This is a genomic window from Photobacterium sp. GSS17, assembly GCF_028621875.1.
Classification (GTDB): Bacteria; Pseudomonadota; Gammaproteobacteria; order Enterobacterales; family Vibrionaceae; genus Photobacterium; species Photobacterium ganghwense.
The window spans coordinates 980,141-1,037,811 of the sequence record NZ_CP117518.1; the positions used below are offsets into that span (position 1 = coordinate 980,141).

Sequence of the window (57,671 nt, forward strand, 5' to 3'; positions counted from 1 at the left end):
TGCTGTAGCCGATCTTGATCAGTCAGGAAATAATCATTCAAAAATGCGATCCCCTGATGATACTTGGCCGCCTCAGCCGCGAGGACCATATGACTAAAATGATTCATCTTAATCGATTCAGGCAATTCGAATCCGCCCAGTTGACACCACACTTTCCAGTCATATCCCTCCTCTCCCCGCTTAAAGATAGATGTCACAGACAGCAGAGGGTGTTGCCAAAGGGCATCAGGTAGCGGCTGGTCCTGCATCTGCTGCCACAGTCTGTGACTACAAAACGGATAGAGCAGCTCCTTATATAGAAACTCACTGACATAGTTTTTCTTCGGTGGATACGCCGTAATAAAGCAATCGGCGACATCGTCGGTAAAGTCTGGCTCTTCGGTCACCATATTCAATGTTAAATCGATTTCGGGATGCATCTGTCTCAGGTTTTCCAGGCGAGGAACCAGCCATTTTACAGCCAGAGAGCTATACAGTGACAACCGGATACGACCACTCTCACCTTCCCGTATTTTGCGACTGGCCTGTGATATTCCCTGTAAAGCATGCGTCACCTCCGTAAAGTAATTTTCACCTGTTACAGTCAGCGATAACCGCCTCCCCTGCCTGATAAACAAGTCTTCGCCCAGATACTCTTCCAATAATCGCACCTGATGGCTGACAGCGCTTTGCGTCACATTCAGAGCATCTGCTGCCTTCGAAAAACTGTTCATACGCGCTACAGCTTCAAAACATTGAACAGCCCTCAGCGGTGGTAACCTCATTATTATCTCAGCTCATACTGAATCAATTTTTATCATTTTATACGATAGTAAAGTCTGACATAAGCTTATGGCATGACAGATTGAGGCACAGCGCACGCCTGATCGACTCAATAAGACTCAAACAAATTAATGCCAGTAATGTCAGGAGAGCAGCTATGCCCAACATCTCTGTCGGACTGGCGATGGGATTACTGGTATTCGGTAACCTTATCGCCATTCTTTCCGATGCTCTGATCAAAACACTCGGTGGAGATATTGCCATCTTCCAATTTGTCTTTTTTCGCCAAATCACCGCAGTGATCATTCTGCTACCTTTCTGCTTAAATGCCGGAAAAGCCAGCTTTATGGATGGATTGAAATGGCACGCACTCAGAGCTCATATTTGGCTACTAGGTGCCGTATTTATGGTGATAGCCATCAACGCCATGCCATTGGCAACCGCTAACGCCATTTTCTACGCAGCGCCATTATTGATGCTGCCAATGGCATTAGTTCTGTTCAAAGAACAGCTTTCACGTTATTCGATCATTGCCGGCGTTTTTGGTTTCCTAGGTGTATTGGTCATTATTCGTCCAACCGAAATTAACTGGGGGGCGATCGCTGCCTTGGTGGTTGCGTTGACCATTGCCGGAAATAACCTGTTGATTCGAAAATTACCCAAACACCAGAGCGTTCCTCAGACACTGCTCCTGACTAACCTGGTTGGAATTCCGGCATCATTAGGCCTGGCAATATGGGAAGGCCGAGCCTGGGACTTTGAACCGCTACTAACAGCTGCGGGTTCAAGCAGTTTTATTCTTATTTATGCCGGTACTTGTGTTGTCGCTTACCGCGCAGCAGACAGTAACAAGATCGCCAGCGCTGAATACAGTGGCCTGATTGCGGCCGTTATTGCCGGGCTGATATGGTTTGATGAAATGCCTGATCTCATTATGGCTTTGGGAACAGCAATGATCATTTTCCCGCTTATTCTGCTGGCAAAATACGAGAAATCCCGTGAAACGTTGTAGATCTCTGCAGTTCAAAACCATCACAATGGCATGATAGAACCATGCAGGAAATTTTCACTGATGCTATGAGATGGATGTTTTGAGGTGGATGTTATTAGGTGGATCATTTGAAACTGATATTGCGAGGCTCATGCTGCCAAGCTGACTATTGCAAAGCTGGTTGTAGCTAGGCTGATACTGCAAGACGATTGGCCGAAGAAGTCGACCCGATAAAGATGTCTTAGCACAATAACCTAGCACAAAAAACGTATGGAAAAGTGGATTAGGAAACAGACTTAGAAAAAATCAAAGTGTAAGATTAGGTACAATGTAACGGTGCAATGAGAATCTTTCATTGCTTTTCAGCATAAGAAAAGTGCCCGCCAGCACTTTTCTTATCAGTACAATTAAGCACCTTAATTTAAGGCTGGTCAGTCGGTGACGCAGACAGTGCCATTGCTCCCGCTGCAGTACCGGCTGCTTTCTTGATCCACTTTCCTTGCTGCTCGGCAAGGGTCTTCAGGAAAACAGAGATTGGAACTATTGGCCCCATCATGTTCACGCGAAGTTGCTCAGCACCAGATGCGTAGTGCATCTCTGAAGAATCAGAAGAGGAGTAATTGTACTTGTAATTAAACTTATCGGTCGCGATGTGAAGCAAATCAAAGTCTTTACGATGGCAGGAAACATATGCCCGCCAATACATCGCATCCAGAATCTCGCCCGGATGTTCTGCTCGAATGATGAACCGCCAACTTCCCTCTTCACCGTAAAAATCGAGCGGAAAAAATTTATTTGTTCTTTTTTTATTAAACAAGGTCAATGAATCCAGTTAATCGCCCAGTTTTAGGAATTATGCAGTGATTATCGAAGAATGGAAGTCTTGAAGGAGGAAATCGGTAAATTTTGACATAACTGTACGTTTTTCGACGTACTATCTTCGGAAGGATAACACAAAAAAAATTACATTATCAGACTTGTTTATTAACTTTCTCTGCCTATAATGCTGAAAACCGGAGCGTCTGCCAACGCTCCGGTTTTTTTGTGCCTGCTAACTGGTGATCTAACTGCTATCTGCCAATAGCTGAAAGCCAGGAAGCAAAATTCGATAGATTAAGGAAAAACTAATGCGTATCGAACAAGACTTGAAATTGGGTTTCAAAGATGTACTGTTTCGTCCAAAACGTTCAACTCTAAAAAGCCGCTCTCAAGTTGATTTAACCCGCGATTTTACATTCAAGCACAGTGGCCGTCAATGGTCTGGTGTACCTGTTATTGCCGCTAATATGGATTCCGTGGGTAGCTTTGACATGGCGAAAGCCCTGGCGCGACACAAAGTCATGACCGCAGTCCACAAGCACTACACCGTTGAAGACTGGGCAGGCTTTATCCGCGACAACGATGCTAGCGTGCTGAACAATGTCATGGTGTCGACCGGTACGTCTGATGCCGACTTCCAGAAAACCAAAGACATCATGGCCTTGAGCGATGATCTTATCTTCATTTGCATCGATATTGCCAACGGCTACTCAGAGCACCTGGTCGAGTACGTTGAGCGAGTACGCGCAGCCTTCCCTGACAAAGTGATCAGTGCCGGAAACGTAGTGACCGGTGATATGTGTGAAGAGCTGATTCTCGCCGGTGCCGATATCGTTAAAGTGGGCATTGGTCCAGGCTCGGTCTGCACCACCCGCGTGAAAACCGGTGTTGGATACCCACAGCTGTCTGCAATCATCGAATGTGGTGATGCCGCACATGGCCTTGGCGGCCAGATCATCGGTGACGGCGGCTGTACTTGTGCCGGTGACGTTTCTAAAGCCTTCGGTGGCGGTGCCGACTTCGTGATGCTGGGCGGCATGCTGGCCGGTCACGAGGAAAGCAACGGTGAAGTGATCGAGCAAGACGGCGAGATGTTCATGAAGTTCTACGGCATGTCATCCCAGAGCGCGATGGACAAGCACTCCGGCGGCGTAGCCAACTACCGTGCTGCTGAAGGAAAAACCGTACTATTGCCATTCCGTGGCCCGGTAGAAAACACCATTCAGGACATCATGGGCGGTGTGCGCTCAACCTGCACCTACGTTGGCGCGGCGAAGCTGAAAGAGCTGACCAAACGCACCACGTTCATCCGCGTTCGTGAGCAGGAAAACAACGTTTACGGTAAAGAGTAAACTCGGTTTTTCCGAAGTTTTTAGGGCCGCTTTTAAGCGGCCTTTTTCGTTGCCAGAATCGCCTAGTGGCGACAAAGTGTCTACACCTGCGACTTTATTGTTGAAACAATCATAAAGTAATATTTACCACCATAACTTGATAATTGTCACAACCATAACTTGATATTGTAGTGGTTAACATAAAGTCTGGCATCGACTACAACTGTTGCAGCGTCGGACAGAGCTTTCTGGAACGCCCATGGACAGAAGCGAGTTACGCGAAATCTGATAAAGCCGCTTATCTCAGATTAGCAAAAGTATCTTGAAACCTTAAACGCTTGTTATGAATGCTTAAACCGATATAGCCTTTAGTCTTCGGTTCTTATGTGCCATCCAATATAAGCCTAGCGCTGCTATGACGGAAATGCTGATAACACTTAACCATGTAAAGTCGTAGCCACGAGAATCAATTAAATAACCAATCACAATAAAACTTGGCATAACCAATAAACTTCTTAAGGTCACTAACACTCCTTGAATTCGCCCTCGATGGCTAGATGGAGAGTTATTTGCCAAGTAAACACCTTCTTTGGTTAGCAACAACACCTCACCAGCAGACAAAAATAGCCAAGCAAGGAAGTGGACTGGAATATTTGGGAAAAGCATAACCAGACCATAACCAACGGCAAACATAACTCCAGTATAAACAAGGCTAATCGTCTCAGTCTTACTTGAAGTAAACCTCATCAAAAATGGTGTTATTAACACCACTACGACACAAGCATATGTCATTAACTGGCCGAAAATTATAGGACCACGCTCACCAAAAATATGGCCCAAGTATAAAGGGCTCGCCATTGTCATTTGATTTAATGAATACCAAAGCAAACCACAAAGCAAAGTAAAACAAATCAGCCTAGGTCGTGTTTTTAAAACAGCGCAGACAGTGCCTTCAACTGGCTTTTCTAACTCACTATCAACGTTTTGCTGCTCGCAACGCTCAAGCTTGACGAGCACCGCAACAATCGAAACCCCAATTAAAGCTGCTACACCATTACCAAGGAATATCCATTGAGTGTAATTCCAAAATAGATAACCAGCCATAACCGGCCCCAGAGCTGAGCCAAAATTATAAGCTAAATAACTAAGCGACATTACTGCATCTCTATTTTTAGGTGTGGACAAATCTGCAACCAAAGCGTTACTAGCGGGCAAGGCCAACCCTATAAAAAAATACGCACCAAACAATAAGACAGGGATAAGTAGCTTTGCTTCCGAAACGAAACCACACAATATGAGAAGAATCGCACCGCTAAGCTCGCCAAAAATCAACACAGATTTGTGCCCATAAAAATCTGCGAACTTCCCACCTAAAAAACTACCGACAAAATAAGTTGCAGTAACTCCCATTGCCAAAGAACCGGCAACCGTAACGCTGTAACCTAGCTTTTCGGTTAGCAGTAAAACTAAAAATGGAATAATAAAGTTGCCCATTCCAAGGACCATTCTAGCTATTGCTAGATAGTAAATATTTTTAGACAAACCTCTATAGATCGATACTGATGACATTAATTTTTGAATAATCACTCTCCTTAGCTGACTAATTTTGTGTGCATTCATACGCCCTGTTAAGGGGTGGGCAACGCAATACCGAAGCCGCCGCATACCACCTTAATCACTAAATTCAACGCATAGTGAAAATGCCACGCGTTGTGAATCCCTCTTAAACAGTTTGTATGGATAATAAGCTTGTCATTTGGGTAATGTGAGACCCAAGCTTTAGCTGCAACTAAAGCTTCTTATGCGGTAGTTCGTTTAAACGCTGGCTCCTCTGTCGAGAGACCGATAACAAACATGAACGCCGCATAGGACTCCAAGCATCAACCTCGAATAGTCGACTGGGTCTCGAACCCGCATTTCGCAAGCAAGAGTTAGCTTATTATGAATACAAGCACACATCAAAACATTCATGTAGGTGTTGATACAGGTAAGTCACAACTAGACATTTTTATTCGCCCACTTGATATCTTTTTTACTGTTAACAACGACGAGAAAGGTATCAAAGAGGCCATCAAAACAATCAAACAACATGTCCCACAGCGCGTTGTTGTCGAAGCAACTGGACGTCTAGAAATGCCGTTCATCATTGCTTGTTCAGAAGCAAAACTTCCCTTTGTTATTGCCAACCCCATACATATAAAACGGTTCGCCGGAGCCATTGGTCAACGAGCTAAAACAAACAAATTAGATGCTAGACTCATTGCTCACTATAGCGAGGCCATTCAACCTAATCTGACGCAACTGAAACCTGAAAACATGCCCATTTGTGCTGTGCCGCTGCACTAAATCTTAGTTAGAAATAAGGATTAATTGCGCCCAATAACTAGGGCGAGTTGATCTTTCAAGACTATTATTTGAACGTAAGCGCCCCGTGGGATTATGGGACGCTTACCTTACCTTACCTTACCTTACCTTACCTTACCTTACCTTACCTTACCTTCAGATTATCGGCTTAGTTGATATCAGTCTTATGTCAACTCTGACTTAAAATATGCCCTTCAATCTAAAGGTACGCAATTGTTGAACACATTCGTAAGCGCTCCAGACATTTATCTTTATCGTGAAAGCGTCGATTTTTGAAAATCCATCAACGGTCTTGCAGCGATTATCGAAAATGACACGGACTTACCTATTGGCAACAGAGCACAAAACTCTTGGCCCGCTTCGGTAGTTTGGTAAACAGGGTTCTTATTAGCCTTTCTCTTTTTCAAACGGACAAGTACCGATTTTTTCAATGTGTCCGCTTCGAGCACTCTTTGAATACATAGAAGTTGATTATAATCGAACGAGAAGACACAGTGCTCTTAGGTATCTAATCCAGTAAACTTTGAAAAACAATATGTCGTTTAACAAAGTGTCCGGTCTATCTGGTGTAGATCAGTAAATTAATGTTAAAAAATCTAGAATGGAGTATTCTTATGGGCTATGCCGCAATCTTCGATATGGATGGGTTACTGATTGACTCGGAACCCTTTTGGAAAGAAGCAGAAAAAGAGGTTTTTTCGTCTGTTGGCGTCCAGGTATCGGAGCAATTAACAAATAAAACGGCAACGATGACAACTCGTGAGGTAACCGAATTTTGGTTTTCACTATACCCTTGGACAGGAAAAAGCTTAGATGAAGTTGAACATGCGGTAGTTGATAAAGTTGAAACATTGATACTAGAGCGTGGTGCAGAGTTAGCAGGAGTCACTAGCCTGCTTAATTTTTTAAAAGAAAAAGGCTTTAAAATAGGTCTATCAACCAATTCACCTTATCGGCTAGTACCTGTAATTTTAAAAAAATTAGGTATTCATCACTATTTTGACGCTATATCTTCTGCTGATGATGTTCTCAAAGGAAAGCCAGCCCCTGATGTATATTTAGTAACTCTTCGGAAATTGGATATAGATGCAAAAAAATGTATTGCATTTGAAGACTCCTTTTCAGGGCTAATTGCTGCAAAAAATGCTAAGTTAAAAACTATCGTTGTACCCCATGCTGAAGTATACGATCAAGGTAAATTTGATACTTCCGACTTAAAGTTACGCAGTCTTACTGAGTTTGACGGGAAACATTTGAAAACACTGTTGGTCTAGATTTTGATAGTAAAGTCACATTGATGTTATACCCATACGCTAATTAAGCGGGGTTGTTGCAATTAATCAGAGAATGCAGTTCTACCCAGTTATGGCTACGGCTTTTGTTGATCCAGATGAGCTTGCGGAATGTGAGCCAGTAATACCTGAAGATGAGGTAGTGTTGTTCCCTTATGACATCGACTTTGATGAAGACGATGATGAGTAGTTCGCTACCAACAAAATAACTCATAGAGCAAACTTCCTCCCTACTACTGGGAGGAGGTTACGTCTTACCTCTTGTTTGGACATTAGTTGTATTAGCTCATCTAATGCAAACTTTACTCGTTTGAAAATGCGTTACAATGACTCGTAACTTGTTTCGGGGCAAATATAAGTTAAAGAAAACCGTTCCTAAAAAACGACACACTCAATTGGAATGTCATTGATTTACGCAATTGAGTAACTATCTCAGCTTATACTGCAATTTATGTTGAAAATTGGGGAAGATATGTCATAAGCAGACATAAATGCGAGCATCATATCAGAGGCTTATCGAACCAATCTCACCATAATATGACATAGAAATGAAGCATAAGGTGACATAATCTTCCCTTGATTAAGCAGCTGCAACGGAAAGTGTAAGATTTTTTCTTTCATACTGTCACGATGACGCAACCAGACTCATCTCTATGATATTTTCAATGCAGTTCTGGGCAAAAAATAAAGCAATCTATCGCTTTACTTCAAAATCCTGAGCAACTCGGTTGGCCATCAATACCACGCCACAAGCTGACCAAAGCAAAAGCTGTTTAGCTATTGAAGCCAGCTTACTGAATCGGTTCTATGCCATGATATTGCTGAAAGCCTGAGATCAGTGTACATATTTGGTGCAAAACTGGAATTTGACATGCCCCAACTGAGCCCCCTCTCATGGTTCTATGACTTCCGCTGACACAGAACAATAATCATCCTTATCAAAAGGGTCAGCACCACAGACAAATATTAATATTCATTCTTTTTAAAACGTCTAATTTTGACGCAGACGTTGAATGTCTTTTTGTGGTGGAAGCCCAAACAAACGACTGTATTCACGGCTAAATTGCGACGCACTTTCATAGCCAACCAGATTACTTGCCTGAGTCGCATCCAAGCCATTTATCAGCATTTGTTCTCTCGCCTCTTGGAGTCGTAAGTTTTTCAAATATTGTAACGGACTACTTCCAGTCAATGCTTTGAAATGCAACCTAAAGCTAGAGGCGCTCATGTGTGCTTGATCAGCCAATTCATTCATCCCCACTGTCTCGGTGAAGTTTTTCTTCATCCAGGTCACAATTTTAAGTATGTGATTGCTGGGAGAGCCCACGGAGGCGATATGACGTAATTGCATACCATGCGGCCCATGTAAAAGTCGAATAATGAGTTCCTTTTTAATCAACGGGATTAAGCTGTTAAGATACTCAGGTTCTTGCTCTAACTCCAAAAGACGGCTCATGGTTCGGTATATCCCATTGTCCATTTTCTGGATGGAAATGGGCTGGTAATCAAAGTTACGGTCTGGTTTATCGAGTTTCAGCTCAGCACACGTCTGCATGATCAGGTCGTAATCCAGTTTTAATACGATCGCTAGAAAAGGCTGATGCCGCGTCGCCTCAGTGACATGTGACACAATCGGCGTATCAAATGTTGTCAGCATCGATTGGCCAGCTTCCACGGGCACTTGCATATCATTAATCGCCAATTTCTTACTGCCTTGGAGGATCAACGAGAATCCGAGGCTATAAATACAATGCAGTGGTGCCGTGGGGGTATTTCGGATATGAACTTCTAATCCCGGTATTTCCGTCGTATAGCTACCTTCTTTACTGCTATACGCTTGCACTTGCTCCACCAGAATCTGACTTGCCTTACTGTTGTTCATCACTATCACCCACTATTTCGCTTACACTTTCATTATCGTATTTTTCATCGAACCGTTGTGTTAGTTCCTGCGATGAAATCTGTCCTCCCATTCGTCCACGTTTAACGTATTGATGAGTGAAATTTATCGCACCATTTGAGCGTACTAATGCCTCGAATTCATCGATAAAATGTTGCTCAAATTTGCTGTTAAACGTATTAAAAAGAACCACGTTCTTGTTGGTAAAATCATTATTTTCAACGAATTGCCATAGGGGTGGTGCCGGGCTATACAACCAAATAGGCGAACCCAAATACACGGTATCATATTGCGTAAGATCGATCTGAGCCGGTGAGATTTCTGCAACATTACCCCTCGCGTCATTTAATGCGCTGATCAAACCTGGAATTCCAAGCTGGTATTTTTCAGCCAAAATCTCATAGACATCGCCATCGGTTTTATTCGCAATATGATCAGCCAATACCCCGGTATTCCCAGAGCGTGAAAATACGACAATCGCCGTCGTTGTTTCTCGTAGTTCCGCCCCTGACCACTTATCCTTGTACGACTTGTTTTCAGCATATTGTGAATTCTCAATACGCGTAACCACAAAGGCCACAACAAACAACAAGATGGCCAGAGCAAACAGAAAAATCATTATCCAGCGAACCATAGCTGCCATCCCATGAGTATTAAAATGAACAATCGTTTGATTGCGACTAATGAAAATCATGCGCTCCTCGAACATTCGAAGAACGCATTTGGGTCATTTATTTGAGATATTCAGCCAGGAACGGCGCCACTTTATCCATCGCCTGTCCCACCGCTTCAGGGTGGTCATACAGTTCGTAATGTGACCAGTTCTCCAGATCGACCAGTTTGCGATCTTTCGACGCTACGGCTCTGCCATAGATCTCCTGCCCATCACGAAATGCTCCGAACGCCCCAACTTTCTGCCCAACCACTGCCATCATTGGTTGCGTCATCAAGGTTTCCGCAAAAGCGAATGCATCCCAACTTAACGTTTTTTGTGCATGAGAGAACAACATGCGTGTTGCGCCACCTTCAGCCTGGCCTCGCGGTGTTTTATAGTAATCAGTTGCTTCAAAAACATCGCGTTCAGTCAAACCATTTTCTTTGGCAAATTCAAGGCTTGGCGGTAAAAGTTCATTCACTTGCAACTCAGCACCACGGGCTTCTGCAGTGCGTTGCGCCGCCATGGCTTCAAGAGCACCGATTGGGTTATACAAACTAAACCCTTCACGGAACAAACGTCCAACGTTAACTGGCGTAATACCAACCACGGCTTTTAAACGTTTTTCTGTCAGTGCCGAGTTTAGAATATAACCACCACCGCCACAGATCCCCAGTCCACCGATTCGGGTTTCATCGACATAAGGTAATGTTATCGCATAGTCGATCACGCGGCTGATGTCCTCAACTCGCTGAGTTGGGTCTTCCACGTACCGAGGCAAACCACCCGACTCACCTTGGAAACTGGCGTCAAAGGCGATGACGACATAACCCAACTCCGCCAGAGCTTTGCCATAAACAGCACTGGATGTTTGCTCTTTACAACTGCCAAATGGATGGACACTGATCATAGTCGGATAACGTTTTGATTCATCAAAGCCGTCCGGAAGCAGGACTAACGCAGCCATATCCCAGGCCATATCAGCATTTCGGAAGGTCACTTTTTTGATGTTCATCATTCAACTCCTGACATGAAGGCTCATGACATTGAGCCTTCATAATTGATTGGCTTGTGGTTACAGCGTGCGCTGAAAGAATGGTGCCAGCACACCGATTGCTTCAGCAATCGGAGACTCTCCGTCGTAGAGATCCATGTGATTAGCTCCATCAACGACATACATTTGCTTATCGTTGCTCGCGGCACGAGCCATCAGGTCATCACTCATCCATTTACTGCCTGCATTGCTACCAACAACTGTAAGTAAAGGTTGAGTTAAGAAAGCTTCTGCTTTGAAGAACGCATCATAGGCAATGATTTGTGTCAGACTACGAGCGGTCGCGAAGCCAGGCGCAGTGCAATAGGCCGCGCGATCGGTATGGTAATACTCCCAGGCCTGACGCAATTCTTCGTTAGGTGCATCTTCTTCTTTCATTGGAGCCATTGGCATTGTCGCAGGCTCGGTACCACTCGCATCTGCGGTTCTCGCACCAGAACCAGCTTCAAGAAAAGGAATGGCATCGCTGTCTTTGACATTATTGTCCCAACCGTTTCGGAACATTTGCCCAATGTTAACCATGCTCACGGTACCCACCGCTTTGATACGACGATCATTAATCGCTGCGTTGGCGGTATAACCAGCACCGGCACAGATACCCATCGCACCAATTCGATCGCTGTCGACATAATCCAGAGTCGTTAGGTAATCAATAACCGCACTTACATCTTCAGTACGTACATGAGGGTTTTCCAGTTGACGAGGATTCCCCGTACTTTCACCTTGATAAGAAGCGTCATATGCGATCGCGATAAACCCCTGTTCAGCAAGCTTTTTAGCGTACGTGCCCGCTGTTTGTTCTTTGACACCCCCACCTGGGTGCGAAACAACAATCGCTGGGTAGCGTTTGTTCTCATCGAAGTTTGTAGGGAAGTTAATCAGTCCGGCTAGCGTAATATCCAGACCGTTTGTGTTTGGGAAGTAGACTTTATTCATTTGGATTGCTCCTAACTAGAGTTCGTCGTTATCAGGAGGAATTGATGTACCAACGATTGTCGTCTGCTCCTGACATAGAGCTATTATAGGTAGGTGGCAATTCGTATGTTTGCCTAAAATGACGAGCTACTTGCCTGATTTGTTTTTTATGCCTGAAATAACGAAGCCGGACGCTTTGCTTGAGTAAGCCTCAGCAAAATATAATCATAAAACAATGATAAATTTAAATTTTTCATGGAAACTCAAAAACACCCTCCCCTGTCGAATTCAACAAATTCTTAGTGCTGCCATCGGGTTTACTCCATCGATTTATACCGGTTATGCCAGTCCAAAATCGCAAAACAGGCAAGCACAAGCCCTATGATAAAAATGACAAAATACGGCGGAAGAATAAGGATCAATAAGCCCGACAACCCCGTCAGAATCCCTCCGAACCAATGCAATTTCGACTTGATGTTTAGCATACTCTTAAGAAATAGACCTTGCATGAGTAGAAAGACTCCAGGCCCAAGCGAAATCATTAACCCAGTGGATAAAGCTGCATGACCGACGGGATGATGGACAACGTTTTCGTTTCCGACCGCCAACACAATTAGGCAGGCTACCATTATCGTCATGATATTCATGGCATAGTGACTAATTCTAACTGGATTTATCGTAACGATAGCGTGCGCTTCAGCATGCTTTTGGATGGAACCAAATGCCAATGCCCAAAGTGAAATCGTAATCAATAAAGCGCACGAACCCGTAAATATTGTCATCAAGTCTGTAGGGGCTTTTGCTATGGATGCTCCCGTCATCAAGATTGTTTCACCAAGCGCAATAATAATGAAAAGGTTATATCGCTCAAGCATATGTTCCGCGTCGAAAGGAAGTTGTTCAAAGTTCAAACGATATCCTGGGATTGGGTGAGCGAGATAAGAGCCCAGTAAATCAATTAAGACCGCGGCGCCCCACCCAAAAAGCCTCGTATCCGAATCAGCCTGTGCACCTAAAATCCACAACGGCGAGGCAAATAGAAGCCAGATCAATAATGCCTTGAAGTGCCGTTTATAATCTTTGGTTGGGGCATTGATAATCGTCCAGATTGTGCGGCCAATCTGAATGTGATTATCACTTTATGGTTGCATCAACACTATTTGAGGCCGCTTTTTAGCGGCCTTTTTACTACCTCAAAACACCAAGTGTCTACACCTGCGAATTTATTGTTGAAACAACCATAAAGTGATATTTACCACCATAACTTGATAATTGTTACAACGATAACTTGAAAACGCCTCTTTCTGTACCACGCTTTTGTAGGTTTACAACGAACGGTATTAAGAGGCGTTTTTTATGGCAGTACCATAAAGTGGTTCTCACGTTCTAGAATCCGCCTTTGAATCCCAGCCCGAAAACCTACAAAATCTCGGAGCAAGAATATTCATCGATATATCAATGTCAAAATGCTTACACATAACTGACCAGCCCCAAAACAGTACGACATTTTAACAGCGTGAGTAACCGTGAGGAGGCGTTGCTAAACCGAGGTTTTCTCGAAACGTGTTACCCTCATACTGCAATCTTAACAACCCCCTCCTTTGTAATTCAGGAACCACTTGCTCTACGAACTCAGATACGCCTCCGGGTAAATGAGAGAACATGATATTGAACCCGTCCGCAGCTCCGTTTTCGAACCAATGCTGCATTTGCTCAACGACCATCGTTGCCGTTCCAACCATTTCCAGACCCTGATATCCACAAATGCGCCTTGCCAATGCAATAATGCTCAGTTCCTCTTTTTTTGCCAGTTCGATGACTCGATCACGGCCACTTTTGCTCGCATTACTTTCAGGAATATCAGGAAGAGGAGCCGTTTCATCATATTGCGAGACATCATGTCCCAGTGCAATTGACAAGGTTGCCAAACTACTCGCGTCATCGACCAGTTGATCTAATTGGCGTCTTTTTTCCTGCGCCTGCTCCAAGCTATCGCCCAGCACAACGAAAACTGCTGGAATTATTTTCAGTTTATGTGGCCGCCCGGCAGCCTGTGCTCGGGACTGCATGTCAGTATAAAAGCGCTGAGCCCCGTCGAGATCAGTCTGATAAGTGAAGATAACTTCTGCAGTTTCAGCCGCAATTTGTCGCCCAGCCTCCGACGCGCCGGCCTGGACAATGACAGGGCGAGACTGAATAGGTCGCTCAACATTCAAGGGGCCTCGCACAGAAAAGTGTGGGCCTTTGTGATCGAGGATATGCATTTTTTCAGGATCAAAATAGCAACCAGTTTGTACATCCCTGCAGAATGCATCTTCTTCCCAACTCTCCCACAGTCCGTCCATAACGGAACTGAATTCTCTGGCTCTTAAGTATCTTGCACTGTGCTCCATATGCTGTTCAGCACCAAAATTTGCCGCTTCGTTTGGATTACTTGAAGTCACGAGATTCCAGCCTGCCCTGCCGTTGCTGATGACATCAAGCGAAGCCAGACGACGAGCAAGCGTATAGGGTTCATTGTAGGTGGTGCTCGCCGTAGCGATAAGGCCGATATGCTGCGTCACGGCTGCTAGTGCGGGAAGCAAAGTCAACGGGTCTAGGGTAGATACGCTATGCCCTTTCATCAGAGCTTCGAGCGGTGCTGCTCTTATCGCCAAGGTATCTGGCAAAAACAGTCCATCAAAACACCCTTGCTCCAGATTCTGGGCAAACCATTTCATCTGCTCAAAATTGGCATGAAAATCAGGCCGAGATCCGGGGTAACGCCAAGCACCCGCGTGGATACTGGGCATTGCCAAGAGGGTTAACTGACCACGAGATATGCTCATACCGTCTCCTTCGTTATTGTAGGTAATATCGAACTGTTTCTGACTGAATAATCCACTAAAAGATATAGATATCCCTGTAAACACCGTTCCACTCGAGCCTGACCACCATATATTTTTTCCAATATACTCGGCGTCAATACATCAACCGGCGAATCAGAAACTTCCACTTCACCGTCACGAAGAACGACCACATTATCTGTAAATCGCAAGGCATGATTTATGTTGTGCACTGCCATGACGACGCACATTGGTCGAACTCGCGATAACTGACACAGCAACCCAAGCACTACGAGCTGATGCTGTAAATTGAGGGAACTTGTAGGCTGATCGAGTAACTGGGCCTGAGGGGTCAAAATTAACGCTTGGGCCTTCGAAACCAGTTGCCTCTGGCCACCATTGAGAGAAGACAGTACATAAGCTAAAGCCCCATCGCCCAACAGAAGACACTTGATAGGTCGGTCGAGATGTACCCTGCGCGCGGCAATATTGGTGATAACCATCGAAGCAGAAATCCCTGCGTACAAACGAGACATCGCGACAACCGTGCATCCCATCAGCAACTGGCCCAGTACATCGCGGCGAGAATATAGACAATTGGTCACAGAATTCACCAACGGTAGCTCAATGTTGCGATCATCGACCGTTCTTGCCCAACAAAGCAATAAAGTCGCGATGTACAGCTAGCGACATACTGTTTGTCCGTCAGGTTACTCACATTGAATGCGAGTGTCGCCCCACTCAGTTCCGAAGAAAGAGAATCAAGCTGGTACGTGGCAGCCAAATCGATCACAGTGGCGGAAGGCACTTCGAAATCATTGCTCGGGTCTCCAAACGACTTACCGAGGTAGCGCACGCCTCCACCAAGCTTCAAGCCGGAAAAGGCATCATAGTTAATCAAATAGTCCATCCAAATCGAAGCGCTGTGCTTTGGTGTTTGTGTCAGGCTTTTCCCTTGGTAGGAGGTATCTTTGACGAGCTCATTGTCTAAATATGTATAGTTTGCAATCAAGTTGAGATTACTTACTATTTCTGTTGTCGCCTGTAAATCAAGCCCTCGCGTTCGTACCTTCCCGGCCTGTGTATTAAATCCCAGGTGGTCCGCGTCACTTGTCTTCACGTTTGTCTGTTCAAGCTGAAATACTGCTGCTGTTAAAAGCGTACTAGAGTTCGCAGGGTGGAATTTGATGCCGACTTCAGTTTGCTCAGACTCAACCGGCACAAAGGGTTCTCCCTGATAGTCCGTTCCCAACAAAGGATCAAAGGACGTTGCATAGCTAATATATGGCGCTAAGCCTATATCGAATTGATAACTCAATCCCGCTCTGCCACTCCACTTTGTATCGTCCTGCTTGCTCACTCGGGACGTCGGTGAATAACTGTGAGTCTCATCATCTATTTGCGACCAGTCATGCCTTGCGCTGAGTACCAATCGCCAGCGATCGTAAGCCATTTGATCCTGAAGATACGCACCAACACGAGTGAATTCTTGCTTTACTTTCCAGGGAGCCAGACGACTTGCGGTGAAATCCGGAACAATGTTCGGGCGGTACTGAGAACCATAAGGATCCAACAAAATAGGGCCGACACTATACAGCTCATTTTTCAGGGTTCCTTTTGCGTAATCAACGCCCATCAGGATGGTATGGGTCATATCGCCCCATTCGACATTGCCGATCAAGTGGTTATCCATGGAGAATGTATTCACCTTGGCGGGTGTCAGTTCATAATAACCCTTTAATTGTGGGGAGCCGTTTACTTCCTGGTATCCATAAACAACACCACGCTGTATGTCGGATTTGACATACATATATCGTGCATTGCTAACCAACTGCCAACTGTTTTCAAAATCATACTCAAATAATGAACTCAGAAAACTCTGCTGGCGTGAAGAGTTTTCAAAATTCATATCCGTAAAGTTTCTTCGCCGGTTTATCTGCGGATACAGGCTGCCATCCAACCCCAATACCGCGGCCGGGAGACTGTTATAGTTAGGAAGCTCGGGCTCCTGAGAGTACATCGCGATAACCGTCCACGATGTTTGTAAATTTGGCTGCCAAGTGAGTGAAGGCACCACATAAAGCCGTTTATGACGGGTATTTTCAACTTGGCCTTCAGTATCTAAGCCACTTGCCGTAAAACGATAGAGAAAAGTACCATCATCATTAATCGGCCCTGTGCTATCAAAACCTATTTGCTTGCGATTGAAGCTGCCGTACTGAAAATTCAATTCGTGCAGGGCAACATCTTGCGGCTTGCGGCTGATCTGATTTACGATACCGCCCCCCGTCCCTTGGCCATAAATGGCTGAAGCAGGGCCGCGCAGTACTTCAATCCGCTCGAGCGAATAGGGATCAACTTGTGGCAGCCAACTCCCTGGGTTGCTGATAATTCTTAATCCATCCAGATAATAATCTGCGTCAACACCACGGATCCTAGTAATATCGAGGTAGCCACCATATCCTCCATATTTCTCACTTGTCGCACCCGCTGTATAACGCAGTGCAGAGCTACTGCTAACTGGCTGCTGAGTATCCATTTGCTCACGAGTAATTACAGAAACCGATTGCGGGGTTTCCAGAATTGAGGTGTTAGTTTTTGTCCCAACCCTTGATTGCTCAGCAACATAGCCTCGAACCGGGCCATTTCCCTCATCCGACATTTTGCCAGCAGTTACGGTCACAGTATAAGTGTCATTCAATCTGGCTTTTCCTGTCTCCTGAACTCCCCCTTTTGACGTCTCCTCAGCATAAACGGAAGCACAGCTAACAAGCAGCAGCGAAGCGGTAATTGAAGCTAACGGGTCAGAAAAGCGAGAAAATACTGAATTCGTAGATGTCTGGAAACGTAACGCATGAAAGTAAAACATCTTGGCCTCAAAGGTTGAAGATTGAACGAGTTGCAGAGATTTTAATTAAAGACTGACCGTCAGTCAATTTAAATGATAATTAATTGCATTTAACAATCTTGATGCAGAACAGTTAGTTAATTGGCCGGTTATTTACAACTTTTTGTTTCTTGTATAAATAACGTTCTGACAAACCCACACGGTCGATGATAAAGACTTTCTCTACCCCTTTACGGGCGAATTTCTCAGGCGAATTGTTCAATTGTTCATTAGTTATACCGACACACAAAATACGACTGACGTTAACTCCTCGCTTGATTCGCTCCTTTTAGTAAATAGGCGGCAAAAGTTTTTATCTCTAGAAAAATATGATGATAGGTAGCTACCAGGGAGGGTATTTCCATACTCCAGCTTCTGGTTAATACTCTTGAGCGATAGTACCAACCATCAAGCTTTCCAATCCGTTACTCCAACAATACGTAAGCAGTCTGCAATCATCACACGGATAATCCATCTCCGGAGAAACCATGTCATGAGGCGGTAAATCTCTGTATAGGCTTCAATATTTTCCTAAATCCAGGCACACAACTTGCCAAGCCAGTCATCCGGTTGGCAGCGGTCGATTTTATCCTCAAGCCGTTTTAGGAAATGCACGCAGCGCTTCGGCTTAACGTAAACAGTCTGTTCACCTCACTACGAAGATTCAAGCGTTTTGCATTTACCACATGGCGGCGCTGGCGATGATCATAATAAGTAGACATTGCAACACCGAACACACCGCAGCCCCCATTCGACAAGCCCTTGTTCAAGATGCGTAACCAACGCCTAATAACCCTTTATCCAACATTTAATGAACGGCTCTCTGCTGGCATTGAGTAACCTTTGTCAAAAACCAAACAAGCGGCTTCAAGATTGAATTCGGCGGAAAATGAATGACGTTGTCTTGTCATGGAGCACCTCTTTCTTTGGTAGCGACTTACCACCTAATATGGTGCCCGGATTCATTAAACCACTAAACCACAGGCCGCATAGAGGAAAGTACTTCTTGCCCTAGACACGATACAAACCAATGATTTCAGGCAGACTTGTTGTAGGTATGTTTATGTGCCTTCCTATGGTTGCTGGCTGTACTGCCAGCATGTAAATGAACATGCGAGGTATGGCTGTCATCCGTGAAAACGACCAGCAGCACCGCAGTCAGCACACTGAGCAAGCCCGCACAGAACATGACCATTCCAAACCCGGCCGCCATCGAGGCACGATAAGCCGAGAGCAACATTTCTTGACCAGAAGGAAGTTCATTGCTGACTATTGCGCGCTGGGCAATCTCCACAGCATTTTGCATATTGTTGGAACTGACTACCTCAGCCATCTGCTGGATCGCATAGATACTCATGATACTGCCCAGTACCGCAATACCCAGTGTCATGCCTATCTGCCGCAGCGCGTTCATGGTTGCCGATGCGATCCCAGCACGCTCAGCGGGCGCATAGCCCATGACCATCATCCCGGTCGCTGGAACGGAGAGCCCCATCCCAAGCCCAAGAATCGCCAGGATACTACCGACAATAAGGTAAGGCGTATTGGCGGTAAACAGTGACATTGAGCATAGGGATACCCCAATCAAGGCGTATCCACCAACCATTAGTTTTTTTAACGAAATATTTTGTGCCATACGGCCGAACAGCAACGATGCCCCCCCCATTACCATAAATTGAGGCATCAGGTGCCACCCAGCAGTAAGTGGTGTGTCGCCTTGCGCTTGTTGCAGATACAGTGACAGAAAGAAAAGGCTTGCATAGGCCGAAAATCCCAACGCAAAAGAAGCCAGATTTGCCACGGCCAGAGAAATATTGCGAAAAAGAAGAATAGGGAATAGTGGCCTCTTGACTGTCAATTCAATCCAGACAAAGGCCACAAAAGCCACTGCGGCACATGAAAGCGGAAGCAGGACTTTCTCCGTGGAAGCCCCATGCTCGCCAACTTCAATCAGCGCATAACTGAGCATTCCAAGCCAAATCATGCTCAATATCTGGCCAACCGGATCAAACGCTGCATGTTCAGGGTGTTTGCGCTCGACAATTCCCCAGGCCCCAAGCAAGGCAGCAATGATACCAATTGGGACATTGACCAGAAAGATACTTGACCAGCCAATATGCTCAATCAACAAGCCGCCGATCAAAGGGCCTGAAACCAATGACAAGGCACTACAAGCCGACCACCCACCGATTGCACGTGCACGCTGACGGGGATCGGGAAATGCGTGGGTCAGGATAGGCATGGCTCCGGGGATCAACAGCGCACCGGCAACCCCTTGAACCCCTCGCCCCCACAGCAGAGTGTTCAGATCGGAGGCGAAGGCACAAATCACGGAGCCAATTACAAACAGGGCAACGCTGCCCAGCCACACCCGCTTGTGACCATATTTATCGCCCAGTGGGCCTGCGGACAACATCACTGCAGAGAGCGCGATGGCGTAAATGTTAATAATCCACTGAAGCCCTGCCATATCTGCATGAAGGGCCTCCTGAAGCGTCGGCAACGCGACGTTGACAATACTGATGTCCAGTGTCGACAGAAAGGTCCCGAGATAGGCCGCGATGACAAGAGCATGAGTTCGGTATCGTTGCATGAATACCCACCAAATGAATAATAACCATTCTCAATAATATACAACGACCGACCGTCGGTCAATATGTGGTAAACTTCGTGACGTTGATGGAAGGAATTATAATTTCAGGATTTGGCTGGTAGTTTTTGATATGCTTACGAAAATTTTTCGATACGTGGATCTAAGGTGACTTGGTCGTATCACTTTGAATCCGTTGTTTGGTATTCGCGGTTACGTCTAAGTACACTCCACGAATGCACAAGCGATCTTGCTCCTGCTCATTGCGGGAACAAGCGACACAGATTGAAATGGAAAACACTGATTACGATGAGATATAAAAAGAACCGTCCGGAGTTTACTCCTCCGAAAGCCAGGTGTGTAAAACCCGCAGAAGTTCGCCTGAACGAGTTGATGTCAGCCGCCGAACAACTGTTCCTTGCCAAAGGGGTCGACTCGACGACCATCAACGAGATTGTCGAACTGGCACAGGTAGCCAAAGGTACTTTTTACCATTATTTCGCTTCTAAGAATGAGTTGCTTGCAGCCATGGGGGAGCGCTATACCGCCCAGTTTTTGAAGCGGCTTGAGGATAAAATCGACACCTGCAAAGCAGATGACTGGCAGGGCCGGCTTTGCGCTTGGATTCAAGAAAGCATTGAGGCTTACGCAGACACGTACCGCCTGCATGATATTGTTTATACCAATCATCACCACCATAACCGCACAAACCGGGAAAAGAATGCGATTCTCGAACAACTGCAGGTTATTCTCGAAAACGGTACCCGTGTAGGTGTGTGGCAGATTGCTGAGCCACGCATTACCTCGCTCCTGATTTATGCCGGTGTACACGGTGCGACCGACGATATCATTGCTTACCCAGAAACAGATCGTGAGCATTTTATCCGCGTGGTCCTTGCGGATTGCCTGCGGATGGTCGGGGTCTCGGAGCATCAAGCCTGACAAGCCGTCGGGAACCTTGTCTCTCATTCCGCGCTTGTTGCACAAACGCGGGTTCCGAGTACGACCACATAGGGGTATCCCTGCGCACTTTGTTCGATACTGGCCTCAATACCATAAATCTGACGAAGCAATGCTGGCGTAATCACAGTGCGTGGTTCGCCGGATGCCACTATCTGCCCGCAGTGCAACACATCCACATGATCCGCGAATCTAAGTACATGATTGATGTCATGACAAGTCATCAAAACACATAACCCATGCTGATGAGCCAGTTGGCGAAGCAGCGTCAGCAGTTCAAACTGACGCTGCAAATCAAGCGCACTGGTCGGTTCATCCAATAGCAACACTTTGGGGTTCCGGACCAGTGCCTGAGCAACTGAAACAAGCTGACGCTGCCCACCGCTGAGTGTGTGCAGCTCGCTGCCCGCGATGGCCGTCAGTTGTAATTGATCGACCAGACGAGTCACTGCGTTAAGCTCATGCTCCCGAACTCGCCAGCCACTGCCCTGCTTGGCCGACAACAAGATCGCCTCCATAACACTCAGGCCTGTGCCGGTAAAAATATCCTGCGGCACTAATGCTGGTCGGCTCGGATGCTGTTCAGGCCAATCACAAACTGGCTGGCCATCCACCCTTACCTGTCCCTGACCTTGAAGCTGACCGGCGATCCGCCGCAGCAGTGTAGACTTCCCTGCCGCATTGGCGCCCAAAAGCACACTCAGCTTTCCCGAATGCAGCGGACCCATAGTGACATCATGCAGCACAGTCTTACGGCCAAACCTGACACTGACCCCTTCAATGGTTAACGTTATCATCACACCCTCCTCCGGCGCAGAATCAGAACAAGAAACATCGGTACGCCGACCAGAGAAGTCACAATACCAATTGGCAGAACCTGACCAGGCACCGCGATTTTCCCGGCAATGGAAGCCGCAGATAACAGTGCAGCACCACATAACGCCGATGCCGGAATCAAAAATCGCTGATCCTCACCAACGATAATCCGGGCCATGTGCGGGGCGACCAGTCCCACAAACCCGATCGTCCCAACAAAAGAGACACAGAGCGATGCCAGCACGCTGCTCAACAGAATGGTCTGCAATCGTAAGCGTGCGACCGGAATCCCCATCGCACTGGCTCGCTCTTCCCCCAGACGCATAGCTGTCAGTTGCCAGGCGCTGCGCATGAAGCACACCATCACCAAGAATAAAATGGCCGCGATCAGAACAAGCTGAGTGCTGCTGACCCTTGACAGATTTCCCATAGTCCAGAAAACAACGGCTTCCAGCGCTCTATCTGGGACGGCATACTGAAGCCCCTGCAACAGCGCCGTGAAGGTGAAAACCAGAGTCGTACCCAGTAAGATGATCAGTTCATTATTCATACCCCGCCACCGGGTCAGTCGCTCAATCAGCAGAACAGCCATCGTCGACATGAAAAAAGCACTCGCAGGCACGACCCAATTGCCCAGAAATACGGGAAGCGTTGTTGCACCAAACACCAATCCTAATGCGGCCCCGAAACTGGCTGCGGCTGAAACCCCCAAAGTAAATGGGCTGGCCAAAGGGTTGTGAAGCACCGTTTGCATTTGAGTACCGGCAACGGACAACCCTGCACCAATGACAAGTGCAGCCAAAACTGCAGGCAGCCGGATGTCGTAGACAATCACCTCCAGAGCAATCGGTGACTCTGAATCCCAAAGCAGACGAGCAATATCCGTGAGGCTGTAGCTGGACGGTCCCGTGCTTAAATCAATCATTGCCAGAAGCAGAACCACAGTCGCCATGGCTGTAAGCAGCCACAAGCGACGCCTGACAAGCGACAAATAAGCAGGTTTAGCTCCAGCCGACACAGTGCTCCCCTCTGTCAACACTTCAAGCTGCGAGGGACTGACAGCGTGATTCCTGAATTCTGGAGATGGAATATCCGGCGAGATCTGTTTCATTTCAACACCTGTAAGTCTGGGCTACTGTCGCATAGCGCCCTCATCCAATAAAAAAGTACATATCTGACCTGCAGTTAGCTGTGTATTGCTTGCCGGCAAGGTTGCTCACATTCATCGGAACAGTTACTTCGGTACCTGTCAGGCCATATAGGTCATAGCTCACCGCCAGATCATCGAGAGCAACTGATGGCTCTTTAAATATGTTATGCGGGTTGCCCCCAGATGAGCCCGAATAACGCATACCGGCACCTCTGGAGCACGTCTCCCCGGTTTGTGTCCAGAAGCCCAGATGCTGGGTGTCGGCGGATTTCACGTATTCCTGATTGAGTTGAAAAACTGCGGCGGTCAGCATTGTTGCGCTGCCCTCAGGATGATATTTCATGCCCGCGTCTGTCTGGGCATGGACTCCAAAGCACGAAATGCCCGCCGACAAGACAACGAAACACGGTAGTCCTTTGCCTAACGAACGAGGAAATGGCTTAGGGGGATCTCCCGGTTTAACTGCCACTGGCAGTTCGCGATGACGTGGTTTCATATCTCTCCGATGTACTGTTCAAAATGGACTCGACCAAAAGCACTCAGCTAAGGGTGCGCACTCACCTGATCCGGAGCAATTCATCTCCGTTTTCTGATACCCAGTCATATGCACCCACATTGACCGACCGATGGTCGATATGCAATGATATTCAATATCATTTTCATTACAACTTATTTTTTATTTAAAACAAATAATTATAAATTGACTGACCGACGGTTCATTTGATAATAATAATCATTCCCATTAAACAAGACGCATAATGAGGTACAGATGACAGGAACACGAGTCATAAATTTGCTGGTCAAGATTGGGCTTCCGCCAGATCTATTGCATTCGGCTGAGAGTGATTGGCAACTTAGGACCGATTTGGGATTGAGTTCGGCAGAAACTCTGCATCTTCAGGTACAACTCGAACAGCTGGGATGCACAGGATTCAATTTGTGGGATACACACGACTATTCCCTTCGGGAACTGGAAACCATGATCACTGCCCCTGAAGAAAACGCCCATTCCGCCCTCGGCCGGTCAGAGGTGAATCATGGCTGACACTTCTTTTTGCCTGAACCGACAAATCGCAGCATCACTGCGTCATCACGCTGATACCCCTGCTTTGGTGTCTCAGGGTGAAGTCATCACCTATCGTCAGTTAAACAATCGCGTTTTCAGTACAGTCACCCGGCTTCAGGCCGCGCAGATTCAGAAAGGAGATCGGGTTGCGTATCAGTTGCCCAATGCTGCCGAAGCCATTGTGCTAATGCTTGCATCCACGATGCTCGGCGCCATCCCGGTGCCGGTGCTGCACGCCTACCGAGAGCGTGAGCTTGAGCATATTCTGAACAAAACACGTCCCGCCGTGGTCGCTGTAACGCGGGGAAACCGTCGTTTCAGTTCTGCTCAGTTCATTGAGCGCTATCTCAATGAGAACCACACCGGGATCAAGTTAAAGCTAATTGACGGGATCCCTGCACCAACCTGGCAGGAATGGCAGCAACTCTCAGATTTCTGTGCACCATCCGCAGACGCCCCTGCTGCGCCGTATCTGGCTGAGATGGGCAATGACGATACCGCGATGATGCTGCTGTCGAGCGGAACCACTGGCTTACCCAAGCCCATTGCCCGGCTGAACGGTGGCTACAGCAATATGATCGCAGCCGCCAGTGAAGTCTTTGGATTGAGCGCGGAATCAGTATATCTCGCGGTTCTACCAGTCTCTCATGGCTTTGTGATCAACTGTCCGGGCATACTCGGAACACTTTCCTGTGGGGGTGCCGTTGTCCTTGCACCGGACACCTCTGCACGAACAGCGCTGGCACTGATTTCAGCGCATCAGGTCACCCATACCACGCTGGTTCCGGCGCTGTTGGATCAGTGGATGGATAAAATCGGTGATCACTATGCCTCTTTGGACTCGCTGCGATACATCCAGGTTGGCGGATCACGGATTTCTCCTGAACTTGCCGCGCAGGCTGAATCGAGGCTCAATATCCTAATCCAGCAGTGCTATGGCATGAGTGAGGGACTGCTGTGCTTTACGCATTACACGGACGATGCGGAGATACGGCACCATTCCCAGGGAAGGCCATTATTGCCAGACGACGAGATACGGATTGTCGACCTGGAAGGAGAACCGGTTCCCGTTGGGGAGTCTGGGGAGATCATTACCCGTGGCCCCTACACCATCACAACCTATTTCAATGATCCCGTGGCGACCTCCCGGTCATTCACACCCGAAGGGTTCTACCGAACCGGGGATCTTGCGCATCTGGACGCGGCTGGCAACGTCTACATCGACGGTCGGGTGAGAGACGCTATCAACCGCGGGGGCGAAAAATTCAGTCCGGAAGAAATTGAGGAGCTGATTAAATCCCATCCCAGTGTGCATGATGCCGCCTGTGTCGGAATGCCGGATCGCCAGTTTGGCGAGGTCTCGTGCTTATTTGTCGTTCTCAACGACCACCAGCAACTGCAATTGCCGGAATGCCGCCAGTATCTTGAAAAGAAAGGTGCCGCACAGTTCAAACTCCCAGAAAAGCTCGTCATTACTCATGCGATTCCCCGCAAAGGGATCGGAAAAGTGGATCGGGTGTCGCTGAGTGCCAGCGTACGTCAGCTCTCCGGCGCCCCCGTCACTGAAATGATTACGGGGTAACCATGAAGCTCATTGAAACCTATACCCCGGCCGCTGTCCGGCTCAGCCTGGCTTCGTCCGCCCCCGTCAGCCACCAGCTGGTGATCTTTCCCCATGCCGGCGGCGATCTCAGATTTTACCGGGCATGGCGCAGTGCGCTGCCACCCGAGGTGGATTTGATCATCATGCAGTATCCGCACTCGCTGCAGGACGCAGACCAAGAGAAATGGCGCGATCCGGAAACAGCAATCCGACATTGTGAGCGAAGCCTGAACCGCCTGCTGGGTATCTCGCCTGTTACCCTGTTTGGCCACAGCATGGGGGCGATCCTTGCTCTGCATCTTGCCAAAGCACTGGCCGGATCCAGATTTCAAATCGGGCAGCTCATTGTCTCCTCGCAATGTCCCCCGCCAACACTGTCTCAGATGCTGAAATCGGAGCAAGAGATCGAATCTCTCAAGGAGCAAGCCTTGTCTCTAGGTGAGGTTGATGGGATCAGCACGCTGGATGAGACCGCTCACCAGTATCTGGGCGAGCAGATCCTCAGCGATCTCAGACTGCTGCAGCAACTGTCTGCCCTGCCAGTCGGCAATCTGCCCCCGACAAGGGTCTTTGGCGGCCAAAATGATCCCCTCGTGGACAGACAGAAACTCAACTCGTGGTCCGGTTTCCTGCCGCAAAGCGCTGAACCAATGCTTTTCCCGGGCGGGCATTTTTACCTGTCCGATGGATTGGATTCGGTGATCGACGCCATATTGCAGCCGTATCCAGCCTTATCGCTCAAACCACATTCCTGCAACTTTTGACATTCATTCGCCATAGGAGTTTTTACATGGACTTTTCACTGTTTAACTCGCAAACACATGCGCCATCTCCAGACAAAGCGATTCAGATGTTTCCCCAATTGATCAGCTACAGCGAAGCCTTGGGCAACACCCCACTGATTGAAGTCCCTAGTCCGAAACATGGAGCCCGTATATTTGCCAAGCTGGAGTCAGGCAACCCGTCCGGCTCAATCAAAGATCGGGTGGCCTTCGGCCTGTTTTGTGACGCAGTAAACCGTCACGACTTCGAAAAAGGCCCCCTGAAATTAATCGATTCGTCAGGGGGCAACATGGCCAGAGCACTTGCCCATCTGGGACATCTTTGTGATGTGCCGGTTCATGTCGTCATTCCGGATACTGCCCCCGAAGCCCTGCTTCGATCTTTGGCCGAGAGCCATGCCACGGTTACCAAAGTTGACCGGAGATACTTTCTGCTAGGGATCATTGCGAAAAGCCAGCAGATTGCCCGGGAGAACCCAGACTGGATGCTGTTGTCCCAGCACCTGAACTTAGTCAATACCGCCGTTCACCAGCATCATACCGGTGCCGAGATCTGCCGGCAGCTGAAAGGCAAGACGGCGGATGTCTGGGTTGCAGCCGTAGGAACGGGAGGCACAATCGCAGGCGTCTACAAAGCGCTTTCCGAGCAGAATCCCAATCTCAAGGTCATAGGCTGTACGCCGAGCGAGATGCCTTTCGGCACGATGGATCCCCCCAATGGCGACCCACGATTCGCCGGTGCTGGCGGCCTGGGTTACGGCTTCGAGCAACCGTTCGTGTCTTTGATTCCTGCACCAGTCACTTTCCAGCACGTCTCCCATGAAACGTCGCTGAAAGCCGTGTACCAGTTTTTCGAAAAAACAGGCATTGAGATTGGCGGTTCTGCTGCAGCCAACTGGGTCGCAGCACAACGGGCTGCCGAGCACCTTGATCAAAATGCCAATGTCGTCACTGTATTCGCCGATGCAGGGAGCGATGCGGACCGGGAGCGCGGCAAAAACATTCTGGAAAAAGAACAACACACGCACGGAGATGCTTCATATGAAAATTGCTAACAATGAAATGATGTCCTCGCTGGTCAAGCTGGCTAACCTCGCCAGAGAAGAGCTGTCTGCCACCGGAAGTGAGCAGCAGGCTCGCGATGTCGTAACAAAGATTATTGGTCATGACCACTTCGTGATGCTGAATCTGCTTGAGCTGAGCGAAATCAAATACCAGGCAGAGAAAGACGACCAGCCGAGTGTCGGTGATGTCAATTCGCACACAGATCGTTGGCTCGACGATTCGGGACAGGAAATCGGCACAATCAGCGGTGAAGGTTGGAAAATCGCCCAGTTTGGAGAAGACATCATCTCGTACTACAGAGAGACCGCCGAAACCGCTCTGGGACGGATCGAAGTCGCAGGACTGTGGAACTCCAGCGCAATTTGGCAAAAACAGTGGCAGTCGCTCCCGGCGACCGGTGTCTCTGGTGATGTGACCGGCATGTTTGGGGTCAGGCAACTTTTTCAGGAAACGCCACGCAAACGTTACCGCGCTTTTATCCTGCTGCTCCCACTCGAGCGTACTGACGAATCACTGCAGGCTGCAATCCGCAATGGCTACATAACCGATTAAGGCAAAGGTCATATGAACCATCCGTTCACTCATCATGATATTGCGATCATCGGAATGTCCTGCCGTTTTCCGGGCGCTGATGATCCAGATGAATACTGGCATAATCTGCTAAATGGGGTTGAGTCGATTGTCGAGTTCGATCCGGGATCGGACGATCAGCAATCCGTCTCCTTCGCGGCTCCCCTGAGCGACAATGTTCTCGCCTTCGACGCGGCTTTCTTTGGCATCTCCCCGCGAGATGCCGCTCTGATGGATCCGCAACATCGCATCTTTCTGGAATGTGCCTGGCACGCGCTGGAATCAGCAGGTATTCAGCCCGGCCAGCTTGCAGATACCGGACTGTTCGGCGGCTGCAGCAGCTCTGCATACCTGCCGTACCTGATGACATCCGAGCTGATAGACAAGTATCGTCCTTCAGCGTTCGATTTACAGATAGCCAACGACAAGGATTATCTGGTTTCCCGCACAGCCTGGCATCTCGGCCTTGAAGGACCGGTTATGGGAATCCAGGCCGCGTGCGCCACCTCTCTGGTTGCCGTTGCGGAGGCTGTCGAAGCGCTCCGCGCCGGTCGCTGCCGGCAGGCACTGGCTGGCGGCTGCACCATTCGCTATCCCCAATATGCGCCCTACCAAGCGCAAGAAGGTATGATTTACTCGCACAACGGTCATTGTATGCCGTTTACCGCAGGGGCCAGCGGGACAATTTTTGGCAGCGGCGCAGCCCTGGTCGTTCTCAAGCCTGCAATAGATGCGGCCAGAGATGGCGATCATATCCTTGCCATCATTAAAGGATGCGCGGTGAACAACGATGGTGCCCGCAAAGTCGGATTCACCACAACCAGCGCTGATGGTCAGCGTCGGCTGGTGAACCGGGCGCTGGCGGATGCCGCACTTACCGCAGCAGACCTTCGGGCATTCGAAGCCCATGGCACGGGTACGGCCGCCGGGGATCCAATTGAATTCGGGGTGCTGGACGCAATAACGTCCAGCGCGGGCCTTTCCCCAGACTGCTGCGCGCTTGGTGCGGTGAAGGCCAATCTCGGACATCTGGAAACCTCGGCGGGTATGGCTGGACTCATCAAAGCCGTGCTGCAGATTCAGCATGGGTGGATTGCGCCGCAGCTTCATATGACAGCGGTGAATCCCTCCATTGATACAGAGTCCAGTCCGCTCTACTTCCCGCTGACTGCCGAAGTCTGGCCGGCAACGGATCCCCGATCCGCCATCGGTGTGAGCGCTTTTGGGATCGGTGGTACCAATGCCCATATTATTTTGGCTCGCCCTGATATGATTGAGGCTCGTGAACTGGCACCGTCCGGAACTTATCCTGCTGCTATTCCGATTTCGGCACAGAGCATGAGCGCCTGTCATCGGCTGATTCGATTTTACCAGCAAAACCTAACTAAAATATCACCGCGAGCGCTGGCATGGAGCGCCCAGTCCACGCGAAAACCCTTGCGCTACCGAGCCATAATGGCACTGGACGACAGCAGGCGCCCGCAGATTACGGGGCAGATCACAGACGCTGGAAAACGCCGCCCCCAGGTCGTCTTCCTGTTTCCCGGTCAAGGCAGTCAGTTCGTTGGAATGGGCGCAGCGCTGGCTCGCTCTACCCCTGCTTTCGCAACGATTCTTCAGGTCTTGATTCACGAGCTCAAAGATGCGACTGAGATTGACCTGAGTTTCCTGCTGGATGGCAAAGGGACTGCTGCAGGGATCACAGACACCTCAATGGCCCAGCCAGCCCTGACTGCCGTTGAGATTGCGATGGCACGCTTCCTGATGCAACACGGGATCATGCCGGATGCAGTCATCGGCCACAGTCTCGGAGAAATCGCCGCAGCCTGTATTTCGGGTTCTCTCACCAGCAAACAGGCACTGGTATTCGCTGCACAGCGAGGCGACCTGATGTCAGCTCTGGATAGCGGCGCGATGCTGGCGGTGAATATGAGTGAGGACAACTGCGCACCCTGGCTGTCCGACGAGATTTCGCTGGCAGCCGTCAACGGGCCAGACGCTTGCGTGCTTTCTGGTACTTCAGTGGCGATTCAGCGAGTTCAGACAGAAATGTCCGGACAGCAAACACGCTGCCGCGAGTTATCCGTTTCTCATGCATTCCACTCAGCCATGATGACGCCGATCCTTGCCCCTCTCACAGCAGTGGCTCCGGCGGCCAAGGCACATAGTTCTGGCATCCGTTTCCACTCAACGCTCTACGGCACAAAACTGGATGCCCTGACCGAGCTGACACCCCGTTACTGGTCCAGACACGCGAGGGAACCGGTCCGCTTCCTAGAAGCAGTCAACTCCCTGCCAGCCAGACACAACACCCTCTTTATCGAGGTGGGGCCAGGGACAACGCTCTCGGCTCTGGTCAAAGCAATCCGGCCAGAAGGCACCACCATCCGGACTCTGGGCGGTATCAAAGACCGCTCAAGTGACACTGAAATCTGGCACAGCGCGCTGCAGTCATTATGGCTGGCAGGGATAAACCTGAACTGGCATCCCTCATGGGCTCAAGCTGGCGTTCGGGTGCAGTTACCGCACTACCCCTTTGAACGGCAGCACCACGGCCCCGGCACGCCGGCGTTTGGCGGACACAGTGAACAGGCAGATGACCGTGAACCACCTGTATTCACAAGCCATTACGCAACGCTTGACGAGGCTGTAACCGGGATCTGGGAACGGACAACCGGAATGACGCCGTCCGGCATCCACAATTCGCTTCTGGATGAAGGCTGCGACTCACTCGCCGTCATTCAGCTCGCCGTTCTGGCAGAGCAGGCACTTGGCGTGAAAATCAGCGTAGCCGACTTGATGAATGACCCCACCCCCTTTGGCCTGAGCACCTGCCTGACCGCGGCCGGTGCAGACAAAGCTATCCAACAACAAACAGCGAAGGAAATTTGATCATGGCAATAATCGATCACCCGGCATATGGCACCTACGAAGTAGAAACCATTGTCGTGGATGACACCACATCCTTTACCCTTGCCTGCTCCCCAAGAAGAAATACCTTACCGGGCAACGGCGGTATTCGATGGCTCTCGTACGACTCCCGTGCAGCACAGGAGGAAGAAGCCATCATGCTGGCACACGCAATGGATCGAAAACACGGCCTGTACCAGACGGGGTTCAGCGGCGGAAAAATTGTGGTGAACAGCAAAGCGAAGCCTGAAAATGCAATGCATGTTTTTGATGCTATCGCTCAACTGCTGAATCGTTACAACGGCTCGATGTACACCGGCTGCGATATTAATACCAGCAGCACACATATGCAGTACCTGCGGCTGTCCTCTCCCTGGATTCTGGATGCGCTGGAAAGCCCGCAAATTAACACATCGATCGCCACAGGGTATGGCGTATGGAGTGCTCTGCAAACCGTCATTGAACATACGCCCGGTACAGGTGCCCGCCCCCAGATTGCCATTCACGGCATGGGCAAAGTTGGCTGTGAAATCGCCCGCCAGTGCCTGAAACACGGATACGATGTTGTCGGCTTTGATGTCCGTCCCACACCGGCAATTCCTGCCGAAGTGCGTATGCTGGACAAAGAGGCGTTCTGGGCCTTCCCGTCAGATATTCTCTGTATCGCTTCTCTGTCCGGCATTCTCGACGCTCCCACCGTGGAGAAAGTGGCTGCCCGCTGGGTCATCAGCAGTTCCAACTCGCCCTTCTCCAGCCCAGAAACACAGAACCGCCTGCTTGAAAGAGGCATCAATTATCTCCCTGATTACGTGAGTAATGCGGGCGCCGTACTGTGTGACAGCATTGAAAAAATGTACCCGGATCGTTACCGGAACATGTCTCAGGATCAGGCCAACGAGTATGTCGCCGCCCTGATCAGCAACCGAACCAGAGAGCTGATCGGGCGCTCACAGGTATTGGGATTCGATGTCCATATGCTGCTGACCGCGTAATGCTTCACCGTCATCCGTGTCCGGTAATGCCTGAAATAACAGGCATTACCGGCGCATGCAACATGAGAAAAGCCATGAACAGAATTTCTTCCCGCCAGTTCCGCCTGCTGCGGTGCCTGATTATTTTCGTTTGGTGCATACCGCTGTATTTAGGAAAGGCAATTGCCAGCGAACCCGTGACAATCACCGATCTGGCAGGGCGGCAAGTCACGGTGACCCGCCCGGTTTCACGATTGATTCTGGCCGACGGGACATTAGCATACACGCTGCCTTTGCTGCTGCCCGAGGATCCCTTTGGCAAAGTCGTCGGCTGGGGAGAAAACTTCCAAGCGGCGGATCTCGACGGATATCAAAGCTATCTTGCACGCTTTCCCGAACTGGCGGCGATTCCGACCTTTCCGGCCAACACGACAGACTCGCTCAATGCAGAAAAAGTGATCGGACTGGAACCGGATCTGGTCTTAATGAACTTGAGCTCACTTGCGGCAGTACAGTCTTCAGGATTACTGGCGCATCTGAACAAAATCGGTATCGCGGTGGTTTTTGTCGACTTCCGCACGCACATTTTCAGCAGTGTGGAAAAGAGCATACAGACGATAGGCACCCTGCTGGACGCTAATGAAAGGGCTAGCCAATTCCTGCAATTTCGTGAAGAACAGATTAGCCGGGTGCTTACCCGTCTTTCCGACGTGCACTATTCCCCGAGCGTCATGATTGAACGTTCGGCTGGCCTTTATCAGGACTGCTGCATGAGTTATGGGCCGGGAAATTTTGGCGCGTTAATCCAGGCTGCTGGTGGCCGGAACCTTGGTTCAGATTTCATTGGGGGTAACTTCGGAACACTGCACCCGGAGCAAGTGATTCACTCACAACCCGACGTCGTGCTGGTCACCGGGGCAAACTGGTCACTTTATTCGCCTTCAGGCGATTGGATCCGGCTGGGACCGGGGGCCGACCTGAACGTTGCCCACCAGCATCTCACCCGTTTGATGGAACGGCCTGCGTACCAGACACTGCCAGCTTTACGCAAGAAGCAAGTATATGCCATCTGGCACGCATTCTATGACAACCCTTACAACTTTATCGCGTTGCAGCAAATAGCCAAATGGCTGCACCCGGAAAAGTTTGAAGATTTAGATCCGGAAGCAACCTTTAGGGAACTTCACCAGCGGTTTCTGCCAACTCCCTACCGGTCTGGCTATTGGCTGAGCCTGTAGGCATTGGCAGTCCAAAGTCCTTGTTCTGCCCATCAAACTCAATTTCATCAAAGGAAAACACATGCAATCAATCAAACCAGGAAGCGAATACGATGTCGTGATCATCGGCGGCGGGATTGTCGGGCTTGCTAGTGCCTATTATGCAACGGCAAGAGGCCTTCGCACTCTAGTCGTCGATCAGTATGGCATCCGAAACAACGTCAACAGCTCCAAAGGAAACGAAAGAATGTTCAGGCTGATGCAGGACAACACATCCGAAGCCCGCCTTGCTGAAACATCTCTGGCACTCTGGATGGAACTTCAGATGGCCACTGGTACACCACTGCTGGCCATGGATGATTTGATTTTCTTCGGACACAAAGACGCACCGTTGACCACAGAAGGCAACGTCAGTCAGGTGAAGAAAACCATGGATCGCATGGCCATGCCTTATGAGTATCTGGACTCACCAGACGCGATCCACAAACGGTTTCCGGTGTTCAATCGCGAAGCCCTGCCGAGCGATTACGTTGGTCTGGTTCAGGCTTCAAGCGCCTCAATCAATGTCCAGGCAGCTGCAAGCGCTTTTTTCAGTGCCGCAATGAAAACAGGCCGACTATCTGTGCTGGAGAAATATGCAGTGTCCGGCCTTGAACCCAGCGGCGTCCCCCATCAGAACCAGACCTATGCCATCTATGCACAATCCGAGCAGGATGCACTTTGCATAAGGGGACGTCACCTGATCCTGTCTCCTGGTGTATGGGCGGATAGTGTCTTGAACCCGCTGGGACTTCATCAAACACGGGACTGGAAAATCTGGCAGATGAACTATGCCTACTGGCCAGTAAAAAGTCATGACGTCAAAATCCCGATCTGGTTTGAGTTCGGCAATCTGGACGCAAACGACCATGGTACATTCTATGGTTTTCCGCCGCTCAATTTTGACCCTTCAATGGCAAACCGCGTCAAGATGAGTGCGGACTACACCTATGATGTTTTCGATCATCCCGCACAGATTCATCATAAGGTGAGTCAGAGACTGATGAAGGAACTCTCCGGACATTTATCATCGCTGCTAAACCCGCAAGCCATTCATCTAGAGCAAATGGAAGATGCGGGCACCTGCCTTTATTCGATGAGCCCGGACGGCAAGCTGGTGATTGGCCGTATTCCCACGCAACCATGCTCAGAGACGTTTTATCATGGCGCTTCCATGTGCATCATGGAGTCTGGGCGCGCTTTCAAATACGCCCCGCTCTTTGGCCGAGTGTTGGTGGAACTGGCTATTGATGGGAAATCCCCCTATCAGTCCGATCTGGATATTTTCTCACCTTTGCGGGAGGGGCTCTTTAACTGATCGTCGATTTGATAGTTCAAAGCAAGCACTCTTGCAATGGTGAAATGCTTTGCATCTTTGATGAAAATTCTTCAATTCATAACACGCTGCAGACCTTTTCCATCATTCAATTGAATAGCCACTACTGTGCTTTCGCACTACAGTGATTAATCATATTTGGACAAACCTATCTGTATCTGATGCAAAAGAGCCTTTGCTGCTTTTCGTGTTCACATAATTTAAGGCCACTCTTACAGTGGCCTTTTAACGATTCAAACATTCCAAGTTTGTCGGTATTTATTGGGGCTGCCTAAACGACAGAAAGTGATTTCAGCTTTCCTACCGAATCAACTGCCTCAATTTAGCCGAAAAAATATCTGTCAGAAAAACCAGCGATAGAATCACTATCACGCAAGATGCGGTATCGCCGTATTCGAACATTTTCATTGAGGTAATGAGCTCAAAACCGATTCCACCAGCACCAATCATGCCCAATACTGCAGAAATACGGATATTGGCTTCCAGACGGTACAGTATAATGCTGATCCAATTAGGGAAAACCTGTGGAAGCACAGCAAATATTATCGTCTGCAACGTTGTACAGCCGGACGCTTTCATGGCTTCCATTGGCCCTTGATCCATTTCTTCGATTGCTTCAGAAAAGAACTTTCCAACCATACCCGCGCCGTGTAAAGCGAGAGCCAATACACCAGCGAAAGGCCCCAGTCCGACCGCAGCCACAAAGATCAACGCCAATATCAGTTCATTAATTCCCCTGAGTACATTCAATATCTGCCGGCAGATATGGTAAATACCCGTATGAGGGGTGATATTTTTCGCAGCCAGAAAGCTGATAGGAATAGCAATAACAACAGACAAAACGGTGCCCCACAAGGCTATTTGCAATGTCTGGATAGCAGGTTCAATTAAACTTTCACCGATATAAGGCAAATTGGGTGGCATCATCCGTGAGACGAAATCTGCGATCCACGGCAAACCAGCGACTAAATCAGACACGCTCATGCGTGCTCCCTCTGCAGACCAATGTAATAGTCCGTAACTCGCCAGAATGATCGGAAACACAATCCACCAGCCCTGTTTTGGCGGATTCATCACAAGCTTTAACGGGTATAACGTCATCTCAGGCCACCCTCATTTCACTTAAACGGGTTGCCCGTCGTTCACTTGCCATACGCGTTACTAATTGGCTGATGCTGTCATCTTCCAGGCCCGAGTATATTTGGCTGACAACCTCAGGGGTCAGAGACTCAGGCAGCCCATCGAAAATGACCTTGCCATTAGAAAGACCAACAATACGTTCAGCGAACTCCATGGCGTAATCAATTTGGTGGAGGTTGCACAGCACGGCAATTTTGCGTTGTTTACAGCTGTTACGGATGTAGCTGAGAACTTTACGGGATGATTTAGGGTCCAGACTGGCTACCGGTTCATCAGCCAGCATCAGTTGTGGCTGCTGGGCCAGTGCCCGGGCGATGCCCACACGTTGCTGCTGACCTCCACTCAAGCTGTCTGCACGTTGATTCACTTTATCTGCCAACCCAACCTGCTCCAGACATTCATGGGCAATGGTGATATCAGACTGAGGAAACAGCTGCAGCGCACAACTCCAGAAAGGTAGCTCTGACATTCTGCCAACCAGCACATTCTTCAGTACAGAAAGTCGTTTGGTCAAATTGTGATGCTGGAAAATCATACCCACATTACGTCGTAGGTAAATCAGCTCCTTCCCCTGCACATGGGCAATGTTTTTACCGTTCAGAAAAATGTCCCCGTTGGTCGCTTCTGTCAGGCGGTTAATACAGCGTAGTAATGTCGATTTACCCGCACCGGAAGGACCGAGAATCACAACAAATTCACCTTCGTTAATGGTTAAGTCAACCCCTTTCAGGACTTGATTATCGCCATAAGACTTTTGTAGATCTTTAATAACTAACATAATGATTTCCACAGATGCCCTGTATTATCTGTTCATTGGATTACTTATATTTCGCCGCTTCGCGTACCGGGTTATAGGCTGCATCGTTGGTTTCCACATAGCGATTCACAATACCCTGGTCACCAAACTGTACGGACTCAATAGAAAGAAATGCCTGCTTAATCTTCTGTTTGTCTTGCTCTGGCAGCGCTTTACGCCAAACCATCGGCGATTCAGGAATCGCTTCAGAACGCCAGATCACCTTATAGTCGTTTTTGCCGATTATTCCTTTTTCCACCGCGGCATTCAGAATTCGGTCAGCAACCGTCGCAGCATCAACCCGACCATTTTTGACAGCCAGGATATTGGCATCATGCGCACCGGTATAAACAACATTGGCGAAATACTCACGAGGCTCAATGTTGGCTTTTTTGAGCGCAACACTGGGGAACAGGTAACCAGACGTTGAGGTCGGCGAAACAAAAGCAAAATTTTTGCCTTTCAGATCAGCTAACGTCTGAATCTCCGTCGCAGATGCCGGCGCAATAATCTGGCTGTGATAGGCAACATCGCCCGCTTTTGCGGTTTCGGCAACCACAAAGGCTTCAACATCAGCTACTTCACTGGCTTTCACATACGAAAACGGCCCCAGATAAGCAATGTCTACATGCCCGGCACGCAGTGCCTCAATCACGCCGTTATAATCTGTCGCCACGTAACCTTCGACGTTCACTCCCAACTTTTTGCTCAGTGTCTCGATCAACACTTTGCTCTGTTTGAGCATGGCTCGTGAATCTTCAGAAGGAATCAGCGCCATTTTCAGATCATCCATTGACTGGGCTGGTAAAGCCCCTGCCAGTAAAACGGCCAGTAAACCAGATACCGCTGCATGTTTCTTCCATGTATTGTTCATTAGGATTTCCTCATCTGTTTCAAAATGATTGAAGTAAAGTGGTTGAATTGCCCGCGAAATTTTTTCCCCGTTCGCCGCTTAGCGCATCATTGACGAGTATTTGCCAGCGCTCTTTGCTATAGCCGTAGCATTGTGGTTCTGTTGCTACCCCCAACGCTGCCAACCAGCCTTCCAGCTCACAGGCTGCATCAGTCAGATCAGTTCCAAACAATGAGCGCAGCGAATCAGCAATATCACTGTCATCGTTCGCAAAGCTCCGTACAATCGCCGGCAAAGTGAATGAGCAGGCAATGCCATGAGCCAGTCCGGTCTCTATCGTGATGGCATAGGAAATATTGTGGGCAATGGAGGTTTTGGTGTTAGAGAACGCCAACCCGGCCAGTAGTGACGCCGTCATCATCTGCTCTCGTAACAACGAGTCTGTTGGTTCACACTTAAGCTTCGGCAGCACCTTCAGAATGAGACGGATAGCCCGCTTGGCATACTGAGTCGACAGAGGGTTTCGGTGTTTATTCCAAAGACTTTCCAGCGCATGAGACAACGCGTCCAACCCGGTCTGGATAGTCAGCGAAACCGGAAGCTGGTACGTCAGTTGCGGGTCGCAAATTGCGGCTTCCGGGTATAAATGGGGGTGAACAAGTGAATACTTGCGACCTGCGGAGGTATCCCAGATTGTGGCCCAAGATGTCACTTCACTGCCTGTGCCAGTAGTGGTTGGCACCGCGATGACAGGCAGGGGCATGCCGATGATCTTTTCGCCCTGAGTCAACACAGCCCTAATGTGATTGGGTTCAGTTTTCGCCACCGCCAGTGCTTTAGTTGCATCAATCACCGACCCGCCCCCCAATGCCACCAGCACCTCGACTTCCGCCGCATAAGGGGAAAACGCCGCACAAATCGTCGCCATATCTGAGATATCCGGATTTTCGCTCACCTGATTGAGTACAACTCGACAACCTGAATGCGACTCCCTGATATCATCCGCCAGTGATGCAAAATAAGGATGGTTGTAGGTCACCAACGCAAACGAACGTCCGTTTATCTGCTCAGTCAGAGCAGTAATCGCCCCCTGGCCGAAGATGACGTTGACCGGATTATGAAACTGCCACATATCGCATTACCTTTCTGATTCTGTTCTGAATGAACACAAGGTAAGCGTGCGAAATGACAGTAATATGGAGTGAAAATACTAATTAAATAGGATTGTCATAGAAAAAATCTATGCTGCCAGGATTCTATTTGGTTGGATGATGCCAGTGCGACATACTCAGTTACGTTCTTTTCATATGGTTGCTAAATTTGGCAGCTTTTCAAAAGCCGCAGATGAACTCAACATTACGCAACCGACAATTACGGCTCAAATTCGGGAGCTGGAATCACAGTACAACGTAAGATTGTTTTACCGACAAAGAAACAATAATCGACTGACGGAAACCGGTCAGCAGCTGTACCAGCAAACACTGATCATGTTTTCACTCGAGCAACGTGCCAAACAGCTACTCCAGTCAAACGGCGCACTACGTTCAGGCAAGCTCCATCTGGGCGCGGTCAGTCCCGGCGCAGTGATGCCTTTGGTTGATGCGTTTAACACCCACTACCCCGGCATCGATATCACGATACATACCGGGGGCTCAGAACATATCAAAAACGGTGTGCTCAACGGCGAACTGGATATGGGCATGCTCGCCTACCGCGAACCGAATCCGGACCTGGTGTCCCTTGAGATAACCCAGCAACCGGTTGTGTTAGCGGTTCCCAATTCCCACCCACTGTCACGCCGTCGTGCGATTCCCATAGCGGCACTGGAAGATGTGCCTCTGGTACACCGTGAAGTTGGCTCGACCACCCGAAAAATCATTGAAGATGCGCTGCAGGCAGAACGTATCAGTCCGAAATGCATTTTGGAGATCAATAGCCGGGAAGGCGTTCGAGAAGCCAGTATTTATGGCATCGGCATCAGCTATGTGGGACAACATGAGTTTCAGCCACATCCCAATATTTCACTGGTTCATCTGAATGACTTGGATACCTTGTCAAAGTCCTATTTGATTTACTCTAAAGAGCTGGAAAACCTGCCCATGATACAGGCCATCATCGCGATACTGGCTTCCATTAAAACCAGCCATACCGCAGCTATTACCGTGTAATCACGATGGAAAGGATTAGATATTAAAAAAGCGACACCCATTAATGGGTGTCGCTTTTTTATCAATAAGATCAATGTGGTATCAGATGTTTTTCCTGAATCACAAAACGCGAAAACAACGGGTTACGCCCGGGCTCTGAAACGCCTGAAGATCAAATGGCCACCCCGGAACATGAGCAGAGACAGGAGAATCATCATACAGCCCATCACCTTATGCGGTGGCATTTGCTCTCCATACCAAATCACACTGAGAATCACCGTCCAGACCGGTTCCAGAATCATGATGATGGCAGCATTGGTTGGGTTGGCATATTTCTGACCTGTCGTTTGCATCACATATCGCAGGCTGGTTGCGACTAAGGTACTCAGTGCAAACCATCCCCAGATTGAACCTGGTACACTTTCGGGCCAGGTTTCAGTGAAAATGGCAACACTCAGTGCCATGCATCCCGTCACAAATAGCTGCAAGCAGGTCAGCAGCAGAGTTGGAATACGGCTGGCATATTTGCTATTGAAGTTAAAGTGCACTGCGAGCGTCAAAGCTGCAATCAGAAACCAAAGCTGACTGACAGACAATTGCCACGCCTGCCCGCCGCCAAGCGCCAGGAGCAATAACCCCCCCACCGCAACGGGCAATGAAAACCAGAAATTCCGCGACGGCTTTAACTTGAAGACTCCCCACGCGACAATTGGCACAAACAGCATGGACAAGCTCATGATAAACGCTCCCTCACCTAACGTCTGAGAGTGAGAGATCGCATAAACCCAGCACATCAGGGAGATGCCCAATAACACCCCGACCCCCATTGCCTTGAAAATATCGGAGCGATGTACCTGCCGAAAAGCACGCAGACAAAATGGCAGCAAACAGATTGAAGCCAACACGAAGCGAAATCCGATAAACCCAAATGGTGGCAAGCCCTGAATAGTCTCTTTGGAAAAAATCCAGCCCGATGCCGCGAGCATGGTGGTGGCGACCAAGATTAAATCAGCACGACGTGATGACGACATAGCAACCTGTTATGTTATTTGTATGATAATTTTGTACCGATATTGTAACGTCATTTACTACAAGGAATGAAGTACTAACTGATTAATTACCTGAGGGTATAGACGGAAATTAGCGGAGTGTCCCCAAGAGCCGCCAGAAGCGGCAGCTCAGGGGGATAGTTTTTCTGCCTGTACATGTGATCGTATTCTGGGCGTGTTATTCAGACGACACCACCGAGTTCCCATAATCTGGCAGCTAGCTTGTACCAGTCACTTTCACCTGTCAGCAGTCTGAGGCAGTAGCCGCCTTACACACTTCCATCTGAACCTGAGCCGGTGCAGGCTCATAATGGCTCATCGACATACTGAAACTGCCCTCTCCACCTGTCATGGCTTTCAGTCGCTGGGCATATTCAATCAACTCTTTTTGCGGCATGCGGGCCTGAATATGAGTGAAATGGCTGTCTTCTGCATTGGTGCCTAATATCATTCCACGATTGGCCGCCAAATCCCCGGTGATATCCCCAACGGCTTCGGTTGGAACAGTCAGAGCCATCTCGACTATCGGTTCCAGCACAATCGGGTTGGCGTTACGCACCGCGTCTAAAAACGCTTTCTTACCGGCAATCACAAAAGCAATTTCTTTCGAATCCACCGAGTGATACTTACCGTCATACACTGTCACTTCGATATCGCGAATCGGATTACCAGAGATAGCGCCTTCAGCCAACGCCTGCCGAATCCCTTTTTCAACCGCAGGGATCAGTGACGTCGGAATGGCTCCGCCAACCACCTTGTTGACAAAAACAAATCCCTCACCGCGTTCAAGCGGCCTGACCCGCAGCTGGACTTCACCAAACTGTCCCGCACCGCCACTCTGCTTTTTATGCCGGTAATGGCCTTCTGCAGGCTGCGTGATCGTTTCAAAATACTCAATGCTGGGCACGGTTGCTTCCACATCGAGCTTATAGAGTGATGACATTTTTTCGAGCGCAATCTTGAGGTGGAACTCTCCCTGTCCGCTGAGTACGGTTTCATTTGTCCGCGCCCGATGTTCAAGCCGCAAAGACGGATCTTCCGCCACGATCTTATTCAGGATCTCAGACAGCTTTTGTTCATCGCCCCGCTTGATCGGACTGATCGACAAACCATACATAGGTTCAGGAAAATCCAGCGTACGCATGGTGATGCCATCTTCATCATGTGAATCATGGATCACCGAGTCAAACTGAAGCTCATCAACCTTTGCCAGCACGCAGATATCACCACACCGTGCAGCGCTGATTTCATTGCGCTTTTTGCCCTGAAGCTGGTAGAGATGACCGACTTTAAACGCTTTATTGTTTTCTCCGATGTACAGCTGAGAACCAGCGTTTATTGCCCCCTGAAACAACCGGATGTAAGCCAGTTTACCGAGATATGGATCCACGCTGATCTTAAACACATGCCCGACAGCATGATCCAGTTGCTCACTGTTGACGGGAGCCTGCTTACCCTTCTTCTCAAGCATTGGCGGGTTGCCTTCTTCCGGCATAGGCATGATTTCAGCCAGTGTCTGCAACAGCAGGTCACAGCCAGCACCGGTTTCAGCAGAAACAAAACAAACAGGAATAACATGCCCGGTACGAAGTGCCTCCTCAAAAGGCGCATGCAGTTGAACCGGGCTGAGTTCCGAGCCCTGTTCCAGATACAACGCCATCAGATCTTCATCCACTTCGATGATTTGATCGATTAGCTGTTCATGGGCTTCACTGACAGAGCTGAACAAGGTCGAAGCAGATTCCTCCGGTGTAAAGAAACAATCAATCACCTGGCTGGCATCTTCTGATGGCAGATTCAATGGCAAACACTCCGCACCAAACTGCGCCTGAATCTGTGTCAGGCATGCGCTTAACTTAGAAGGATTGAGGTCAATCTTGTTGATGACAACCATCTGGCATTTCTGCTGATCGCGGGCAAACTGATAGAGTCTGTCAGAGACCTGATTCAAAGGCGTGTTAGCATCAATGACCAACACTGAGGATTCTACCGCCGGAAATACACTGAGTGCTCTGCCAATCAACTCAGGCAGTCCCGGCGTATCGAGAATGTTCATCCGGTGAGATTGCCAGCTCAAGGCAACCGGAGTGGCTTCGATACTGTGTTGATAGTGGATGGATTGATCATCAAAATCGGTGACGGTATCCCCCCCTTTTACTGTCCCGAGGTGAGTTGTTGCCTGAGCGTCAAACAGCAACCTCTCAATAAGCGACGTTTTCCCTACGCCACTCTGGCCGACAAAGACGATATTGCGGATTTCATTAACAGACATACCTTGCTCCCATTACACGCAGAAAACGAAAAGACAGGCTGAGGTAGGCGGGATTTCCGCCTCATCGTCTTCCAGGTCATTTTCCGGATGGGAACATTCATACGCGTACCCTATTGGTTGCCCGTCGTCAGGAACAAGATGTCAGTAGCTCTGAGTCAGGAGCTATGCATTAAGGATAGGAAAGTTGACAGACTTCATCAGCTTGCCTTTCAGACAGACACAATACTGTGAAGCAATTCATGACCAGAAGAATGGGCAACGTGGCAGAGAAAGAAAAGGCTGCAAATGTGACAAAGGTCTAACACGATAATCGTATACCTTGCCGTTTGCAGCCTTTAATAAAAAGGGATGGTTCAGGAATCCATCTTACGCATTTGATTCAAATAACGAATCCAGCTCTGTGACGTCGAAGTCGACTGAATATTGTCGGCACGCTTGGCGTGGATAATCGCTTTATCAAAGTCGGTCAACTTGTAGTACGCCCTTACTTTGGCCAGTTCAACATCTGCCGCACGGCGTTTATCCGTCACTTTTTGCAACTGAGTCAATGCCTGCCGGTAATGCCCTTCCTGAAGCAATAGCTGAGCTAATTGCCAACGGTATTTATTGTCGCGGTTGGCTGCCAGTTCCCAGACTTTCACCGCCTGATCCCACTCTCTTGCCATCTGCCAGTACTGGGCCTGAATCGCCAGCAATTCACTGTCGGACTCGGCTCCTTCCAGTTCGGCAATTTGCTGTGCTGCTCGCTCAGGAATGCCTCTCTGGGCATATAATTGCGCAAGACTTCGCAGATCCCGCTGCGTTAGTGCGACCCCCTGCCTTTTCGCCAGCGCCATGGTATTGAGGGCATCATGCGAACGACCAAGTCGGAGTTGAATACCGGTCAGTTGCTGCCACCAGGCCACATGGTTCGGTTCCAGCGCAATCAATGCTTCCAGAGTGGGTACCGCCCCTTTCCACTGTTGAAGCTGCAGTTGTGCTCCTAGCTTCATGTTTAGTGAATGCTTATCCGTTTTCTTTAAAAAACGATCGCGTTTGGCAACAGCCTTCAACACGTCATTCCATTGTTCCAGTTGATAATGGCTTTGCGCAATACGCAGCCACAGTTCGGCTGCGTTCTGATTTTCCGGAACCGATTTTGAAAGCGTGTAATAGTGCGGCAAAGCCTGCCGGAATTTCTCGCTGGACAGCAGAATGTCAGCCAACATTCGGCGAGTTACCCAGGCTTGCTCGTCTTGCAGCAAACCCGACTCAACCGCTTTCTGCAAGTTGGTAATGGCCTGATTTTTGTTACCACTCTGCCAATAGAACACCCCCAGCATACGTTGTACGTAAGCTTTGTCGTACTCCCTTGAAGGGTTCAGCCCCTTCAGCAGATTAATGGCTTCGCCCAGCTTTTCATTCTGCTGCAACGTATTCGCCCGCTGCACCTTGTTCGCGATACCCTGCGACAAATCTGCGGCATGAACAGAAGCAACACTGAGTGGTATTGCCAGCAAAGCAACCAGAGTGAACTTCTTCATCATTTCTCCATCTTGAACACAATTTTTGCGGTCTGGACGTAAGGCACAGCTCGGCCATCCACCACTTTAGGCTGATACTTCCATTTTTTCAGCGCACGCATCGCTTCCCGATCAAAGATACGTTTAGGATTCGCATCGGTTATCTGAATATCCGTCGGGCGTCCTTGTGCATCCACGGTAAACGAAAACACCACATAACCTTCAATGCCCCTCTGCTGCGCTTTAGGGGGATAAACCGGATCCTGTTTATAAAGCGGCATCGCCTGCTGATTAACGCTTGTCCCGAAATCAGAAAACGTCGGGACATTAATCGCCAGCCCGGAAATTGCGGTATCCAGACTCAGGCTCGGCATGGTCGGAGTAACCGTATTGGTTGTCACTGACTGCGATGTTTTCGGCATTGCCTGCGGCGGCGGCTCCGGTGTCTCCGGCGGTTCAGGTACCGCGCGCTGACGGCGGGATACGTCCCGTTCCTGCTCAACCATAACCATGTCAAACGCCAGAACCTGTTTTTCCTCCTGGGCTCGAGGATGGCCGTTATCCACCATCCATGCCATGAAAGTAAACAGTCCCAAGGCGACAGAAAAAGCCACGGGCAGAGCGATTAACAATCGAAACATCAGCGTTTCTCCGCGGCCAAAGCAATATTCTTCACTCCGGCCCCTTTGGCCGCATCCATAACTTTGACCACGGTACCGTTGTAAGCATGTTCATCAGCCTGAATAACCAGGGAGGCATCCGGTTGATCTAGCAACAAGTGTTCCAACGTCGCCTGCACACGCTCCACATCCACAACACGCTTATCAATATAGACATCGTTAGCTGACGTGATGGCCACAAAAATCCCGGCGTCTTTTTGGCTGACAACATTACTGGCCTGCGGACGATTCACTTCAACACCGGACTCACGGACAAATGAACTGGTGACGATGAAGAAGATCAACATAATAAAGACGATATCCAGCATTGAGGTCAGATCAACCTGGGCATCTTCACGGGCAGAAGACGGACGATTAAGTCTCATCACTGGCTCCTTAATAATTTTTCAAGTTTCATTTCCCGTAAATGACAGGCTTTAGCCAGACGGGAATGGACAAACATACCAGACAGCGCTGCAACCATACCGGCCATTGTCGGTAAGGTCGCAAGGGAAATCCCAGACGCCATCAGACGAGGCTGGCTACTGCCCTGCGTGGCCATGACATCAAACACAGAAATCATCCCAGTGACTGTGCCAAGCAGTCCCAGCATCGGGCATATTGCAACCAGCACTTTGATCAGATTCAGATTCTGATTCAGCGCCAGATGAGCCTGATTCAGCCAGCCACTACGAACCGCGTGGGCATACCAGGACGTTTGATCATCTCTGGCCTGCCACAACGTCAGCCATTGCTGCTTCTGCTTCGGATATGTCACAGACAGATACACAACCCGCTCAACAACCAGTACCCAGCACAGCATTACCACGGCGGCCAGCCACCATAGGATCTGGCCTCCCTGATTCATAAACTGCTCCAGTGAGTACCACCAGCTTTCCAGTGCTGAGTTGTGGATCAATGGGATGTCGTAAAGACTGTTTTCCATTATGCGGCAGTTCCTGCTTTTTCAGCCTGTTCTGCGACCAGGCTTATTCCCTGTTTCTCTAGAATGGTGCGAATATTTTCTGCCTGTGAACTCAGGATATTATGAGCAAGCAGCAACGGCATGGCTGAAACCAGACCAAGAACCGTCGTAACCAATGCAGTAGAAATACCACCAGCCATAATGGTTGGGTCACCATTGCCGAACTGAGTAATAACCTGGAAGGTTTCAATCATGCCCGTTACAGTACCCAACAGACCCAGCATTGGCGCCAAGGCCGCCAGCAGTTTCAGCATCGACAGGCCTTTTTCCAATCCCTGCTGTTCATCGACAATGGTTTCCAGTAAGCGCAGTTCCAGTGCTTCCACGCTGCGCTTCTGTTCTTTGTTATAAACTGACAGCACGCGTCCCAGTGGGTTATCGCCCGGTTGAGTCGGCGACTTCAGCTGCTTGTTGATTTGCTGGCGCACCAGGGTCAGCTTGATACCGCGGAACAAAGAAATTCCCAGACCAATCGCCAGCAAACCAAGAATAATTTTTCCGACGATGCCGCCGTGCTCGAGACGGTCAGACAACTCTGGAGAGTTTGCTAGTTGTTCCAGCATGATACCGCGTGATGGATCCACCACGGCTGCCTGCATCCCAGTTTCCGTCAACCCCGTAAGGGTGTTAAGTACCGGGCCATTTTCAGGCTGCTTCAGATAAGGTTTCGCTACAGCACGCTTGCCGTCCCAATCGATGTACCCGTATTCACCCACCAGGCCGATGCTGCCCAGTCGGTAAGCATCCACATTATTGGTCTGCCCTTCGCCGTTAATAAAAGGCACCTGCACCAGACGCATTTCTCGGCTGGCCGAAATTTGCTCTTCCATTCCCTGCCACAGCGCAGTCAGCTGCTTTAATGAAGGCAGCGCTTTGGCTTCAACAATCGAGTCGACCACCGGACGGAATGTTTTGCGGTCGACCCCGGTCACGGAATAGGCCAATTCGTTATCCAGCTCTTTGGCGGCCTGACGAACAACCCCAAACAGTTCACCAAGACTACCGGTTTCCAAACGCAGCTGTTCTTCCAGGCGGGCCAGGTCGTTTTCATTTTTACTGAATGTGGCGCTCAGCTCATCGGTTTCGGCTTGTAGCTGATCCCGCTGCTTGACCAACGCATTGTACTGAGCACGAATTTCCTGCTCAGTCAGACGAAAATCCTGCTCACGATCGGCGTCATGCGCGTTCTGAACACGTTGTTCCTGACGTGTTTGATCGGCCAGCGAAGTTTGGGCTGACACCAGCATTGGCATTGAAACAAGGCACAGCGCAGTTGCTAACGCTTTGAATTTCATCTTAGTTATTCTCCACGTTAACGGAAACCGGCAGGGTGATCAGGCTTGGCGCAGCTTGCTTGGAAGCAATCGCAAATGCTTTATTGATGTCTTTGGCATAGCCGTTTTCCAGCGATTGCCAGCCGGACGTTTTATCATTCCAGGCCCAGAAACGCTTACCATCAAGGCTGCGGGCAACCAGCGAAATGCGTCCCAGGTACAGCATATCCGCTTCAATCTTCGTGTTATCCAGCGCCAGTTGGCCCTGATAGATCCCCATCTTGGTGCCGTAATCCATTTCAATCTGGTAGGCTTCCAGAATACGGCGGAATTTCTCCGCGTCGCTGACATCCGCCATTGCCATCATGTCTTCCAGCTTGCTGATACGATCTAGGCGCTGTTCATGGCGAATCGGTTTATCGTTTTCCACTGTTGTCTTCAGGCCAGCAAGCATACGGTACATCAGAGGCACAACCCCCTGACGAGTATCTTTGATTCCCTCGATCTGATGCTGAAGGCTTTCAGCTTCCTGCTGCTGACTGGCCACCAGGTTTGAAAGGTGATCGCGGTAAATGCCGAGGTTGTTCACTTCTTCCTTCAGCTGTTCCATTTCCGCTTTCATGCTGAGCACAGAGTCAGCACTGCGATCGATTTTCTTCTGGCTGTTAGCCGAGGCGGCGTTCATGGAGTTCTCGATGGAACGTGCGTCACCCAGCGTACTGGCGTTGGCTCCGCTAATCATGCCCAGCATCAACAGTGCCAGGCTGGTTTTTGCTACTTTCATTGTTAATAAATCAGTCGGTTAAGAAAAATAAAAGGCTTCAATCAATGAAGATATAAAAACAAACATAAACCGCTATCGTCATAGCTGGTAATGGTTATAGATTCTAATTGTAAACGAATCTCATTTAAACCATTTTCATACAAAAAACCGTAATAGCACCTCTGACTACGATCTGAATCATGTGTTTACCTGCCCTGTTGTACGGTTTGCATGCAATCCCCTGATAAATGCGATAACAGTCGCGAGTCTGTACGCGATCTGATAACAAGCATGAGCATCACCCTGTTCATAAGTTGTCGCTGTGTGGTACCAACACAACGTGTGTATATAGCTATATCTACACACCCAGACTTCAACCCAGACTTCTAGCCCGATACGCGCCGTCTATTTTACATGATTACGTCGACACACCTCAGCCAACGTGTATGTATGCCTGTCTCTATTTCCAATAACTAAGTGACAATGTCACTAATATCACTTATCCCCTCTATATCTTTCTTTGAATAAGACCTAATTTAAAAGCTCAAGGACACCAGTCATGTCACAGCGTTGACCTTCAAACGACTTCGCAATAACATCCTGTCGATAAACGCATAAAGTGTGCGTTTTTTCTGATCCCTCATGTATAATGCCGCGCTCAAAATGAACTTTCCGGTACTTTGAAGTGAATGAAGTAAACCTTGATGACGTACGTCATCAACTTGCTGCGCTGAATTTTAAAGCAGACAAGATGCGTATTGTAACTGTTTCGGCCATGGATGCTGACTTACTGGAGTCTTGCACCACCACCACAGGTGAATGCTTTTACAACAGCTACATGAATGTGATCTACGGGAAAGGCGATCGCTATGTCCTGGGTTACCGCTGTGAAGAAACCGTGATTGACCACGCGATTATTCGTAAAGGCGACAAGTACTACGACCCTACTCTGCAGTCAGAGGGTGAGTTTTCTGAATATCAGTTTGCAGTCCTGACCGAGTTTACTGTGTTCGACATGATGAAACACGCGAAGTCTAACAAGGATTTCCCGCCGGATGTTGATTACGTACTGAGTAAGGCTGACAAATTTAAAAACGTCATTGACGTTGATAAAATCAAACGAAAATAATGCCTTCAAGCCTCTGTATGTTACAGGGGCTTTTTGTTTTCTCTCTGTCTTTCGATTTGAGTAATTTTTTCTGCGTCTCTATCATCTGCGCTAGCAAGATCTCCCCGGCTGAAATAATCTTTCCCTTTAATACCAACTAGCTGCATATAAAATCACCAATCAGCGATCAGTCAAAATCAACTGATCGTCGTATCTTGCAGCACTGAATTTGTGATCCGTCTACTTTTCCTCGTGAAATTGAGAAAAGCAGTAGATTTTTTTTGGCGGCTCGCTATTTTAAGAGGTCAGAGTTGTCTATATTCAACCATTGGCACTTGTTAAATTAGTGTTTTCATTGGTTGTGACATTGGAAACTTGTGGTATCAGCTTTAAAACGAAGCGTTAACCGTTTGCTAGGATGCAATATGAAACTTTTTATTTCTCTGTTCTTATTAGTTTTGCTATCCGGGTGCAGTAACGGCATCAACATTTCCGTCCCGGACAGACTGGCTCAGTCTGAATCGAACAACGGATATGTTACCGGTAGTTTGGGGGTGACCACAGAATGGCCATCAACGGGGGAAGGACTTGTCACAACGCTGTATCTCAGACAGCAAGGCAGTGCAGATCCAATCACAGTCACCAGTTCTAAATCCGACTTTGATTACAATAACGGCCTGCAAAAAGGTCAGCTGTTCACTATTGCGCTGCCGCCTGGGCAGTATGAGCTATACAGTATCAGCTTCAGGGGAAGTAACGGGATTCAGAGTGTTGAATCAAAAACGAAAGATAACCTGAATATCGCGTTTACCGTCCGACCGGCTCAGGTCACCTATATTGGCCAGTTCCTCACTTCTAGCCTAGTCGCCAAAAGTACCTTGTGGAACACACTTTTCCCAAGCGGATACGGCGTTGTCACACACAGTGATGCCAGCCAACGGGACAAATCGCTATTTGACAAACACAACCCGAATTTACGCACAATGTCCTTCGTCATCTCTCCACTGACAGGGTTAACCGACAGCCGCATTCCTTCGACGGTCACCAACTGATCGAATGAGCTGACTTCGGGTTAGCATCAGCGAACCCATAACAAAACGGCAACCCTAAGGTTGCCGTTTTTCATTCAAAGCTTTTCGTGTTCAAGCGGTAATAATTGCGTTTTACTGTGCCCTGTTCATAAGGCTAACCAATGTCCCCAGCAGCCAAAAAACTATGAGGTAACACCGCACGATAAATGTGTCGGTCAGCGTATAAAATCACAGTTAGCATCATGAAAAAATACGCCATAAACAGAACCGTTATGAAACAATAGCGCCATGAAAACGAGTTAATCAGCGAAGCTGGACCGGTAGGCCAATCTGGTTCATCAGGGCTTCATCCAGTAACTGACGAGCTCGAACATCACCAGCAACTTCCGCCAACAGCTGATCTGGGGCAGAAACACGTTTATGCTCGCCCATCTGATCTTCATCGCGTGACAACGGTTCGTGAACTTCAACGTATACTGAACCATCTGCTTCTATCGCCTGTTTAACAGGCTGGTTGATGATACGCACTTTAGTACCTCGTGACACTTGGTGGAAAAGCCACTCTACATCCCAAGGGTTCATGCGAATACAACCTGAACTTACACGCATACCGATACCGAAATCTTTATTGGTACCATGGATAAGGTACTGACCAGAACCATGGGAAAGACGCATCGCGTAATCACCCAGCGGGTTTTCCGGACCAGCAGGGACTACTGCAGGCAAGATCACATTGTGCTTTTCACGATATTCACGACGAATATTTGCCGTCGGCGTCCACGTCGGGTTCTTGATCATCTGACTGATCGAAGTGGTCATCTTAGGCGTTTCACGTCCAACACGACCAATCCCAATCGGGAACACGTACATCTTGTCGCTGTTCGATGGGAAGTAGTACAAACGCAGCTCAGCCAGGTTGATGACAATCCCTTCACGTTTTACATCCGGCAGAATCAGTTGCATCGGAATCTTCAGTAGAGATCCCGGCGTCGGCAGAAACGGATCCACCCCCGGATTTGACGCCATCAGCAGCAGCAATCCAACATCATAACGGTTGGCGATATCCAGAAGGCTGTCACCTTTGTTAACCTGGTAGTACTCCATCGTACCAATCAGCTTAGTGCTGGAATCCGGCCGATCATACTCTACCGCCTGCGCCGACATTGACATGAAACAAGCAAACATTAAGAGTAAAATTCGTCTCAAAACAGTGCCTCCATCTTTTATCCCCTCAATTATGGCAAATAAGCGCATTGCGCTGTTGCTCTTGTGTGCTTTTCTCTGAATCGAGACAGCAATATCGCCGATTGTATCGGATTTCTCCGCGGAAGTACGTCATCATTCCGTCAAGCTTTTGCCATCGCAGTATTAACAGTATGCATAACAAAGCGGGGCTAAATGCCCCGCTTTGGTTGTTTCTGTCTCATCTGCAAGACCGTCAGGTCGCTCGTTCATGCCCTATCAGGCATACTGAGCCGTCAACTGCTTCCAGACTTTTCTTTGCATTTCGAGACGATACTTCATTTCACGGTATTGTTGAAGAAATTCAAAGCTCTCATACTGTTTCAGTAAATCATTTTTCTTCAGTTCCAGCATACGCTTCTTGGCACCGTAGTAGTCAGCAATTTTATGTAACAGAATTTCATATTCCTGATTCAGCATCTCAAGGCAGGCGTGACTATTCGGCACCGCTTCCAATTTCTGCTGCAGGCGCTGTAACTGCATGGTGGCTTTGGCCTTTTCAATTCGATCTTCCGGACAAACTTTGAGGTTCTTTGCCATTCCCATCCAAGCACAGGATTTGATCAGCCACTTCGTCGGATCGAACTGCCACCAACGAATGCCATTACGGTAATCGTATTCAAAAATATGATGGTAGTTGTGATAGCCCTCGCCAAACGTCAGCAACGCCAGAAAACCGTTGTCCCGGGCAGTGTTTTTATCGGTATACGGCTGACTTCCCCAGATATGCGCCAGGGAGTTAATGAAGAAAGTGGTATGATGACTCAGCACAAGTCGGACTATACCCACCAGTAACAAAGCCCCCCAGATATCGCCATGCCATAAACCAAACAGCAAAGGAATACCAAAGTTCGTCGCGACAGCCAGAGGCACGTAGTACTTGTGTTGCCACATAACGATTTTATCTTTCTGCAGATCACGGCAGTTGCTGTAATCGGAGTAGCGGTTCGCCTGGTATTCACGCAACATCCAGCCAATATGGCTGTAGAAAAAGCCCATTTTGGCAGAGTACGGATCTTTCTCGTTGTTATCGACATGGCGATGGTGAATTCGGTGATCTGAAGACCAGTGAAGGATGCTGTTTTGCAATGCAAAGGCACCACCAACGGCAAAAATGAAGCGCATCACTGCGTTGGCTTCATAAGCTTTGTGCGACCACAAGCGATGGTAACCCGCCGTGATAGACATGCCGCAATAAGAAAAAGCCGCCAATAACATGGCCCATTGCGTCCAGTCGAAACCGACGAAGTAAGCATATAACGGGGCGCCAATCACAGCGATCAGCAAGGTTGATGTAAAGATAAAAATATTCAGCCAAATCAGTGGCGGCTTTGAGGATGTCATCCTGAAACCTATAGTCGTTGAGCGTACAAGTGTACGCCAAGACTAACTGCATACCGATTAACCGTCAATATGCTTTAGTTAAAGTTGCACAATGACATCCCATTCCTGATCTGACGGACTAACTAAGAATCTGCGCTCAACAACAGCTTCATCGCAACGCTAGCAGAGCTTCACTCCCTGAACTGCGTTGCTTGCTCTTATCTTCGAGGCAAGGGCTTACTTGATAAACTTAACGTGAGCTTCCATTTCTTCGCCGATCTCTTTTCGCATGTTCATCAGTTTAATGGCCGATTCCCGCAGGGCTTTATCTTCCGCGTTTTCCGGCTGCCACTCAGGAACTTCCGTCGGCTGACCCGCTTCATCCACAGCCACCATGACCATAATACAGTGCGTAGTCAGCTGATTTTCCAGTTCTTTCGGATCACATGCCTGCACATCAATCGCGATATGCATTGAGGTTTTCCCGGTATAAATGACTCTTGCCGTTACTTCTACCAAGTTCCCGACATGGATCGGCTTAACGAAACGGATACCGCCTGCGTAAGCTGTAATACAGTATTTGCCACTCCACCCGGCGGAACAGGCGTAAGCCGCAAGGTCGATCCATTTCATCACGGCACCGCCGTGCACTTTACCGCCAAAATTGACATCTCCCGGCTCGGCCAGAAAACGTAATGTCACTTCCCGTTGTTGCTTGCTCATTGACCACTACTCCTTTTTGCAACGGCTTCGATTGTGTTAACAACAGTGATAACAAAACACTCTGAATATTCCTATTAATAGTGAACGAGACAAATAAGGATGCTGACGGCATCACATTTTTCTGTCTGCTTTCTCATGGCTAACTGAGCATCATCGTTCAAGCCATGCTTTGCCCTGACTTATTAGCCAAAACGAAAAAAAGCGCCGCAGTGGGCGCTTTTTTATTTTTGCTATAGAGACTTACTTGAAATCAGGCACCTGCGTTTTGTGCCTGTTTCACCTTCAGTGTTGCCAGTTCGGCGTTTAAGACTTCCAGGCGTTTTTCCAAATCAACCTGTTTGGTTTTAAGCTGGTTATTCTCTTGTTGGACTTCTGCTAGGCTCGCATCCTTGGTTTTAATATCCTCATGCAGAGTTTTACATTGCGCTTCAAACTCTTCACGTTCCGTTTTGACTTTACGCGCATTGCGTTGTGCCGTTGCTTTAGCTTTAACCGCCTTATCAATATCGGCCAAGGCGATTTCCAACGTGTCATCACGCTCAGACAGCAGCTTTTCCATTTCAGCGAGCTGCGCTTTTAACGCTTCCTCTGCTTGCTGCTGCTCCTGACCAGAAACACCGGTGACGCGATTCCACTGCTCATGCGCCTGCCGAGTCATCTGATCCAACACATCAAAAGGAAAATGCAACGATGGCTGCTCTTCCTTCTGCTGATAAAATTTGCGATCCATTTCTTCAAGAATTTTGAGTGTCTGCTGATAGCTCTGGTCCATCATCTGACGGGCATTCGACACCGCCGCAGCTTCCATAGCCTTACCAGCCACCATCATCCCCTGAAACTGTCTGAAGAGTTCTTCCGGTTGCGCTGCCTGTGTGAGTTTTACGAACGGGTGAGACTTAAAATCATATTCCATCATGTTACCTGCCATGCATTTCCTAACAATTGCCAAAAAGAATAAGCCCAAACACATCTATTCTTATATCAAATCATTCAAGCTTTACGCATTATCTTTCATAAAATTTGAACCCAATTCGATGTATGTTCAGGTTAACCGCATAGCATGACATTTTTTATGTCACCTCAAACAGATTCAAAGTGGGTGTCATCTGTTTGAGATAAATCACCTTTAAGTTGGGAGGAGTCTGTTACATAGCAGGTTCTGCACCCACATCAGGAAATGAATGAAACCTCTTAAACGTTATCAATATGAGCGTTACGCCATCTTGTGTCAGCTTGCCTACCCCACCACCTTTAATCACACGCAATACGGTTTTTCCCCGGAAGGACGCCATGAAATCACTGACCGCTGGGGGCGTACAATCATTCGAGTGCTTTGGGGGGAACACCCGGAGATTGTGGTGGTCTTTAAAGGTTCTCAAAGTATCTGGGACTGGCTAGTTAACCTGGCATTTTTACCCAAGCAATTACCCTATGGGCAGAAACGCTGCCATGTTCACTGGGGCTACTACAAATTGCTGGAGCAAAAAAGTCAGCTACCGCCAGCTGCTGCTGACCCGTTTGTCACTGACAGTATGAATGTGGAATTCCAGCAATCTCAAGAAAGGCAACGCGATTTTGCCAGCAAAACCATTTATGAGCAGATTGAGTCTGTGCTTGAACCTCTGCTGGCACAGGGAAAACGAGTGGCATTTACCGGACATTCTTCCGGTGGCGCGATGGCCATTCTAGTTGCGCACCGCCTGTATCAGCGTTACCCACACGCCATTAAGCGCATTGTGACATTTGGTCAACCCGCTGCCGGCTTCTGGAACTTCAGAAAGCACTACCCGCTGGAGCAGAGAACATACCGTATTTGCTGCGATTTAGACGTTGTTACCTTTCTGCCTCCCGTGCCACTGATGTTCTGGCATGTTGGTAAATTACTGTGGCTTCATAATGGCAAAATTTATGAGGATACGCCGACGTATCAACGATTATACCGCTCTTTGGTCAGCTGGATCCTGCGTCCCATCACCTACCACTACATGAACAAATACATCAGAAACAAAGACTTTTTTGATAAACATTAAACTCCGGGGCTAGCAGTTTGATTTACTCCCCCGATACATATCACCAAGTCACCAAGTAAGAAAGTCATTGGTAGCAACGCTTATTTTTGAGTTTTCGCACCGTTTCGGGTTTGCCGCCAGGTATCCGTCATCAGACAAAAACGGTATAGTGCCTCCCCCTTAATTTCACGGCTCTTAACCTTGCTATGTCTGCTGAACACCACACTTTTTCCGATATCATCCGCTCCCGCCGCTCGGTTCGTAAATACGATGAGGCCGCAGAATTTGACCATGATGTGGTCACGCGATCGCTGGAGCTTGCTACACTGTCACCTAACAGTTCCAATATGCAGTTATGGGAATTCCACAGAGTCATTAATGCGGATAAAAAAGCAAAACTGGCGCATTATTGTATGGGGCAGAATGCTGCGAAAACAGCCAACGAGTTGGTCCTCTTTGTGGTCACCCCTTATAAATGGAAGCAGCGAGCGGAAATGAACGCGGCTACTATCCGGGAAGCCTTCTCCGACCGTGAAGATGAAACGGCAAAACGCGCACTACGCTACTATGAGAAACTCATCCCGTTTCTGTACAACAATGATCGATTCGGGCTGTTCGGACTGGGTCGAAAAGTTCTGAGCTGTTACATGGGCTTGAGAAAACCGATGGTAAGAGAGGTCAGTAAAGCGGATTTACGGGTTTGCCTGCACAAGAGCACTTCGCTGGCAGCGATGACTTTTATGACAGCCATGCGTGCAGAAGGTTATGACACCTGTCCGATGGAAGGGTTTGATTCTAAGCGCGTAAAAGCGCTGTTAGGGCTGCCAAAACAGGCAGAAATCACCATGATCGTCAGCTGTGGCAAGCGTGCTGAAGATGGGATTTATAGTGAAAGACACCGGGTAAACAACAATGACGTCATTTTTAGTCATTAATTGAGCAATTAACCCCATTCCAATACCTTAACCGGATTAATTACGGTAAGGTGTGGGGAAATAAGTAAAAACACAGGGGCAGAAATACTGATGGAAGCACTCATCGCAAAGAAAAATCACTGGATGGACAGCCACATCACCGAAGCCGAATTTCCCACGCCGGAAAGTGAACAGGGTCTCGCGTTGTATCAGGCAAAGCAAACCAGTTTGACCGCAACTTCCGCTTCACATACCAGTTACGAACCGTCTGCCCTGTCAATCTATCCTGTTGACTGCCACCCTCTCACCATCCGCTATGCCGTCGTATACGCCAGCCAATGGGATGATCAGGATGAACATAGCGCCGTTGTGGAATATCTTACGCAAATCATGTTTGAACCGGACTCTCCCGCCCAGTTATTTGTCGGATTTTTTAAAGGTAAGCCCGCTGCATGCGGAATGTTGTACCACGATCCTGAACTCGGTACCCTGGTCAGCGACATTGCAGCGTTGCCGGTTCCGGCGCAGGACGCTTTATGCCAGGAAATGCGTGACGCTTTGATCGCCAGAGCCGAGGCTGACTCCCCACTGTTCGAGATGCAATAATCCCAACCGCTTTCTTTCACATTTTTATTGCATAAATCTACCCCATTCGGGTAAGTCTTCATCATCAACGCGATGCGACAACGGTTTGTAATCACTTAGAAATTTTTGACCACCGCTCGTTCCTTTCCCATACTTCAGACAGGAGTATTATGTCTGTCAGGGGTAAAATGAAAGGAATCATTTTTACTGAATTTCTGGATATTGTTGAGCATCAGTTTGGCCTTCAGGTCTGTCAGCAAATGCTGGACGATGCCGGCGATCAGGGAAGTTATACCAGTGTCGGCAGTTATGACCACCGGGAACTGGTCAGGCTAATAAGCAGCCTGAGTGCCATCACCGGACACTCAGTAGCTTCATTACAGGAGCTGTTTGGCGAAGCCGTTTTTCCTCGCCTGCTCAGTAATC

49 protein-coding genes and 2 pseudogenes (2 of these 51 running past the window's edge) are annotated in these 57,671 nt (G+C 48.6%); 21 read left to right on the plus strand and 30 right to left on the minus strand.

The window, feature by feature from the left end; genetic code table 11:
- Positions 1-764, minus strand: the 5' portion of a protein-coding gene (locus PGW97_RS20905; RefSeq protein WP_047885853.1) for a LysR family transcriptional regulator. Its footprint begins 130 nt before the window's first position; 764 of the gene's 894 nt are visible here — the first part of the coding sequence; the start codon lies at positions 762-764; the stop codon falls past the left edge of the window.
- Between the two features lie 155 nt (positions 765-919).
- Here PGW97_RS20905 and PGW97_RS20910 point away from each other — a divergent pair, with 155 nt between their 5' ends.
- Positions 920-1,774 carry a DMT family transporter gene (locus PGW97_RS20910; protein WP_047885854.1) on the plus strand — a complete coding sequence of 285 codons (855 nt, stop codon included), beginning with the start codon at positions 920-922 and terminating at the stop codon, positions 1,772-1,774.
- 400 nt (positions 1,775-2,174) lie between these two features.
- Here PGW97_RS20910 and PGW97_RS20915 read toward each other — a convergent pair whose 3' ends face one another.
- The gene (locus PGW97_RS20915) at positions 2,175-2,570 is read right to left on the minus strand and encodes a hypothetical protein (protein WP_248827387.1); all 396 of its coding nucleotides are present in this window, start codon (positions 2,568-2,570) and stop codon (positions 2,175-2,177) included.
- Positions 2,571-2,880: 310 nt separating this feature from the next.
- Here PGW97_RS20915 and PGW97_RS20920 point away from each other — a divergent pair, with 310 nt between their 5' ends.
- Positions 2,881-3,924 (plus strand): GMP reductase, encoded by a 1,044-nt coding sequence (locus PGW97_RS20920; RefSeq protein WP_273859703.1) that lies wholly within the window; start codon positions 2,881-2,883, stop codon positions 3,922-3,924.
- Between the two features lie 330 nt (positions 3,925-4,254).
- Here the strand turns inward: PGW97_RS20920 and PGW97_RS20925 are convergent, their stop codons facing one another.
- The gene (locus tag PGW97_RS20925; RefSeq protein WP_337960375.1) at positions 4,255-5,397 is read right to left on the minus strand and encodes an MFS transporter; all 1,143 of its coding nucleotides are present in this window, start codon (positions 5,395-5,397) and stop codon (positions 4,255-4,257) included.
- Between the two features lie 447 nt (positions 5,398-5,844).
- On the opposite strand from PGW97_RS20925, the pseudogene PGW97_RS20935 reads away from it, so the two are divergent.
- From PGW97_RS20935 to hxpB, 3 genes and pseudogenes are all read left to right on the plus strand, one after another.
- Positions 5,845-6,222, plus strand: a pseudogene (locus PGW97_RS20935) (IS110 family transposase); the annotation flags it as partial.
- 487 nt (positions 6,223-6,709) lie between these two features.
- Positions 6,710-6,813: pseudogene (locus PGW97_RS20940) on the plus strand (IS3 family transposase); the annotation flags it as partial.
- A 68-nt stretch (positions 6,814-6,881) separates the two neighbouring features.
- The gene (hxpB, locus tag PGW97_RS20945; RefSeq protein WP_273859705.1) at positions 6,882-7,541 is read left to right on the plus strand and encodes a hexitol phosphatase HxpB; all 660 of its coding nucleotides are present in this window, start codon (positions 6,882-6,884) and stop codon (positions 7,539-7,541) included.
- A 1,009-nt stretch (positions 7,542-8,550) separates the two neighbouring features.
- On the opposite strand, the gene PGW97_RS20950 is transcribed toward hxpB, so the two are convergent.
- The 8 genes from PGW97_RS20950 to PGW97_RS20990 form a co-directional block, all read right to left on the minus strand.
- Positions 8,551-9,441 carry an AraC family transcriptional regulator gene (locus PGW97_RS20950; protein WP_273859706.1) on the minus strand — a complete coding sequence of 297 codons (891 nt, stop codon included), beginning with the start codon at positions 9,439-9,441 and terminating at the stop codon, positions 8,551-8,553.
- Complete coding sequence (locus PGW97_RS20955) at positions 9,428-10,093, minus strand: flavodoxin family protein (protein WP_273860639.1); 666 nt, start codon at positions 10,091-10,093, stop codon at positions 9,428-9,430. Before PGW97_RS20955 ends, PGW97_RS20950 begins: the two co-directional genes overlap by 14 nt.
- A gap of 97 nt (positions 10,094-10,190) precedes the next feature.
- On the minus strand, positions 10,191-11,129 hold the full coding sequence (locus PGW97_RS20960; RefSeq protein WP_273859707.1) for an alpha/beta hydrolase: 939 nt from the start codon (positions 11,127-11,129) through the stop codon (positions 10,191-10,193).
- A 60-nt stretch (positions 11,130-11,189) separates the two neighbouring features.
- A complete protein-coding gene (locus PGW97_RS20965) occupies positions 11,190-12,104 on the minus strand; it encodes an alpha/beta hydrolase (protein WP_273859708.1) in 915 nt (304 codons plus the stop codon).
- 296 nt (positions 12,105-12,400) lie between these two features.
- The gene (locus tag PGW97_RS20970) at positions 12,401-13,135 is read right to left on the minus strand and encodes a low temperature requirement protein A (protein ID WP_273859709.1); all 735 of its coding nucleotides are present in this window, start codon (positions 13,133-13,135) and stop codon (positions 12,401-12,403) included.
- A gap of 456 nt (positions 13,136-13,591) precedes the next feature.
- Complete coding sequence (locus PGW97_RS20975; RefSeq protein ID WP_273859710.1) at positions 13,592-14,911, minus strand: LLM class flavin-dependent oxidoreductase; 1,320 nt, start codon at positions 14,909-14,911, stop codon at positions 13,592-13,594.
- Positions 14,912-15,518: 607 nt separating this feature from the next.
- Positions 15,519-17,777: a TonB-dependent siderophore receptor gene (locus PGW97_RS20980; protein WP_273859711.1), complete on the minus strand. Its 2,259-nt coding sequence runs from the start codon at positions 17,775-17,777 to the stop codon at positions 15,519-15,521.
- Positions 17,778-18,831: 1,054 nt separating this feature from the next.
- On the minus strand, positions 18,832-20,388 hold the full coding sequence (locus PGW97_RS20990; RefSeq protein WP_273859712.1) for an MFS transporter: 1,557 nt from the start codon (positions 20,386-20,388) through the stop codon (positions 18,832-18,834).
- Between the two features lie 306 nt (positions 20,389-20,694).
- Between PGW97_RS20990 and PGW97_RS20995 the strand changes: the two genes are divergently transcribed.
- Entirely contained in the window at positions 20,695-21,327 is a 633-nt protein-coding gene (locus PGW97_RS20995) for a TetR/AcrR family transcriptional regulator (RefSeq protein ID WP_273859713.1), read from the plus strand.
- A 23-nt stretch (positions 21,328-21,350) separates the two neighbouring features.
- Here the strand turns inward: PGW97_RS20995 and PGW97_RS21000 are convergent, their stop codons facing one another.
- The 3 genes from PGW97_RS21000 to PGW97_RS21010 form a co-directional block, all read right to left on the minus strand.
- A complete protein-coding gene (locus tag PGW97_RS21000) occupies positions 21,351-22,142 on the minus strand; it encodes an ABC transporter ATP-binding protein (protein ID WP_273859715.1) in 792 nt (263 codons plus the stop codon).
- Positions 22,142-23,131: a FecCD family ABC transporter permease gene (locus tag PGW97_RS21005; RefSeq protein WP_273859716.1), complete on the minus strand. Its 990-nt coding sequence runs from the start codon at positions 23,129-23,131 to the stop codon at positions 22,142-22,144. Before PGW97_RS21005 ends, PGW97_RS21000 begins: the two co-directional genes overlap by 1 nt.
- Before the next feature lie 181 nt (positions 23,132-23,312).
- Positions 23,313-23,654, minus strand: coding sequence for a hypothetical protein (locus PGW97_RS21010; RefSeq protein ID WP_273859717.1), 342 nt, complete (start codon positions 23,652-23,654; stop codon positions 23,313-23,315).
- 694 nt (positions 23,655-24,348) lie between these two features.
- Here PGW97_RS21010 and PGW97_RS21015 point away from each other — a divergent pair.
- From PGW97_RS21015 to PGW97_RS21050, 8 genes are all read left to right on the plus strand, one after another.
- Positions 24,349-25,959: an AMP-binding protein gene (locus PGW97_RS21015; protein ID WP_273859718.1), complete on the plus strand. Its 1,611-nt coding sequence runs from the start codon at positions 24,349-24,351 to the stop codon at positions 25,957-25,959.
- A gap of 2 nt (positions 25,960-25,961) precedes the next feature.
- A complete protein-coding gene (locus tag PGW97_RS21020) occupies positions 25,962-26,744 on the plus strand; it encodes a thioesterase II family protein (RefSeq protein WP_273859719.1) in 783 nt (260 codons plus the stop codon).
- 26 nt (positions 26,745-26,770) lie between these two features.
- Positions 26,771-27,817, plus strand: a complete 1,047-nt coding sequence (locus PGW97_RS21025; protein WP_273859720.1) for a pyridoxal-phosphate dependent enzyme — start codon at positions 26,771-26,773, stop codon at positions 27,815-27,817.
- Positions 27,804-28,379, plus strand: coding sequence for an allene oxide cyclase barrel-like domain-containing protein (locus tag PGW97_RS21030; protein WP_273859721.1), 576 nt, complete (start codon positions 27,804-27,806; stop codon positions 28,377-28,379). The genes PGW97_RS21025 and PGW97_RS21030 overlap by 14 nt, the downstream gene beginning before the upstream one ends.
- Before the next feature lie 12 nt (positions 28,380-28,391).
- The gene (locus tag PGW97_RS21035; RefSeq protein WP_273859722.1) at positions 28,392-31,289 is read left to right on the plus strand and encodes a type I polyketide synthase; all 2,898 of its coding nucleotides are present in this window, start codon (positions 28,392-28,394) and stop codon (positions 31,287-31,289) included.
- 2 nt (positions 31,290-31,291) lie between these two features.
- Positions 31,292-32,299 (plus strand): hypothetical protein, encoded by a 1,008-nt coding sequence (locus tag PGW97_RS21040; protein WP_273859723.1) that lies wholly within the window; start codon positions 31,292-31,294, stop codon positions 32,297-32,299.
- 74 nt (positions 32,300-32,373) lie between these two features.
- A complete protein-coding gene (locus PGW97_RS21045) occupies positions 32,374-33,516 on the plus strand; it encodes an ABC transporter substrate-binding protein (RefSeq protein ID WP_273859724.1) in 1,143 nt (380 codons plus the stop codon).
- Positions 33,517-33,577: 61 nt separating this feature from the next.
- Positions 33,578-34,852, plus strand: coding sequence for an FAD-dependent oxidoreductase (locus tag PGW97_RS21050; protein ID WP_084712604.1), 1,275 nt, complete (start codon positions 33,578-33,580; stop codon positions 34,850-34,852).
- A 318-nt stretch (positions 34,853-35,170) separates the two neighbouring features.
- On the opposite strand, the gene phnE is transcribed toward PGW97_RS21050, so the two are convergent.
- Genes phnE through PGW97_RS21070 form a run of 4 tightly spaced genes read right to left on the minus strand, consistent with a single transcriptional unit; the run spans position 35,171 to position 38,791 of the window.
- Positions 35,171-35,971 carry a phosphonate ABC transporter, permease protein PhnE gene (gene phnE / locus PGW97_RS21055; protein ID WP_273859725.1) on the minus strand — a complete coding sequence of 267 codons (801 nt, stop codon included), beginning with the start codon at positions 35,969-35,971 and terminating at the stop codon, positions 35,171-35,173.
- Position 35,972: 1 nt separating this feature from the next.
- The gene (gene phnC / locus PGW97_RS21060) at positions 35,973-36,788 is read right to left on the minus strand and encodes a phosphonate ABC transporter ATP-binding protein (RefSeq protein WP_047885920.1); all 816 of its coding nucleotides are present in this window, start codon (positions 36,786-36,788) and stop codon (positions 35,973-35,975) included.
- A 40-nt stretch (positions 36,789-36,828) separates the two neighbouring features.
- Positions 36,829-37,680 carry a phosphonate ABC transporter substrate-binding protein gene (gene phnD, locus PGW97_RS21065; protein ID WP_273859726.1) on the minus strand — a complete coding sequence of 284 codons (852 nt, stop codon included), beginning with the start codon at positions 37,678-37,680 and terminating at the stop codon, positions 36,829-36,831.
- 19 nt (positions 37,681-37,699) lie between these two features.
- Positions 37,700-38,791 carry a phosphonoacetaldehyde reductase gene (locus PGW97_RS21070; RefSeq protein WP_273859727.1) on the minus strand — a complete coding sequence of 364 codons (1,092 nt, stop codon included), beginning with the start codon at positions 38,789-38,791 and terminating at the stop codon, positions 37,700-37,702.
- 175 nt (positions 38,792-38,966) lie between these two features.
- On the opposite strand from PGW97_RS21070, the gene PGW97_RS21075 reads away from it, so the two are divergent.
- A complete protein-coding gene (locus tag PGW97_RS21075) occupies positions 38,967-39,827 on the plus strand; it encodes a LysR substrate-binding domain-containing protein (RefSeq protein WP_273859728.1) in 861 nt (286 codons plus the stop codon).
- A 122-nt stretch (positions 39,828-39,949) separates the two neighbouring features.
- On the opposite strand, the gene PGW97_RS21080 is transcribed toward PGW97_RS21075, so the two are convergent.
- From PGW97_RS21080 to PGW97_RS21115, 8 genes are all read right to left on the minus strand, one after another.
- On the minus strand, positions 39,950-40,837 hold the full coding sequence (locus PGW97_RS21080; protein ID WP_047885922.1) for a DMT family transporter: 888 nt from the start codon (positions 40,835-40,837) through the stop codon (positions 39,950-39,952).
- Between the two features lie 262 nt (positions 40,838-41,099).
- Entirely contained in the window at positions 41,100-43,127 is a 2,028-nt protein-coding gene (gene fusA / locus PGW97_RS21085; protein WP_273859729.1) for an elongation factor G, read from the minus strand.
- Positions 43,128-43,480: 353 nt separating this feature from the next.
- Positions 43,481-44,653 (minus strand): tetratricopeptide repeat protein, encoded by a 1,173-nt coding sequence (locus tag PGW97_RS21090; protein ID WP_273859730.1) that lies wholly within the window; start codon positions 44,651-44,653, stop codon positions 43,481-43,483.
- Positions 44,650-45,270 carry an energy transducer TonB gene (locus PGW97_RS21095; RefSeq protein WP_273859731.1) on the minus strand — a complete coding sequence of 207 codons (621 nt, stop codon included), beginning with the start codon at positions 45,268-45,270 and terminating at the stop codon, positions 44,650-44,652. The genes PGW97_RS21090 and PGW97_RS21095 overlap by 4 nt, the downstream gene beginning before the upstream one ends.
- A complete protein-coding gene (locus tag PGW97_RS21100) occupies positions 45,270-45,674 on the minus strand; it encodes an ExbD/TolR family protein (RefSeq protein ID WP_047885926.1) in 405 nt (134 codons plus the stop codon). Before PGW97_RS21100 ends, PGW97_RS21095 begins: the two co-directional genes overlap by 1 nt.
- On the minus strand, positions 45,674-46,234 hold the full coding sequence (locus PGW97_RS21105) for a MotA/TolQ/ExbB proton channel family protein (protein ID WP_047885927.1): 561 nt from the start codon (positions 46,232-46,234) through the stop codon (positions 45,674-45,676). The genes PGW97_RS21100 and PGW97_RS21105 overlap by 1 nt, the downstream gene beginning before the upstream one ends.
- Positions 46,234-47,568, minus strand: a complete 1,335-nt coding sequence (locus PGW97_RS21110) for a MotA/TolQ/ExbB proton channel family protein (protein ID WP_273859732.1) — start codon at positions 47,566-47,568, stop codon at positions 46,234-46,236. The genes PGW97_RS21105 and PGW97_RS21110 overlap by 1 nt, the downstream gene beginning before the upstream one ends.
- Position 47,569: 1 nt before the next feature.
- Positions 47,570-48,331, minus strand: coding sequence for a DUF3450 domain-containing protein (locus tag PGW97_RS21115; RefSeq protein ID WP_047885929.1), 762 nt, complete (start codon positions 48,329-48,331; stop codon positions 47,570-47,572).
- A 730-nt stretch (positions 48,332-49,061) separates the two neighbouring features.
- Between PGW97_RS21115 and PGW97_RS21120 the strand changes: the two genes are divergently transcribed.
- Both PGW97_RS21120 and PGW97_RS21125 read left to right on the plus strand, forming a co-directional pair.
- On the plus strand, positions 49,062-49,439 hold the full coding sequence (locus PGW97_RS21120; protein ID WP_273859733.1) for a hypothetical protein: 378 nt from the start codon (positions 49,062-49,064) through the stop codon (positions 49,437-49,439).
- A gap of 404 nt (positions 49,440-49,843) precedes the next feature.
- Positions 49,844-50,470 carry a hypothetical protein gene (locus tag PGW97_RS21125; protein WP_047885931.1) on the plus strand — a complete coding sequence of 209 codons (627 nt, stop codon included), beginning with the start codon at positions 49,844-49,846 and terminating at the stop codon, positions 50,468-50,470.
- 282 nt (positions 50,471-50,752) lie between these two features.
- Here PGW97_RS21125 and PGW97_RS21130 read toward each other — a convergent pair whose 3' ends face one another.
- The 4 genes from PGW97_RS21130 to PGW97_RS21145 form a co-directional block, all read right to left on the minus strand.
- Positions 50,753-51,655, minus strand: a complete 903-nt coding sequence (locus tag PGW97_RS21130; RefSeq protein WP_254462913.1) for a L,D-transpeptidase family protein — start codon at positions 51,653-51,655, stop codon at positions 50,753-50,755.
- A gap of 255 nt (positions 51,656-51,910) precedes the next feature.
- Complete coding sequence (locus PGW97_RS21135) at positions 51,911-53,035, minus strand: acyl-CoA desaturase (RefSeq protein WP_047885932.1); 1,125 nt, start codon at positions 53,033-53,035, stop codon at positions 51,911-51,913.
- Between the two features lie 216 nt (positions 53,036-53,251).
- Positions 53,252-53,737 carry an acyl-CoA thioesterase gene (locus PGW97_RS21140; RefSeq protein ID WP_047885933.1) on the minus strand — a complete coding sequence of 162 codons (486 nt, stop codon included), beginning with the start codon at positions 53,735-53,737 and terminating at the stop codon, positions 53,252-53,254.
- 250 nt (positions 53,738-53,987) lie between these two features.
- A complete protein-coding gene (locus PGW97_RS21145; protein ID WP_273859734.1) occupies positions 53,988-54,665 on the minus strand; it encodes a hypothetical protein in 678 nt (225 codons plus the stop codon).
- A gap of 253 nt (positions 54,666-54,918) precedes the next feature.
- On the opposite strand from PGW97_RS21145, the gene PGW97_RS21150 reads away from it, so the two are divergent.
- The 4 genes from PGW97_RS21150 to PGW97_RS21165 form a co-directional block, all read left to right on the plus strand.
- Complete coding sequence (locus PGW97_RS21150) at positions 54,919-55,767, plus strand: lipase family protein (protein ID WP_047885935.1); 849 nt, start codon at positions 54,919-54,921, stop codon at positions 55,765-55,767.
- Positions 55,768-55,952: 185 nt separating this feature from the next.
- Entirely contained in the window at positions 55,953-56,681 is a 729-nt protein-coding gene (locus PGW97_RS21155) for a nitroreductase family protein (RefSeq protein WP_273859735.1), read from the plus strand.
- A gap of 90 nt (positions 56,682-56,771) precedes the next feature.
- Positions 56,772-57,266 carry a hypothetical protein gene (locus PGW97_RS21160; RefSeq protein WP_273859736.1) on the plus strand — a complete coding sequence of 165 codons (495 nt, stop codon included), beginning with the start codon at positions 56,772-56,774 and terminating at the stop codon, positions 57,264-57,266.
- A 167-nt stretch (positions 57,267-57,433) separates the two neighbouring features.
- Positions 57,434-57,671: the 5' end (the start) of a heme NO-binding domain-containing protein gene (locus tag PGW97_RS21165; protein WP_273859737.1), read on the plus strand. It continues 302 nt past the right edge of the window; only the first 238 of its 540 coding nucleotides appear in the window; it begins with the start codon at positions 57,434-57,436; its stop codon lies off the right edge, out of view.

Bases quoted from the DNA above. Each gene is read 5' to 3' on its own strand.
- PGW97_RS20910 (WP_047885854.1), top strand. From the start codon at position 920: ATGCCCAACATCTCTGTCGGACTGGCGATGGGATTACTGGTATTCGGT.
- PGW97_RS20920 (WP_273859703.1), top strand. From the start codon at position 2,881: ATGCGTATCGAACAAGACTTGAAATTGGGTTTCAAAGATGTACTGTTT.
- PGW97_RS21045 (WP_273859724.1), top strand. From the start codon at position 32,374: ATGAACAGAATTTCTTCCCGCCAGTTCCGCCTGCTGCGGTGCCTGATT.
- hxpB (WP_273859705.1), top strand. From the start codon at position 6,882: ATGGGCTATGCCGCAATCTTCGATATGGATGGGTTACTGATTGACTCG.
- PGW97_RS21135 (WP_047885932.1), bottom strand. From the start codon at position 53,035: ATGACATCCTCAAAGCCGCCACTGATTTGGCTGAATATTTTTATCTTT.
- PGW97_RS21105 (WP_047885927.1), bottom strand. From the start codon at position 46,234: ATGGAAAACAGTCTTTACGACATCCCATTGATCCACAACTCAGCACTG.
- PGW97_RS21155 (WP_273859735.1), top strand. From the start codon at position 55,953: ATGTCTGCTGAACACCACACTTTTTCCGATATCATCCGCTCCCGCCGC.
- fusA (WP_273859729.1), bottom strand. From the start codon at position 43,127: ATGTCTGTTAATGAAATCCGCAATATCGTCTTTGTCGGCCAGAGTGGC.
- PGW97_RS21075 (WP_273859728.1), top strand. From the start codon at position 38,967: ATGGTTGCTAAATTTGGCAGCTTTTCAAAAGCCGCAGATGAACTCAAC.
- PGW97_RS21090 (WP_273859730.1), bottom strand. From the start codon at position 44,653: ATGATGAAGAAGTTCACTCTGGTTGCTTTGCTGGCAATACCACTCAGT.
- PGW97_RS20925 (WP_337960375.1), bottom strand. From the start codon at position 5,397: ATGGGCAACTTTATTATTCCATTTTTAGTTTTACTGCTAACCGAAAAG.
- PGW97_RS21000 (WP_273859715.1), bottom strand. From the start codon at position 22,142: ATGATAACGTTAACCATTGAAGGGGTCAGTGTCAGGTTTGGCCGTAAG.
- PGW97_RS21070 (WP_273859727.1), bottom strand. From the start codon at position 38,791: ATGTGGCAGTTTCATAATCCGGTCAACGTCATCTTCGGCCAGGGGGCG.
- phnC (WP_047885920.1), bottom strand. From the start codon at position 36,788: ATGTTAGTTATTAAAGATCTACAAAAGTCTTATGGCGATAATCAAGTC.
- PGW97_RS21050 (WP_084712604.1), top strand. From the start codon at position 33,578: ATGCAATCAATCAAACCAGGAAGCGAATACGATGTCGTGATCATCGGC.
- PGW97_RS21080 (WP_047885922.1), bottom strand. From the start codon at position 40,837: ATGTCGTCATCACGTCGTGCTGATTTAATCTTGGTCGCCACCACCATG.
- PGW97_RS20965 (WP_273859708.1), bottom strand. From the start codon at position 12,104: ATGAATAAAGTCTACTTCCCAAACACAAACGGTCTGGATATTACGCTA.
- PGW97_RS21100 (WP_047885926.1), bottom strand. From the start codon at position 45,674: ATGAGACTTAATCGTCCGTCTTCTGCCCGTGAAGATGCCCAGGTTGAT.
- PGW97_RS21015 (WP_273859718.1), top strand. From the start codon at position 24,349: ATGGCTGACACTTCTTTTTGCCTGAACCGACAAATCGCAGCATCACTG.
- PGW97_RS21020 (WP_273859719.1), top strand. From the start codon at position 25,962: ATGAAGCTCATTGAAACCTATACCCCGGCCGCTGTCCGGCTCAGCCTG.
- PGW97_RS20950 (WP_273859706.1), bottom strand. From the start codon at position 9,441: ATGAACAACAGTAAGGCAAGTCAGATTCTGGTGGAGCAAGTGCAAGCG.
- PGW97_RS21115 (WP_047885929.1), bottom strand. From the start codon at position 48,331: ATGAAAGTAGCAAAAACCAGCCTGGCACTGTTGATGCTGGGCATGATT.
- PGW97_RS20990 (WP_273859712.1), bottom strand. From the start codon at position 20,388: ATGCAACGATACCGAACTCATGCTCTTGTCATCGCGGCCTATCTCGGG.
- PGW97_RS21160 (WP_273859736.1), top strand. From the start codon at position 56,772: ATGGAAGCACTCATCGCAAAGAAAAATCACTGGATGGACAGCCACATC.
- PGW97_RS21125 (WP_047885931.1), top strand. From the start codon at position 49,844: ATGAAACTTTTTATTTCTCTGTTCTTATTAGTTTTGCTATCCGGGTGC.
- PGW97_RS20955 (WP_273860639.1), bottom strand. From the start codon at position 10,093: ATGGTTCGCTGGATAATGATTTTTCTGTTTGCTCTGGCCATCTTGTTG.
- PGW97_RS20975 (WP_273859710.1), bottom strand. From the start codon at position 14,911: ATGAGCATATCTCGTGGTCAGTTAACCCTCTTGGCAATGCCCAGTATC.
- PGW97_RS21030 (WP_273859721.1), top strand. From the start codon at position 27,804: ATGAAAATTGCTAACAATGAAATGATGTCCTCGCTGGTCAAGCTGGCT.
- phnD (WP_273859726.1), bottom strand. From the start codon at position 37,680: ATGAACAATACATGGAAGAAACATGCAGCGGTATCTGGTTTACTGGCC.
- PGW97_RS20995 (WP_273859713.1), top strand. From the start codon at position 20,695: ATGAGATATAAAAAGAACCGTCCGGAGTTTACTCCTCCGAAAGCCAGG.
- PGW97_RS21040 (WP_273859723.1), top strand. From the start codon at position 31,292: ATGGCAATAATCGATCACCCGGCATATGGCACCTACGAAGTAGAAACC.
- PGW97_RS21150 (WP_047885935.1), top strand. From the start codon at position 54,919: ATGAAACCTCTTAAACGTTATCAATATGAGCGTTACGCCATCTTGTGT.
- PGW97_RS21095 (WP_273859731.1), bottom strand. From the start codon at position 45,270: ATGTTTCGATTGTTAATCGCTCTGCCCGTGGCTTTTTCTGTCGCCTTG.
- PGW97_RS21035 (WP_273859722.1), top strand. From the start codon at position 28,392: ATGAACCATCCGTTCACTCATCATGATATTGCGATCATCGGAATGTCC.
- PGW97_RS21145 (WP_273859734.1), bottom strand. From the start codon at position 54,665: ATGGCAGGTAACATGATGGAATATGATTTTAAGTCTCACCCGTTCGTA.
- PGW97_RS21120 (WP_273859733.1), top strand. From the start codon at position 49,062: ATGCGTATTGTAACTGTTTCGGCCATGGATGCTGACTTACTGGAGTCT.
- PGW97_RS21110 (WP_273859732.1), bottom strand. From the start codon at position 47,568: ATGAAATTCAAAGCGTTAGCAACTGCGCTGTGCCTTGTTTCAATGCCA.
- PGW97_RS20980 (WP_273859711.1), bottom strand. From the start codon at position 17,777: ATGTTTTACTTTCATGCGTTACGTTTCCAGACATCTACGAATTCAGTA.
- PGW97_RS21025 (WP_273859720.1), top strand. From the start codon at position 26,771: ATGGACTTTTCACTGTTTAACTCGCAAACACATGCGCCATCTCCAGAC.
- PGW97_RS20960 (WP_273859707.1), bottom strand. From the start codon at position 11,129: ATGAACATCAAAAAAGTGACCTTCCGAAATGCTGATATGGCCTGGGAT.
- phnE (WP_273859725.1), bottom strand. From the start codon at position 35,971: ATGACGTTATACCCGTTAAAGCTTGTGATGAATCCGCCAAAACAGGGC.
- PGW97_RS21010 (WP_273859717.1), bottom strand. From the start codon at position 23,654: ATGAAATATCATCCTGAGGGCAGCGCAACAATGCTGACCGCCGCAGTT.
- PGW97_RS21140 (WP_047885933.1), bottom strand. From the start codon at position 53,737: ATGAGCAAGCAACAACGGGAAGTGACATTACGTTTTCTGGCCGAGCCG.